This window comes from Lachnospira pectinoschiza (assembly GCF_020564355.1).
GTDB lineage: Bacteria > Bacillota > Clostridia > Lachnospirales > Lachnospiraceae > Lachnospira > Lachnospira intestinalis.
The window spans coordinates 1-57,671 of sequence record NZ_JAJCRR010000005.1 but is presented as its reverse complement, the minus strand read 5'-3'; the positions used below and the strand labels follow the sequence as shown (position 1 = coordinate 57,671).

General features: G+C 41.9%; 51 protein-coding genes and 3 tRNA genes (1 of these 54 running past the window's edge). 8 read left to right on the top strand and 46 right to left on the bottom strand.

What is annotated here, in order from left to right; translation table 11 throughout:
- The 3 genes from LI288_RS10895 to LI288_RS10885 form a co-directional block, all read right to left on the bottom strand.
- On the bottom strand, positions 1 to 4,199 hold the 5' portion of the coding sequence (locus tag LI288_RS10895) for a hypothetical protein (RefSeq protein WP_227090414.1). Its footprint begins 601 nt before the window's first position; 4,199 of the gene's 4,800 nt are visible here — the first part of the coding sequence; it begins with the start codon at positions 4,197 to 4,199; the stop codon falls past the left edge of the window.
- 367 nt (positions 4,200 to 4,566) lie between these two features.
- A complete protein-coding gene (locus LI288_RS10890) occupies positions 4,567 to 8,574 on the bottom strand; it encodes a pectinesterase family protein (RefSeq protein WP_227090413.1) in 4,008 nt (1,335 codons plus the stop codon).
- A 178-nt stretch (positions 8,575 to 8,752) separates the two neighbouring features.
- Positions 8,753 to 12,916 carry a right-handed parallel beta-helix repeat-containing protein gene (locus tag LI288_RS10885; RefSeq protein WP_227090412.1) on the bottom strand — a complete coding sequence of 1,388 codons (4,164 nt, stop codon included), beginning with the start codon at positions 12,914 to 12,916 and terminating at the stop codon, positions 8,753 to 8,755.
- A 293-nt stretch (positions 12,917 to 13,209) separates the two neighbouring features.
- Here LI288_RS10885 and LI288_RS10880 point away from each other — a divergent pair, with 293 nt between their 5' ends.
- Complete coding sequence (locus tag LI288_RS10880; RefSeq protein WP_227090411.1) at positions 13,210 to 14,049, top strand: helix-turn-helix transcriptional regulator; 840 nt, start codon at positions 13,210 to 13,212, stop codon at positions 14,047 to 14,049.
- 134 nt (positions 14,050 to 14,183) lie between these two features.
- Here the strand turns inward: LI288_RS10880 and spoVG are convergent, their stop codons facing one another.
- The 3 genes from spoVG to LI288_RS10865 are packed head-to-tail and all read right to left on the bottom strand — an operon-like array spanning position 14,184 to position 16,899.
- The gene (gene spoVG / locus LI288_RS10875; protein WP_022431600.1) at positions 14,184 to 14,453 is read right to left on the bottom strand and encodes a septation regulator SpoVG; all 270 of its coding nucleotides are present in this window, start codon (positions 14,451 to 14,453) and stop codon (positions 14,184 to 14,186) included.
- A 59-nt stretch (positions 14,454 to 14,512) separates the two neighbouring features.
- Complete coding sequence (gene glgD, locus LI288_RS10870; protein ID WP_022431599.1) at positions 14,513 to 15,628, bottom strand: glucose-1-phosphate adenylyltransferase subunit GlgD; 1,116 nt, start codon at positions 15,626 to 15,628, stop codon at positions 14,513 to 14,515.
- On the bottom strand, positions 15,625 to 16,899 hold the full coding sequence (locus LI288_RS10865) for a glucose-1-phosphate adenylyltransferase (protein ID WP_022431598.1): 1,275 nt from the start codon (positions 16,897 to 16,899) through the stop codon (positions 15,625 to 15,627). Before LI288_RS10865 ends, glgD begins: the two co-directional genes overlap by 4 nt.
- A 495-nt stretch (positions 16,900 to 17,394) precedes the next feature.
- On the opposite strand from LI288_RS10865, the gene murC reads away from it, so the two are divergent.
- From murC to LI288_RS10845, 4 genes are all read left to right on the top strand, one after another.
- Positions 17,395 to 18,777, top strand: coding sequence for a UDP-N-acetylmuramate--L-alanine ligase (murC, locus tag LI288_RS10860; protein WP_227090410.1), 1,383 nt, complete (start codon positions 17,395 to 17,397; stop codon positions 18,775 to 18,777).
- 263 nt (positions 18,778 to 19,040) lie between these two features.
- Positions 19,041 to 20,198, top strand: coding sequence for a DnaD domain protein (locus LI288_RS10855; RefSeq protein WP_227090409.1), 1,158 nt, complete (start codon positions 19,041 to 19,043; stop codon positions 20,196 to 20,198).
- Between the two features lie 13 nt (positions 20,199 to 20,211).
- On the top strand, positions 20,212 to 21,204 hold the full coding sequence (locus LI288_RS10850; protein WP_227090408.1) for an ATP-binding protein: 993 nt from the start codon (positions 20,212 to 20,214) through the stop codon (positions 21,202 to 21,204).
- 92 nt (positions 21,205 to 21,296) lie between these two features.
- On the top strand, positions 21,297 to 22,481 hold the full coding sequence (locus LI288_RS10845) for a ribose-phosphate pyrophosphokinase (protein ID WP_227090407.1): 1,185 nt from the start codon (positions 21,297 to 21,299) through the stop codon (positions 22,479 to 22,481).
- A 187-nt stretch (positions 22,482 to 22,668) separates the two neighbouring features.
- Here the strand turns inward: LI288_RS10845 and LI288_RS10840 are convergent, their stop codons facing one another.
- From LI288_RS10840 to LI288_RS10775, 14 genes are all read right to left on the bottom strand, one after another.
- On the bottom strand, positions 22,669 to 24,876 hold the full coding sequence (locus tag LI288_RS10840; RefSeq protein ID WP_227090406.1) for a transglycosylase domain-containing protein: 2,208 nt from the start codon (positions 24,874 to 24,876) through the stop codon (positions 22,669 to 22,671).
- A 12-nt stretch (positions 24,877 to 24,888) separates the two neighbouring features.
- Positions 24,889 to 26,886, bottom strand: a complete 1,998-nt coding sequence (locus tag LI288_RS10835; protein ID WP_227090405.1) for a hypothetical protein — start codon at positions 26,884 to 26,886, stop codon at positions 24,889 to 24,891.
- Between the two features lie 31 nt (positions 26,887 to 26,917).
- The gene (locus tag LI288_RS10830; RefSeq protein WP_227090404.1) at positions 26,918 to 28,063 is read right to left on the bottom strand and encodes a class I SAM-dependent methyltransferase; all 1,146 of its coding nucleotides are present in this window, start codon (positions 28,061 to 28,063) and stop codon (positions 26,918 to 26,920) included.
- 102 nt (positions 28,064 to 28,165) lie between these two features.
- A complete protein-coding gene (locus tag LI288_RS10825) occupies positions 28,166 to 29,035 on the bottom strand; it encodes a YwmB family TATA-box binding protein (protein WP_227090403.1) in 870 nt (289 codons plus the stop codon).
- A gap of 65 nt (positions 29,036 to 29,100) precedes the next feature.
- Complete coding sequence (gene atpC, locus LI288_RS10820) at positions 29,101 to 29,505, bottom strand: ATP synthase F1 subunit epsilon (RefSeq protein WP_227090402.1); 405 nt, start codon at positions 29,503 to 29,505, stop codon at positions 29,101 to 29,103.
- Positions 29,506 to 29,547: 42 nt separating this feature from the next.
- Positions 29,548 to 30,939 carry a F0F1 ATP synthase subunit beta gene (atpD, locus tag LI288_RS10815; protein ID WP_227090401.1) on the bottom strand — a complete coding sequence of 464 codons (1,392 nt, stop codon included), beginning with the start codon at positions 30,937 to 30,939 and terminating at the stop codon, positions 29,548 to 29,550.
- Between the two features lie 40 nt (positions 30,940 to 30,979).
- On the bottom strand, positions 30,980 to 31,840 hold the full coding sequence (atpG, locus tag LI288_RS10810; protein WP_022431587.1) for an ATP synthase F1 subunit gamma: 861 nt from the start codon (positions 31,838 to 31,840) through the stop codon (positions 30,980 to 30,982).
- A 30-nt stretch (positions 31,841 to 31,870) separates the two neighbouring features.
- Entirely contained in the window at positions 31,871 to 33,376 is a 1,506-nt protein-coding gene (gene atpA / locus LI288_RS10805) for a F0F1 ATP synthase subunit alpha (RefSeq protein ID WP_022431586.1), read from the bottom strand.
- A gap of 35 nt (positions 33,377 to 33,411) precedes the next feature.
- Complete coding sequence (gene atpH, locus LI288_RS10800) at positions 33,412 to 33,960, bottom strand: ATP synthase F1 subunit delta (RefSeq protein WP_022431585.1); 549 nt, start codon at positions 33,958 to 33,960, stop codon at positions 33,412 to 33,414.
- Positions 33,948 to 34,499, bottom strand: a complete 552-nt coding sequence (gene atpF, locus LI288_RS10795) for a F0F1 ATP synthase subunit B (RefSeq protein WP_022431584.1) — start codon at positions 34,497 to 34,499, stop codon at positions 33,948 to 33,950. The genes atpH and atpF overlap by 13 nt, the downstream gene beginning before the upstream one ends.
- Before the next feature lie 53 nt (positions 34,500 to 34,552).
- Positions 34,553 to 34,810, bottom strand: a complete 258-nt coding sequence (atpE, locus tag LI288_RS10790) for an ATP synthase F0 subunit C (protein WP_022205028.1) — start codon at positions 34,808 to 34,810, stop codon at positions 34,553 to 34,555.
- Positions 34,811 to 34,849: 39 nt separating this feature from the next.
- A complete protein-coding gene (gene atpB / locus LI288_RS10785) occupies positions 34,850 to 35,566 on the bottom strand; it encodes a F0F1 ATP synthase subunit A (protein WP_022431583.1) in 717 nt (238 codons plus the stop codon).
- Between the two features lie 16 nt (positions 35,567 to 35,582).
- Positions 35,583 to 35,987: an ATP synthase subunit I gene (locus tag LI288_RS10780; protein ID WP_022431582.1), complete on the bottom strand. Its 405-nt coding sequence runs from the start codon at positions 35,985 to 35,987 to the stop codon at positions 35,583 to 35,585.
- The gene (locus LI288_RS10775) at positions 35,962 to 36,258 is read right to left on the bottom strand and encodes an AtpZ/AtpI family protein (protein ID WP_022431581.1); all 297 of its coding nucleotides are present in this window, start codon (positions 36,256 to 36,258) and stop codon (positions 35,962 to 35,964) included. Before LI288_RS10775 ends, LI288_RS10780 begins: the two co-directional genes overlap by 26 nt.
- 193 nt (positions 36,259 to 36,451) lie before the next feature.
- Between LI288_RS10775 and LI288_RS10770 the strand changes: the two genes are divergently transcribed.
- Positions 36,452 to 36,961 (top strand): DUF402 domain-containing protein, encoded by a 510-nt coding sequence (locus tag LI288_RS10770; protein WP_022431580.1) that lies wholly within the window; start codon positions 36,452 to 36,454, stop codon positions 36,959 to 36,961.
- Between the two features lie 175 nt (positions 36,962 to 37,136).
- Here LI288_RS10770 and LI288_RS10765 read toward each other — a convergent pair whose 3' ends face one another.
- The 8 genes from LI288_RS10765 to LI288_RS10730 form a co-directional block, all read right to left on the bottom strand.
- On the bottom strand, positions 37,137 to 37,622 hold the full coding sequence (locus LI288_RS10765; protein ID WP_022431579.1) for a deoxycytidylate deaminase: 486 nt from the start codon (positions 37,620 to 37,622) through the stop codon (positions 37,137 to 37,139).
- A 32-nt stretch (positions 37,623 to 37,654) separates the two neighbouring features.
- Positions 37,655 to 38,080 carry a ribose 5-phosphate isomerase B gene (gene rpiB, locus LI288_RS10760; RefSeq protein WP_227090400.1) on the bottom strand — a complete coding sequence of 142 codons (426 nt, stop codon included), beginning with the start codon at positions 38,078 to 38,080 and terminating at the stop codon, positions 37,655 to 37,657.
- Complete coding sequence (locus LI288_RS10755) at positions 38,061 to 38,489, bottom strand: arsenate reductase/protein-tyrosine-phosphatase family protein (protein ID WP_264473969.1); 429 nt, start codon at positions 38,487 to 38,489, stop codon at positions 38,061 to 38,063. Before LI288_RS10755 ends, rpiB begins: the two co-directional genes overlap by 20 nt.
- 81 nt (positions 38,490 to 38,570) lie before the next feature.
- Positions 38,571 to 39,626 carry an L-threonylcarbamoyladenylate synthase gene (locus LI288_RS10750; protein ID WP_022431576.1) on the bottom strand — a complete coding sequence of 352 codons (1,056 nt, stop codon included), beginning with the start codon at positions 39,624 to 39,626 and terminating at the stop codon, positions 38,571 to 38,573.
- A 37-nt stretch (positions 39,627 to 39,663) separates the two neighbouring features.
- Positions 39,664 to 40,410 carry an N-acetylmuramoyl-L-alanine amidase CwlD gene (gene cwlD, locus LI288_RS10745; protein ID WP_022431575.1) on the bottom strand — a complete coding sequence of 249 codons (747 nt, stop codon included), beginning with the start codon at positions 40,408 to 40,410 and terminating at the stop codon, positions 39,664 to 39,666.
- A 52-nt stretch (positions 40,411 to 40,462) separates the two neighbouring features.
- Positions 40,463 to 42,169, bottom strand: a complete 1,707-nt coding sequence (locus tag LI288_RS10740) for a glycosyl hydrolase family 18 protein (RefSeq protein ID WP_227090398.1) — start codon at positions 42,167 to 42,169, stop codon at positions 40,463 to 40,465.
- Positions 42,170 to 42,420: 251 nt separating this feature from the next.
- On the bottom strand, positions 42,421 to 43,071 hold the full coding sequence (locus LI288_RS10735; protein ID WP_227090397.1) for a hypothetical protein: 651 nt from the start codon (positions 43,069 to 43,071) through the stop codon (positions 42,421 to 42,423).
- Positions 43,034 to 44,362, bottom strand: a complete 1,329-nt coding sequence (locus LI288_RS10730) for a serine/threonine-protein kinase (protein ID WP_227090396.1) — start codon at positions 44,360 to 44,362, stop codon at positions 43,034 to 43,036. The genes LI288_RS10735 and LI288_RS10730 overlap by 38 nt, the downstream gene beginning before the upstream one ends.
- A gap of 281 nt (positions 44,363 to 44,643) precedes the next feature.
- Between LI288_RS10730 and LI288_RS10725 the strand changes: the two genes are divergently transcribed.
- Positions 44,644 to 45,504, top strand: coding sequence for an adaptor protein MecA (locus tag LI288_RS10725; RefSeq protein WP_227090395.1), 861 nt, complete (start codon positions 44,644 to 44,646; stop codon positions 45,502 to 45,504).
- A gap of 100 nt (positions 45,505 to 45,604) precedes the next feature.
- On the opposite strand, the gene LI288_RS10720 is transcribed toward LI288_RS10725, so the two are convergent.
- The 3 genes from LI288_RS10720 to LI288_RS10710 form a co-directional block, all read right to left on the bottom strand.
- Positions 45,605 to 45,811 (bottom strand): DUF1858 domain-containing protein, encoded by a 207-nt coding sequence (locus LI288_RS10720; RefSeq protein WP_022431570.1) that lies wholly within the window; start codon positions 45,809 to 45,811, stop codon positions 45,605 to 45,607.
- Positions 45,812 to 46,025: 214 nt separating this feature from the next.
- A complete protein-coding gene (locus LI288_RS10715) occupies positions 46,026 to 46,391 on the bottom strand; it encodes a hypothetical protein (protein WP_227090394.1) in 366 nt (121 codons plus the stop codon).
- Between the two features lie 10 nt (positions 46,392 to 46,401).
- Positions 46,402 to 46,680, bottom strand: coding sequence for a carbon storage regulator (locus LI288_RS10710; protein ID WP_227090393.1), 279 nt, complete (start codon positions 46,678 to 46,680; stop codon positions 46,402 to 46,404).
- Positions 46,681 to 46,947: 267 nt separating this feature from the next.
- On the opposite strand from LI288_RS10710, the gene LI288_RS10705 reads away from it, so the two are divergent.
- Positions 46,948 to 47,118, top strand: coding sequence for a DUF362 domain-containing protein (locus tag LI288_RS10705; RefSeq protein WP_022431567.1), 171 nt, complete (start codon positions 46,948 to 46,950; stop codon positions 47,116 to 47,118).
- A gap of 109 nt (positions 47,119 to 47,227) precedes the next feature.
- Here the strand turns inward: LI288_RS10705 and dnaB are convergent, their stop codons facing one another.
- The 15 genes from dnaB to LI288_RS10630 all read right to left on the bottom strand — a co-directional run bounded on the left by dnaB (position 47,228) and on the right by LI288_RS10630 (position 57,473).
- The gene (gene dnaB, locus LI288_RS10700) at positions 47,228 to 48,574 is read right to left on the bottom strand and encodes a replicative DNA helicase (protein WP_022431566.1); all 1,347 of its coding nucleotides are present in this window, start codon (positions 48,572 to 48,574) and stop codon (positions 47,228 to 47,230) included.
- Positions 48,574 to 49,023, bottom strand: coding sequence for a 50S ribosomal protein L9 (rplI, locus tag LI288_RS10695; protein WP_227090392.1), 450 nt, complete (start codon positions 49,021 to 49,023; stop codon positions 48,574 to 48,576). Before rplI ends, dnaB begins: the two co-directional genes overlap by 1 nt.
- A gap of 2 nt (positions 49,024 to 49,025) precedes the next feature.
- Positions 49,026 to 51,086, bottom strand: a complete 2,061-nt coding sequence (locus LI288_RS10690; RefSeq protein ID WP_227090391.1) for a DHH family phosphoesterase — start codon at positions 51,084 to 51,086, stop codon at positions 49,026 to 49,028.
- A gap of 109 nt (positions 51,087 to 51,195) precedes the next feature.
- Positions 51,196 to 51,459, bottom strand: a complete 264-nt coding sequence (gene rpsR, locus LI288_RS10685; RefSeq protein ID WP_022431563.1) for a 30S ribosomal protein S18 — start codon at positions 51,457 to 51,459, stop codon at positions 51,196 to 51,198.
- Between the two features lie 17 nt (positions 51,460 to 51,476).
- Positions 51,477 to 51,935 (bottom strand): single-stranded DNA-binding protein, encoded by a 459-nt coding sequence (locus tag LI288_RS10680; protein WP_022431562.1) that lies wholly within the window; start codon positions 51,933 to 51,935, stop codon positions 51,477 to 51,479.
- 51 nt (positions 51,936 to 51,986) lie between these two features.
- The gene (gene rpsF, locus LI288_RS10675) at positions 51,987 to 52,274 is read right to left on the bottom strand and encodes a 30S ribosomal protein S6 (protein ID WP_022431561.1); all 288 of its coding nucleotides are present in this window, start codon (positions 52,272 to 52,274) and stop codon (positions 51,987 to 51,989) included.
- A gap of 100 nt (positions 52,275 to 52,374) precedes the next feature.
- A complete protein-coding gene (locus LI288_RS10670) occupies positions 52,375 to 52,554 on the bottom strand; it encodes a DUF951 domain-containing protein (RefSeq protein ID WP_022431560.1) in 180 nt (59 codons plus the stop codon).
- A gap of 12 nt (positions 52,555 to 52,566) precedes the next feature.
- Complete coding sequence (locus LI288_RS10665) at positions 52,567 to 53,286, bottom strand: NAD-dependent protein deacylase (RefSeq protein WP_227090390.1); 720 nt, start codon at positions 53,284 to 53,286, stop codon at positions 52,567 to 52,569.
- Complete coding sequence (locus LI288_RS10660; RefSeq protein WP_227090389.1) at positions 53,279 to 53,857, bottom strand: hypothetical protein; 579 nt, start codon at positions 53,855 to 53,857, stop codon at positions 53,279 to 53,281. The genes LI288_RS10665 and LI288_RS10660 overlap by 8 nt, the downstream gene beginning before the upstream one ends.
- Positions 53,858 to 53,872: 15 nt before the next feature.
- Positions 53,873 to 55,132, bottom strand: a complete 1,260-nt coding sequence (locus LI288_RS10655) for a hypothetical protein (RefSeq protein ID WP_227090388.1) — start codon at positions 55,130 to 55,132, stop codon at positions 53,873 to 53,875.
- A gap of 16 nt (positions 55,133 to 55,148) precedes the next feature.
- Positions 55,149 to 56,075 carry a nucleotidyltransferase family protein gene (locus LI288_RS10650; protein WP_022431556.1) on the bottom strand — a complete coding sequence of 309 codons (927 nt, stop codon included), beginning with the start codon at positions 56,073 to 56,075 and terminating at the stop codon, positions 55,149 to 55,151.
- Between the two features lie 78 nt (positions 56,076 to 56,153).
- Positions 56,154 to 56,951, bottom strand: coding sequence for a hypothetical protein (locus LI288_RS10645; protein ID WP_227090387.1), 798 nt, complete (start codon positions 56,949 to 56,951; stop codon positions 56,154 to 56,156).
- A gap of 224 nt (positions 56,952 to 57,175) precedes the next feature.
- A tRNA-Cys gene (locus LI288_RS10640) sits at positions 57,176 to 57,246 on the bottom strand.
- A gap of 33 nt (positions 57,247 to 57,279) precedes the next feature.
- Positions 57,280 to 57,351, bottom strand: a tRNA-Glu gene (locus LI288_RS10635).
- Between the two features lie 50 nt (positions 57,352 to 57,401).
- Positions 57,402 to 57,473: transfer RNA gene (locus tag LI288_RS10630), tRNA-Asn, on the bottom strand.
- Positions 57,474 to 57,671: the final 198 nt, after the last annotated feature.

Below are 57,671 nucleotides of genomic sequence, written 5' to 3'. Positions count from 1 at the left end.
AAGTTTAACTGTCCGTCTGTGTAGAACCATGTTCCGTATTCATTGCTTGCAAGTCCATAGAAGGTCAGGTCAAGCTGTCCGTTGTTGAAATACCACCAGCCGTATTCATTGCATGCCATACCGGTATAAGTGAAGTCTACATCACCATTCTTGATATACCACCAGCCGTATTCGTTTAATGCCATGCCGCAGTAATCCGTTGCAATTTTATCATTTGCATAGTAATGCCAGTTGCCGTCTGCATCCTGACGCATTTCATATACAACCTTTTCTTCTTCAACAACCGTTGTCTTTGCCGGTTTTACGGATTTTGCTGCATCACTTGTTACATCTAATACTGCACCTGTGTTCTTAGTTGTATCCTTTAAAAGAAGCAGACCGTGCATATTGATTGTACCGTCTTCATTTCTTGTCGGTTTTACAGATGTATCTACATTTTCAAACCAGTCTTCTGTAGCCTGTTCGCCCTTATTGTTATAAGAAGCTGCACCGTCATAGATATAGTTGTTTTCACTGTGAAGTGCGAATGGGATTAAATCCTCCAGCTTTGTATTCTTGCTGTTGTTTAATGAAATTAATCCTGTTACTTCCCAAGCCTTGATGTTAGAATCCTTTGTATTTAATCCTACATTGTATGCACTGTTATCCAGTGAGTTGTTGTAAGAAATACAGTTGATAATCTTACAGTCAGGACAGCTGTTTGAAGTAATACCCTTTGCATGGTTGTCAAATGAAATACTGTTCTTTAATACATGAGCACCCTTCATCTGACCACCGCCAAGCTTGAAGCCGTTACCTTCGCCGTATTCATAGCCTTTAGCTGTTACATCATCTGTTGTCAGCCAGCCGTTGTTATAAGTTACACAGTTTTCAATTGTTACAGCACCGATTTCACCGGATACGGATTTTGCATATAAATCCCATCCATCATCGATGTTGTTATGGCTGATACAGCCATAGAACTTATTGTCTTCACCACAAGTCAGCTTTGCTGCAAAACCATCGGCATCATTACGTCCTTTATCACAGTTATCAAATGATTCACAGTTCTTAATGAGGTTGCCTGTAGGCCATAACTTGCCCTTTCTTCCGGCATCATTATCTGCACCGCCTTCACGGCTGATCTGGATACCTGAATTTGCTGCGTGGTTTACTGTACACATTTCAATTGTATTGTAGTTACCGCAAATCTGGATACCTACACCCGCTGAATCTTTTACATACAGACCATATACATGCCAGTATGAACCTGTGAGCCTTACTTCACCTGTAAATACTACACCGTCTGTTCCGTCTGTAGAAAGTGATTCTGCTACAAGGTTGATATTCTTATCTGCTGTACCGCTGACACTTCTTTCAACCTTTGCACCGCTGTAAGTACCATTCTTTAAGAAGATGGTCTGACCTGGCTGTGCATACTTTAATGCATTAGACAGGCTCATCGGGCTTTCTTCTGTTCCCTTACCTTCTGCATCAGCATCTGCGGATACAATGATTGTCTGACCTTCCTGTCCGTATGACTGATGATCAACAACTGTTTCCTTAATAACTGCTACTGTGCTTGCAATGTTATCTGCTGCTGTTGGCTTTAATGTTGACTTTACAGTATTCTTTCCGTTGTTTAACGGAACATTTACTCTTACAACTTCATTTGCAGCAACTGCCTGATCTACAACTACATCTGTATCACCGTTTGATACTGTCAATGTACCTGCACAATTTGGTACATAGATGTATTCATAATTTGAAGAACCACTTGTACTTGTTGAGTATACTCTTCCGTCCGGTGTAATCTTTGTATCACCGTTGTCATTTGATGTAATACCCTTGCTTTCAGACTTTGAAAATTCAACATCAGATACCTTTACAGATACCTTTCTGGATACTGCAATACCAACTACAACTGTTCCATCTTCCTGTACAGATGTAAAGGAATTATCAGAAAGCTTCTGCTCTGAACCGTTGCAGGCTGCTGTATAACCTTCGTCTGTCTTTTCTAACGAAAATGTATATTTGTTGCCTACTTCAAATTTAACTGTCTGGTCTGTAAACCTAGCATTTGTTACACTTCTTTCCACACCGTCATTGCTTGATGTATCAGCTGATGTATAACCTGTAACCGTTCTCATAAACGGATTACTCTGCTTTGAGCTAAACATCATAGAAGATGCATAGTTGAAATACTTATGTACATAATCCGGATTGCCCCATACATTTAATCCAAGTGCATCGGCTGCAACAATACCAAAACCGGTCTGATTATCCGGTGTGAGAGAAGTATCCGTAATCTCAAATGTTGCACTCAGCTTAAAGTTTTCTTTGTTCGGATCAATCTTTGTATAGTAATATGTAAATCCGTCTTCATCATCAGAAATCTTACCGCTTGCCTGTCCCTTAACTTCCAGTGTTCCGGCTGTTCCTGCAATTGCCGGTGATTCCTGATTATTACTCTTTGCTGCGCTATTGTCAGATACGGAAAGCTTTACATTATCCGTCTGACCGTCAGCCGTTGTAAATGTAACATCGCCTGCCTGTGCAGAACCTACGATTGCCGTATACCATGGCTGTTCTTCTGCTGTTGTTACTTCAAAATCTTTTTCTGTATAAACAGATTCAAAACCGTCTGACTTTCTGAGTGCCTTAATCTGGATATCATAAGACTTGCCTGCTGTCAGTCCTGTCAGTGTATAATTGCCCGTTTCTGCAGATAATGCTGATTCTACAACCGTGTAATCTGCTGTGCTTCCGGATTCCTTATAAGCTACAGAATAAGAATCTGCATCTTCAATATTAATCCAGTCTAAGTAAACATCGCCGTTACCCTTGTTCTGTGCCCATGTGATAACCGGCTTCTTCACTGCCAGTACATAATCCTTGTATGTATAAACTTCACTTGCCTTATCAGCTTCGCCATATCTTTGTGCAACCACTACGAATGTGTAAGTACCTGAACGGTATGGTGCAAATGTAGCTGTTGATGCCTGCTTTGTAAATGTCTGTGTAGATACTTCCAGACCATCCTGTAACATTGTAACCTTTACATCATCAGCACCCTTGTATGCATCAATGACTGCTGAGAAGTCTACAACGAAATCTCCGGCTTCATCTGTTGTTACACTGTTAATCACCGGTGCTGCAACATCTGCCCATGCAGTCTGCTTCTTTTCACCGACTGCTAAGGATACCTGGAAGATGTTTGCTGTTGAACCTGACATATATGCATAGTAGGTCTTGCCTTCTTCCACATCAATTGTAATGGTATCATATGTACTTGCTGAACCTGATGTCTTTGTATCCTTTACAACTCCGTCTGAATCTACTACATAGAAGCTCTTATTAGACTTCTGTGTCTTTTCCATAATTGTCAGCTTACCGTTTTCGGTCGCCGTATACTGTAAGTAGCATCCTGCTGTCGGAACTGCGCCATTATTTGGTGTCGGCTTTACACCTCCTGCCTTTACATAATCTCCTGCTCCAAATGCTTCTGCTCCGGCTGTATCTGTTCCGCTTGTCCAGCCGTCACCCTTTAAGGATACGCCGTTATCCTCTGTTGTTGCTGCTGCAAGTAAGCTTGCTGCATCCCATGTTCTTACAACCTGTGTCGGTGTATATACAACCTGGAAAATGTTGGCTGTTGAACCTGACATATATGCATAATAGGTCTTGCCTTCTTCTACATCAATTGTAATGGTATCGTATGTACTTGCTGAACCTGATGTCTTTGTGTCTTTTACAACACCGTCTGAATCTACAACATAGAAGCTCTTATTAGACTTCTGTGTCTTTTCCATAATTGTCAGCTTACCGCTGTCGGTCGCTGTATACTGTAAGTAGCATCCTGCTGTCGGAACTGCGCCATTATTTGGTGTCGGCTTTACACCTCCTGCCTTTACATAATCTCCTGTTCCAAATGCTTCTGCTCCGGCTGTATCTGTTCCGGTTGTCCAGCCGTCACCCTTTAAGGATAAGCCATTATCCTCTGTTGTTGCTGCTGCCAGTAAGCCTGCTGCATCCCATGTCTTAATGTTGGTTACGCTGCCTACAGTTGCTGCTGTTTCCTCCTGTGCTGCCACACCGGCATCTGCACTTACCTCTTCTGCCAATACATTGTAAGGTATTAACACACCATACGGTACAGAACTGCTAGCCATCAGTACTGCTGATAAAAGCGCTGCTGCCTTTGTCACCTTTCTTCTCATAATCGTCCTCCTGATTTGTTTTTAGTGTTTTTATAAAAGCATTCCTGAAACCTCGTATTTTTAGCACATTTTTAAAAAATCACGAACTTTTTAAAAAACTTTTATAAGTTTTCACCAATTGTTTTTATTATATTATTTTTAAATCAGATAGTCAACCATGATTGCAGTTATTTTTGCTACTCAACTACTGATATTTGTCACATTTTTTGTGCATTTTACATATTTTTCACTCTTATATCAATTTATATGCAAATTCTTACATATATCTTTCCCAAAACCGTCTACCGGCAATGCAAAAAGGCTGCCACGAAATTTTTGAATTTCCATGGCAGCCCCGCGGGCTATCAAATTTGAGTAATTATCTTTTTTATCTGCGAATCAGCTTTCTTTTTCTAAGAAATTCATAAGCACCTGCTCCTGCCGCTGCAACTGCTGCTGCAAGGAATCCAAATCCATTGGCTGTATCTCCTGTCTGTACGCCTGTATCCGCAGACTGCTGTGCATTTTCTGATTTCTCTGACACATCACCGGTATTCTCACCCTGCTGTGTTCCTGAACCTGCATCATCCTTCTTTACATCGTCTGTTTTTGTATCATCCGGCTTGGTGATATCATCGTTTTGTACCGTTTTATTCTCATAGTATACTGCAAACGGACTGAAGCTGTCTGCCTCAAAACGGATACCTTCGCTTGTAAGCTGTGTTTCCAGCTTTTCAATGACACCGGTCTTTTCATTCAGATGATATACAATTACATTCACTTTACTGTAATCAATTCCTTCTTTATAAGCAAATGTAATCTGGATTTTACCGCTTTCAAGCATAACTGCCTGACCGTTCTCATCCTGTAATTCAATGTCATAATAATCTACTGTACTTCCGTCAGCAATTAATATTCCGCCGGCTGTAAAGCCTTTCATAATTGAGTCAATTACGCTGTTTCCGGCTTTTTCAATGACAACACTGACTTCTCCCGGATTTACGGTTTCACCGGCTGCATTTTTAATTACGGCATTTTCATCAACCGCTACATTCTTAACAACCTCTGCCTTATCAACAACCGTTATATCTGTTTTCGGTTTTTCCTGCTGTGTTCCATACAATGTAGCAGTTCTTGCACTGTAATCATAGTCCCCCATGACTGTGTCCGTCTTAAATTTTGCTGCCTGTGCACTTGTCAGGTATGGACGCTTATTATTTACTGTATATCCCGGACCGTAAGAACCGTATTCTGCAAATCTTGCATTTTCAGCTAAGTTACCGCTCATGTCACCATAAGATGTTTCCAGTGATATCGCCCTGCCTAAGTAGCAGTTCATAAATGTTGTCGAATCATCTGCCCCCCACGGACGTGCCATTCTGTATGCACCGTCTGCTACGCCTTCTTCTGCAAGGAAGCGGCAGTTGTTAAATACGTATCCGTAAGGTGTGGAAGCATATGTTCTTCCGGCTGTATAGCATCCGTCTGATTTGTATTCTGTATATCTTGCAACAATATCACAGTCTTCAAATACGGAAGTACCTGCACCATAGATAAAGTCAACATTACCTGTAATATAACATTTATTGAAATACTGTCTTGTCACAGCATAATTGCCGTTTTCATCTTTCGTTCTTGTATCGGTCAGCAGGGTATCCTGATAGCCGATTAATCTTACATTAATACATGCTGTCTGGTCAGCCACAATACACAGGGCATCTGCCTGCTGGTCCGAACCGTTTGTATAGTCATAAGAATTTTCAACCGTCAGATTTTCTGCCGTGAAGCCTGTCGCTGCCGTATCTACATACATTGCATTACGGTTCCACATACTGTCTGCATTTCCGTTGGCAACACATACAGAATAGAATAAATGGGTCTTTTCACTGTCCTGTCCGAGAAGACTTACATATGGTGATTTTACTTCAACCCGTTCATTATATTCACCATTTTTAATGTAAATCACTTTGGCTTCTGCATTATCTTCCGGCACTGCATTGACTGCTGCCTGAACAGTCTTGTATACCGGCAGTCCGTCTGACTCTGCACCGTCTTCGCCTGTATATGCCGCATCTACAACAATATCAACATCCGGGTTTGCAACAAAATTAAATGTCTTTCTTGTCGCATTGCCCTCTGCATCAGTAAATATAACAGTAACGTCATTTCTGCCTTTCTTTAATTTAGGTTCAAACTTCATTTCATCGCCCGCACCGACAGTTTTGGTATCTGCCAGCACGTCATTTACATAAAGCTGTGCTGTTCCTGCTTCGTCTGCTGTAAGAACCAGCAGTGCATTATCATCAAAAACAGTATCATTGGACTTATATGCTACTGTCAGTTTTGTTGCTTCATTTTCATATACATAAGCACCTGTATGGCCGTCTGATGTCAGTACCTGCATCGTTGCTGACGGATTACTTGTATTCTTGTCATTTTTTGCTATAACATAGTAATAATACGGTTCTTCTTCGACAACATCTGTATCTGTAAATGCATTCTCTGCTGTTGTCTTAACCAGCACTGCTTCACCGTCAGAACCCAGTTTTCTGTATACATCATAAGAAGATGCACCTTCTACGGCATTCCATGACAGTTCTACCTTAGATTTGCTGCCTGCGGCTGTTAATTCAGCCTGTGCAAGCGGTGCCTGATAGTCCGTTATTTCAGTTTCTACGGCTGTTCCCATTGTTGTTCCGCCATAAGGCACAATCTTAAACTGATAGTTTCCGTCGCCGTCCATTCCGGCATAACTGAAGCTGTTCACCTTAGAATCAGAAATCTTTGTATATTCACCGCCATCCTTTGATACATATACGGCATATTTAATATTGCCTGAGCCTTCTTCTGCGACATCCCATGTAATATTCATGCTCTTTCTGTCAGAAGCTACTTCTGTTGCGGCATTTGTAATCACCGGTGCAACACCGACTGCCACATAATAATCGTTCTGGTCATATACAACCGTACCTTCTGCATTCTTTAAGGTCAGGTTACTGATTTCTGCCGTAACACCTGAAAATGCCAGACCATAGCGTACTGTCTGTCCTGTCTGCAGGTCTGCATAAGACTGTGTCAGGTCAAATTCGCCCGGATTTGCTTCTGAACCCATAAGCACCGTTCCGTCTGCGCTTACAACCTGCATTTTAGCGGTATTGCCACTCTTTGTGTAAGTCAGTGTATATGTGCCGCCCAGCTCATATCCGTTTGCTGTGTCAGTTTTTTTGCCAACCTTTGGAGAACCGCAGTTACCCGTTCCGCTGACCGTTGAAAATGTATGCTGGATCACAATATTTTTCTGGATATGTAATACGTCACACTTCATGGCGCTGCCGGTCTTCGCGTTAAACTGTCCGATGGCAAGCCCCTGCTTATCTGTACCGGAATCCAGCTTTGTCACTGTAATATCTGCTGAAATCGTCATATCTTCTGATGTTTCCGGGAACAATAAGTAATCCATTCCTTTATCATCTCTGATATTTCCTTTCACTGTTGCGCTTCTTGTATGATTTACGGATAAAATGTTGCCGTTTGCGGAAGTTTCAAAGGAATTTCCGGCATCATAATTTCCTGAGTAATCTTTACTGCTTGACTGTGAGAAGTTTACTTCTCCTGCCTCTGAATCAAAAATCTGCTTGTTTACCGCAGCACCGTCATCCGTTGTATATGCAGAAGTTACCGTTACATCCGAAAATTCTGCAGTTACTCCTTCTGTTGCAAAGAAACCGATTGTCTTTGCTGATAATCCGGAAATTGTCTGTGTCTTTACCTTTTCATCTGAAAAATCAGCTGTCGAAGCAACGTGATAGGTTGCTTTATTCTCTGAAACTTCTAATTTAATATAAATGTCAGAAGAAGCGGTTGTGACTGCCGTATTGACCTGTGATGCACCGCCGCCTGCTGCTTCTTTATGGTATCCGTAACGGATCTGATTCTTGCTTCCATTTGCAAAATCTGCATACAGTGCTGCACTGGCACTTCCCGCTTCATCTGCGGCATTACGGATTAACAGTCCTGCGTATCCTGCATTGCCGTTATTATTGACGGTCATCTTCGCTGTAATGGTTAAATCTCCTTTACCCTCAAAATAAGCGTAGAATAAATCATCACTTCCTGCTGATTTATCAAATTTTGTACCGGCACCGTTTACCGTCACCGTCTTTGCTGCTGCATCATACGCATAAGTTCCTGTTCCCTCGTGTGTACCGACTTCCTGCGTTTTCCAAAGTGTTGTAAGCGGCTTTGTACTCTGCGCCGTTTCCTCAGCATAAGCTGTTACCCTTCCTGCTGCATTTCCCAAAATAGAATCCACTGTCTGTACCGGTACTGCACTTACAACCAGACATGTTGCCAATGCCATGCTCAGCAGTCCGCTCGTCCTTCTGTTTTTAATCATTGTAAAAAAACCTCCCTTTTTGTTCTTTTCCAAAAGAAAATACATATCTTTTTGCAATTAATTTAATTGTCAAAATATATATTTTCTTTAAGAAAAGAACCCCCTTATTAAGTCACCTCAATAAAGGGGTTCCTTGACTTTTATATTCGTTTATATTCGTCTGAATCCGGCATCATGCTTATGCGTGCTTTCTTTTCTTAGAAGCTGCATATACACCTGCTGCACCAAGCAGTAAGAGGATATAAAGCATCATATTTGCCATATCACCTGTTTCTACAGATTCACTGCCTGTTGTCTTCTGGAATAACAGACCACCTGTCATCTTACCGCTCAAATCAATCTTTGCAGAAGCCTGACCGCCTACAACAGCGCCAGCCTTTGCATTGGCTGTAAGTACCAGTAAGCCGTTCATATTGATTGTATTGTCACTGTTTCTTGTAACCGGAATCGCTGCATATACGTGTGTGTCATAATTCATCTTTGTGTCTGTAGATACAAACCAGTCTGCCGTTACGGCTGTTGTACTATTATTTGTTCCTGCTTCCGTGCAGTTCCAGAAATAGTTGCTTGACTGATATACCTTAGAAGCATCCTGTGTACCCTTGAACTTAAATGTTTCATTCACACTTGTCTTCTGTGTTCTCCATGAAAGAACACCTGTTGCCATAAAATCGGTATTTGCTGCATCATTTGTATACATGGCTACGTTTGAACCGCCATTATTGTATGATGTAGAATTGGTTACCTGAATATCCGGACAGCTGTTAGAATCAATACCCTTTGCCTTGTTATCAAATGCTACGGAATTGATTAACTTGTGGTATCCTGACATGCTTGAACCACCCATCTTAAATCCGTTACCGTTACCGGCATCAGTACCGTCTTCCAGATAACCGTTGCCATAAGCTACACAGTTCTGGATTGTTACAGCACCGATTGAGCCTGTTTCTACCTTTGCAAATAAATCCCATCCGTCATCTGCATTGTTGTATGCGATACATCCGTCAAATACATTGCCTTCACCGATTGTCAGCTTTGCTGCAAATCCGTCTGCATCTTCATAACCCTCATCGGCATTGCCGTATGATGTACAATTTAATACTAAGTTGTTGCTTGGCCATTCTTCTTTAGTATCTGTTGATGTAAAACGGCTGATCTGTAAACCGGTGTTACCGTTGTGATAAGTCCGTACGTTATCTACTGTACAGCTGCTTCCGCAAAGTCTGATACCATCCTTTGCATTTGCTGAATTTGTTACATCAAATCCCTGATAATACCAGTGATCACCAGCTAATACCATACCTTCACAGTTCTTGCCGAAATCAAATACCGGTCTGTCTGTAGAAGACTCTGCTGCCATAATGATTGGCTGGCTTTCCGTACCGTCGATACCCGGCTGTACCGTAACTGTTGATTCTAAGTTGTATGTACCTGAAAGGAGTACAATCTTTTGTCCCGGTGAAACATATTTTACTGCTGTGTAAATGTCAATCGGATTTTCCTTTGTACCGACACCGTCTGATGCCGCATCCGGTCCGACATAAATCACGTCACCATCAAACTTGTTGTATGTTACCTTATAAGTAAATGTTGAAGCTTCATAAGAATCCAATACTTCAAATTCACTTGGTCTGTAACCTTCCACCGGTGTCATCGTTACTGTAAATGTATTCTCACCTAATGTTAATGTCGTTTCCCATACATATTTCTGACCGGCTGTTACATCTTCATCTGCAATGACCGTTCCGTCTGCTGCAGTAACAACAACGTGACCGTCTGCATTGGCTACATAAGATAACTTGTAGCTTTCTGAATTGGATACAGAAGCAGATGTTACTTTATATGAAGGTGCTACAGTTGTAACCGGCTGTTCTTCTTTTGCCACATCATTTTCAGGTGAAATCGTTGTTAAGTTAATGTCTGTTACGGTAATCTTTGCTGTTCTTGAAGCAAAGAAACCAACATATACATTGTCTTCATCTAACTGTTCCAATGCCTTTGTATCATAGTATTTCTTTGTCACAGTTTCGCCTGCTTCGTTGGTATAGCTTACGAAATAACCTGTGTTATTTTTCTGAATAGACATCTTAAAGGTTGCCAGCGGATTCTCAACAGTTCCTGTAACATCCTTTGTTGCATTGCCAATCAGATTTCCCGTTACACCGGAGCTTTCCAGTGTTGTCATCTTTGAACTGAATTCATTGTTTACGGTTGCTGTATCGTTTGCTTCAAGCTTAGAAAGGTTTGCCTTTGTAACACCTGTCTTTTCCTGTGAGCCGATACCTAACTTCATTGTTGCCTTTACAGAACCCTCCGGTGCTGTTGTGCCACCCTGCTTAATCGTGTCTAATGCCATGCTGCCATCTGCGTTTACATAGTATTCAACCTTTGTGACAGATGCCATATAGGAGTTGTTCCAGAATACAGAAGAATCACCGTTCTTACCAACTCTGTCGGCCGCCATTAAACCAAAGCCTTCCTGACCGTTTGTCAATGTCCATTCATCAACTGTTACGGTTGCTGACAATGTAAAGTTCATATTAGAAGGAATGGCTGTATAGTAGAAGGATAAACCGTCTGTAGAAGCCGGTACAATCTTACCCTTGCTGTTTAAATTCCAAAGTGTTACCTTTCCGTCATTCGCACTGCCTTCATAGCCTGCATTCTTTTCATCTGAGCTGACGCCCTGACCGAATGCTGAAAAAGCCCATACCTGCTGTGCTTCTGCAGTTGCTTTTGCTGTAATCGTTGCAGCTTCTGAAACGGCTGCCGGTAATACTCTGACTGCTGTCAGCTTGAAAGTATATTCCTTGCCGACTGTCAGTCCTGAAACGACATATTCTGTTCCTGTTACAGATACAGGCTGTGTAAAGTCTGTTCCGTTTTCGCTGTATGATACTTCATAAGAAGAAGCTTCTGTCACTTCGTCCCATACGAGTGAAACCTTACCACCGCCCTGGCTTGTTGCACTCTGGAAAGACGGCTTAGCAAGAGGAAGTTCAAAGCCCTTAAATTCCTTATCTGTTCCTGTCTTGTCTGCTTCATCTTTTCTTGCTGCTGTAATTGTAAATGTATAATCACCGCTTGCAGCCGGTGTAAATGTAACTACACCTTCTGCTGCATCTTTTGCATAATTTTCTGTGGCTACAACCGTTCCTGCTGCATTCTTCATATCAACGGATACACTGTCTGCACCGTCATAGCCGATTACCATTGTAAACGGAACTGTAATTTTACCGTCTGCTGCCGTAATCTCACCAATTGCCGGTGCTGCTACGTCTTCCCATGCTTTTCTTGCCGGTCTTTCGCCGCTTGCTGTCTGCTCTGCCGTAAAACTTAATACTCTGGCACCTCTGTTACGTTCTGCATCTTCCGGTGATACAATCTGATAAATACCTGCCGGTAAGCTGCTGTATGTAAGCTTTGTTGCGTTTGTTCCCTTAACAATAGTTGTTCCTGCATCTTCTGCAACCGTACTGTTGTCTGCTGTATTTACAAGTGCAATTGCCGATTCATTCGAACCGCCTGTACTGCTTGCTTCAAAAGATACTGAAGCAGTACCTGTTACAGTAAACTGTAATGCACCGGATGCCTTTGAACCAAGTTCAATTGCCTTTAATGCACTGAAATCGGAAGAACTCTTTGTTCTGAATGTTGCTGTTCCGACAGTCTTTACATAATCAGAAGCAAAGACTGTTCCTTCAGCAATTGCTGTCTTATCGGCTGTTACGCTGTAAGCTGCCGGTGAAAGGTCTGCAACTGCGAATGCATAAGTTGTTGTAACTGCTGCAGCTTCTTCTTCCTCAACAGTAATGTCTAAGAATCTTGCGCCTCTGTTACGTTCTGCATCTTCCGGTGATACAACCTGATAGGTACCTGCCGGTAATGCTGTATACTTTAACTCTGTCTTTTTTGTTCCTGCTACAACAGCTGTTCCTGCATCTTCTGCAACCACACTATTGTCCGCTGTATTAATCAGTGCCACTGCGGATTCATTAGAACCGCCCGTACTGCTTAATCCTACTACTACGGAAGAAGTGCTTTCCGTTGTAAACTGCACGGCACCTGCCGCCTTAGATGCCAGTTCGTAAGCCTTTATGCTTCCGTCACTGTTGGTTCTCTGGGTCACTTTTCCTACGATTTTAAAGTACCCGTCATTAAATGTTGTTCCCTCTGCAATCACGGCTTTGTCATCCCCAACTGAAGCCTGCGCTGTTGCATCAAAAGAGTGGACTGTACTTGCTGCTGCCTTTGTTACAGCCCAGTCCATAGGCATAATACCTACTGTGAGTAAAACCGCCATTACGACCGCCATTACTCTTTTTGACTTTTTAGTCTTCATAATTACTCTCCTCTCGTGAAATTAGCCCTATTGTCAATTTTTAATCAAAAATGTAAAATTCGTGTTACATTTTTGTTAAATCTCTCCAATGACTCTAATCTATCACAAACATCCCACCTTTTCTACAAAAAAATAGTGATTTTTGCTCTTGTTTACTGATTATTTTAGGTGTAAAATATAGTATATGTTAATATTACGCAAATATATTATGATTTTTTGTGCATTTTTACCATTTTATATTCAAAAAACATCCGAACAAAATTTTATAAAATTGTTCAGAAACGAGGATTTCTATGGCTGTAACATCACGATTTGAAATTTCCAAAAAGACCCATCAGGCGTCTTACCATATGCACTCTGCGCATGCACATTCTTATTATGAAATGTTTTACCTGATCAGCGGCGGTTGCGATTTATTTATCAAAAACAATGTCTACCACCTGACGCCCGGCAATATTACATTTATTCCCGCAGATACGCTGCACCGCACTTCTTACTCAGATGCTGCCCTGCATGAATGTGTATCGATTGAATTTACACAGAGTTATTTAAGCGAGCTGGTTGCAGAATTCGGCACAGTATGGCTGCAAAGCCACCTGTTTTCCAAAATCTTTTATCTGCCGGAGGACTGCCGCAGCGATATCAATGCTATGCTGAGTCTGATTCTTGCCGAACACCAGTCGTCTGATATTTTTTCAAACTGCATGTTAAAAATGTATTTTCAGACCTTGGTCGTGCGTATTTTACGATATATTAATGATGCTTCAATTCTGATTGTCAACAACAACACACGTGCCACCGATGAAGCACTCCAGATTGCCGTAGACTACATTAACGAACACTTTAAAAATAATATTACACTGGATGACATGGCAGAACTGCTGCACTTAAATCCTTCGTACTTTTCCAAAAAATTCAAGTCTGCAAACGGTCTGGGGTTTAAAGAATACTTAAATAATGTGCGGATTAATCATTCTGAAAAACTGCTTCTGGAAACCGGCATGAGCATTACGGAAATCGCCTTTGAATGCGGCTATGATAACAGCAACTACTACGGCGACGCCTTTAAGAAAGTAAATGGCGTGTCCCCATCGACATTCCGGAAACTGAAAGGGAATATTGTTGACCGGTGATACAGAATACAAGAAATAAAAACTGCACAGATACAAGCCATAACCTGCAATCCAATGGATATGTCCATTGCCGCATTGCAGACACTACTCTTTCTGTGCAGCCTTTTTATTTTACTTTACAATTTTATTGCCTGTTATTCCTCTGGCGATTCTTCTGCCTTTTCATAGGCTTCCAGAATCACCGCCTGTAACCGTTCTCTTGTCGAGGTGTTGATTGGGTGGGCTACATCCCTGTACTCACCGTCTGACGACCTTCTGCTTGGCATCGCAATAAATAACCCCTTATCGCCTTCGATAACCTTAATATCGTGTACAACAAATTCATCATCTATTGTAACCGATACAACTGCCTTCATCTTTCCTTCTTTGCTGATTTTTCTAACACGTACGTCTGTAATATTCATAAGCGCCCCTTCTGCTGCCCCCTGTTGCAGCCATAATCTTTTTGTGTCGTTGCAGTTTTTTAGTAATAAATCGGACTGTTTTCATCAAGAATCAGCGGTTCACCCTCACCCTTGTAATTGGTATTGGCTTTAATGGTACTTCCGCTTTCCACAATGCAGTTCTCCAGATAAGAGTTATCTCCAATATATGCATTATTTAAAATAATGCAATTCTTTACCACACTGTTATTTCCGATATAAATCTTTTTAAACAAAATCGAATTTTCAATTGTACCGTTGACAATGCAGCCGCTTGATACAAGGCTGTTGCTGACCTGTGCACCACAGTTGTACTTTGCCGGCGGTAAATCTTCTACCTTTGAATAAATATCCGGATACTGCTTAAAGAAATAATCACGGACATCTTTCTTTAAAAAGTCCATATTCGTTTTATAGTAAGACCTTACGGATGAGATATTGCTCCAATAGCTTTCCAGCTTATATCCGTAAATCTTTTTAATATTCTTATAACGTATCAGAATATCCCTTACAAAATCATGACGGTCTTCTGAAGCTGCCTTTTCAATCAGTTCAATCAGCAGTCTTCTGCGGATTACATAGATTCCTGTTGAAACAGTGGAAAGATTGGTTTCCAGCGGTTTCTCATCGATATCGGTAATCCGTCCTTCCTCTGTCATCGTTACCAGTCCGAAACGGTTAATCTCCGAACGGTCTGTCATTTTCTTGACAACCATCGTAATATCCGCTTTCTTTTCGATATGGTACTCCAGCACTTTATTATAATCCATCTTATAAATACCGTCACCGGATGCGATAACAACATACGGCTCATGGCTTGTCTTTAAGTAATTCAGATTCTGATATAAAGAATCTGCCGTGCCGCGGTACCAGTAGCTGCTGTCTGCTGTAATTGTCGGTGTAAATACGAACAGTCCGCCCTGCTTTCTGCCGAAATCCCACCACTTTGATGAACTTAAATGCTCATTTAAAGAACGGGCATTGTACTGTGTAATAACAGCCACTTTATTAATACGGGAATTGGACATATTACTTAATGCAAAATCAATTGCCCTGTAGCTTCCCGCAACCGGCATTGCCGCGATTGCCCTCTTTTTTGATAAATCTTTCATCAGTTTGTTATTGCCACCGGCCAGAATAATTCCTATTGCTTTCATACATTATCACCTGCCTTAATTATGATGCCTCCGCTTGCAAGCTGCCCTTCCTGATAATCATCAATGGTCGTCTCGCCGGAAATAGCTGTATTCTTACCTACTGTTACATTGTCCGGGATAACGGAACATTCACCGACTGTAACAAGGCCTGAATTATAAATTTGGGGTTTAAATACATTCTCTGCTTCTTCGCCTGCCCCAAGTTCAACATGGCTGCCAATCTGAACATCTTCTGCAATAATCGACTTTGTAACAATACTGTCTTTTCCGATAACAGAATTGTTCATAATAATTGAATCACGTACCACCGTGCCTTCTTCTATGACGACGCCGGCACCGATAACGGAATTATAAACCTTTCCGTAAATTTCCGTTCCATCACCGATAATACTCTTTTCTATGTAAGCATTTTCCCCGATATACTGCGGCGGAATCGTATCCGTGCGGGTATAAATCTTCCAAAATTCTTCATACAGGTTAAACACCGGGATAATATCAATCAATTCCATATTTGCTTCCCAATAAGAACTGAGTGTTCCGACATCTTTCCAGTATCCGTTGTACTCATACGCAAAAATGCGTTTATTGTTCTCGAAGCAGTACGGAATAACATGCTTGCCAAAGTCACATTCATTCTGGTCTTTCAGCTTGATTAAAGCTTCCTTTAATACCTTCCAGCTGAATATGTAAATACCCATTGACGCTAGATTGCTCTTTGGCTGCGCCGGTTTTTCCTCAAATTCTGTAATGCGGTTATCTTCATCTGTTACCACGATACCAAAACGGCTCGCTTCTTCCATCGGAACCGGCATTGCGGCAATCGTAATATCCGCATTGTTCGCCTTATGATAATCCAGCATGATTTTGTAGTCCATCTTATAAATATGATCTCCTGACAAAATCAAAACATAATCGGGATTATACTGTTCCATATACTCCAGATTCTGATAAATGGCATTGGCTGTTCCTGTATACCACTCACTGTTTGAACTCTTTTCATACGGCGGAAGTACAGTTACACCACCGACATTTCTGTCCAAATCCCACGGAATACCAATACCGATATGCGAGTTCAGTCTTAACGGCTGATACTGTGTCAGCACACCTACCGTATCAATGCCTGAATTAATGCAGTTACTCAATGGAAAATCGATAATCCTATACTTTCCACCAAAAGATACCGCAGGCTTCGCTACCTTTGCAGTCAGCACTCCCAGTCTGCTGCCTTGTCCCCCTGCCAATAACATGGCAATCATCTCTTTTTTAATCATGCTATCACCTCTGATGTTATAATAATAAACCTGTTTTGATAAAACAATTATATCATATGTGACTCATTAAGTAAAAAGAATTTTGTAAAATTCTAAATATTTTTATCCTTTAATAAAACAATTACACTTGTATATAACACATACGCAATACAATTTACATTTTATGCGGATATTTTCAAATAATACCTATTTTTCCGATATAATTTAAGATGTCAAGGTCATAATCCTTATCACCGCGATGCGCTCGCGCAAGCGCGGCTGTAAGGATTCATGACCCGCCCAGTATTCGCATAAAAGTGAAGCGAATGCTTCACGATATGCGAATACTGGGCAGGATTGTGAGAGTGCGCAGCACGGAGCAATCCATATGACATCTGTACCGTAAATATTATGTCAGCGCCGGTGAAAATAAAGTTTGAATTTTTCCGCAATACGTTTATAATATGATTGTATGATGTTTTTCATCTGCTATATCTAATAAGAAAGGATTCAACCATGTATCATATTAATTTTAATAATCCTATTCATGTACATTTTATCGGTATTGGAGGAATCAGCATGAGCGGTCTTGCACATATACTGCGGGATAAGAATTTTACCGTATCCGGCTCAGATGCTGCTGAATCTGCACTCACGAAAGAACTTACTGCCGCAGGCTGTCATATTGTATACAGCCAGACGGCTGACAATATTACCAGTGACATTGACTTAGTAGTCTACACAGCTGCCATCAGGGACACCAATCCTGAACTTTCGGCAGCAAGAGCTGCGGGTATTCCTACGATTACCCGTGCCGAACTGCTCGGACAGATTATGACCAACTACAAAACTGCTGTCAATATCGCCGGTACACACGGAAAAACAACGACAACTTCCATGCTGACGGAGATTTTAATGGCAGGTAACTGTGACCCGACCATTTCTGTCGGCGGCATTTTAGACAGTATCGGCGGTAATATCCGTGTCGGACAGTCCGGTATTTTTGTAACGGAAGCCTGTGAATATACCAACAGCTTCTTATCCTTCCACCCGACCATGAACATTATTTTAAATGTCAAGGAAGACCACCTCGATTTCTTTAAGGATATTGACGATATCCGTTATTCCTTTAAGCTGTTTACGGAAAAGCTTCCGGCAGACGGTACTTTAATTATCAATACCGATATTGACAATTACGAATACTTCTATCAGGACACTTCCTGTGAAGTCATTACTGTCGGTTCTGACCCGGCTAAGAGCATGTACAGCGCTGCAGATATTGCTTTTGATGAAATGGGCTGCTGCACGTACACTCTTTTAATAGAAGGAACACCTTCCGGCCAGATTCATCTTTCTGTTCCCGGCGTGCATAATGTATACAATTCTCTTGCCGCCATTGCCGCCGCAAAAAAGCTGGGACTTTCACTTGAAGTGATTGCCACCGGTCTTTCAGGTTTTCACGGTACAGAACGCCGCTTTGAAAAGAAAGGCGAATTTAACGGTGTCACAGTCATTGACGACTATGCCCACCACCCGGATGAGATTAAGGCAACGCTTGCTTCGGCTGCCCATTATCCGCACAAAACCGTCTGGTGTGTATTCCAGCCGCATACGTATTCGCGTACCAAAATTCTGCTCACGGAATTTGCAGAAGCGCTTTCCCACGCAGATAAGGTTGTTCTTGCCGATATTTATGCTGCAAGAGAAACGGATACACTGGGCATCAGCTCTCTTGATTTAAAACACGAAATCGAAAAACTGGGCAAAGAGTGTTTTTATTTTGGCTCTTTTGAAGAAATTGAGAAATTTTTATCAAAAAATTGTATCAACGGCGATTTGTTGATAACTATGGGTGCCGGAAATGTCTATCAAATCGGGGAAGCCTTGATTTCTCAATAATTTCAGTAAAATAGTTTGGTTTTCAACATAGTTATCCACATTATCCACATACTTAATCACATTTTTGTTGATTCTGTGTGTGGATTTCCTGTTTATAAGGACTTGTCCACAATTCCGCTTTTTACACGCATTTCATTTTTCTTTTACAAGTTATCCACATTATCCACAATATCCCCAGTGGATAACCCTGTGTTTTCCACCTGTTGATTTTGTTTTGGTGTGTGTTATAATGAAGAAACTGAATTGATAAGGAAGTTTTTTGTATGAATACAATTACATTACATATGGAAAACCGTGCGGATAACACCGCCGTTTCCAATTATTTTATTGACACCTTAATGCCACAGGCAAATGGTGAATTTGTAAAAATATATTTGTATCTTCTGCGTTGTGTGTCTGCCGGTCACATTTCTTTATCTGTGTCTGAAATGGCAGATTTATTCAACCAGACGGAAGCCGACATCCTGCGCGGGCTGCGCTACTGGGATAAAATGAATGCCCTGCGCTTAAATTTCAGCCCGGACGGCATGCTGACAGGCATCTCCTTTACGGATTTATCCGCTTCGTCCGCTTCCAGGGGGGCTGACCCCCGCTATGCAGACAATTCTGTCATGCCAAATGCCATCGTAAACAGTCCGACTGTCAATACTGCCGTGTCAGCTTCTGCACCTCACACTATGACATCCGCTGTGGCTCCTCTGATGGAAACGGCAGCCGCAAAAGAAACCGCCGGTCCGGAATCCTATTCCATGACCCGCATCAGCGAATTTAAACTTGGCGATGAAAATTTTGCCATGCTTTTATTCGCCGTAGAAGAATACATGGGCGAACCTCTTGGTTCTTCTGCACTTCAGCGGATTGCCTATTTTTACGACACCTTAAAACTGCCCGCAGACCTGATTGAATATCTGGTCGGCTACTGTGTACAAAAGGGTCATAAGAGTATGCGCTATATTGAAAAAATTGCTGCCAGCTGGGCAGAAGCCGGAATTACTTCCGTCAAACAGGCAAAGCTTGAAACAGCAAACCACAATATGACCATTTACTCCGTGATGAATGCCTTTGGCATCGGAAGCCGCGACCCCGGACAGCGGGAACGGGAGTTTATCACCAAATGGACGGACACGTACTGCTTTGATGCCGATATGATTATTGAAGCCTGCAACCGCACTTTAAAGGCAACGCATCAGCCGAGTTTTGAATACGCAGACTCTATCCTTACCAAATGGAATAAGGCAAATGTAAAAACACCCGAAGATATCCGCAAATCAGATGCTGAATATGAACTGCTGCGCAATCAGAAAAAAGCATCCAATGCAGCTTCTGCTCCCGGCACGAATAACAACCGTTTTCACAATTTTCACCAGCGTGATACCGACATTGACAGCTTAGAGAGCGCTTTAATCAGCAATAACAGCTAGAAAGGACAAGGTTATGGCACTTACCAATTCCCAACATGATGCAATTATGCGGATTTACGATGCGATCCGCACCGAAAACCGGCATATCCAGAATGAACGGTATGCGCAGGTGACTGCCGCATGTCCTGAAATTGCCCAAATCGAAGACGATATTATCGGGCTTTCCATGCAGGCGGCGGCAGAAATGTTAAAAAATCCGGATTACAAGACCGCCTACCGGAAAAAGCTTTCAGAACTTGCAGACCGTAAAGCCGCCTGTCTTGCTGCTCTTGGCAGACCTGCAGACTATTTAGAGCCTGTCTATACCTGTCCAAAATGCAAGGATACCGGCTATATCGGTCAGCATAAATGTGCCTGCTTCACCAAAAAAGCCATTGAGCTGGTGTATCACGATTCTAATTTAAAAAATATCATCACGACGGAAAATTTTGATACCTTTTCCTATGAATGGTATGATAAAAAAACGCCGATTCCGTCCATTGGACTGACACCCTATAATAATATGCAGAATATTGTGTCCATATGCCACCGCTTTGTGGATGAATTTGACACCACCTATGATAATCTGCTGCTTTTTGGCGATACCGGTGTTGGAAAGACTTTTTTAACCAACTGCATTGCAAAGGAACTGCTTGATTCTTCGCACAGTGTCATTTACCTGACTGCCGTGGAATTGTTCCAATGCTTTGAACAGCAGGATTTTAACAAGCCGGATACATCCGATACGGCAATTGACAGCAGCTACATTTTAGACTGTGATCTGCTCATTATTGATGACCTCGGCACGGAATTTGCCAACAGCTACACCAGTTCCCGCCTGTTTTACTGTATCAATGAACGGATTCTCAGAAGAAAAAGCGTGGTTATCTCAACCAACCTTTCGCTCTCAGATATCCGCAACATGTATTCGGAGCGAATTTTTTCGCGCCTTACCAGTGCTTATAAGCTGTTAAAGCTTGCGGGTGCCGATATCCGTCTTTTGAAAAAAACAGGGCAAAAACCTTAGGAAATCATTGACTTATCGGCAAAGAATGATTATATTTTATATTGTGTTAAATACAAATTTGTATCGTATTATACTAATGGAGGATTTTAATTATGCCACGAGACGAACGTCACACACAAACTATTCCATATGGTACCTTAGGTATCGTTCCTTTAGCCAGCTGCTCAGAATTAGGCAAAAAGGTAAATAATTATCTTGTTGACTGGAGAGAACAGCGCGACCACGAAGATGAATCTACACTCGCTTTCAGCGGATATAAAAGAGATTCTTATATCGTAAGTGCAAGCACCCCTCGTTTTGGTTCCGGTGAAGGAAAGGGTGTTTTAAACGATTCCGTACGTGGATATGATTTATATATCATGGTTGACGTATGTAATTACAGCCTTGAATATTCTTTATGCGGTTATAAGAACCATATGTCACCGGATGACCACTATGCAGATTTAAAGCGTGTTATCGCTGCTGCCGGTGGTAAAGCACGCAGAATTACCGTTATTATGCCATTCCTGTATGAAAGCAGACAGCATAAACGTTCAGGACGTGAATCCTTAGACTGCGCACTTGCATTAAAGGAACTCACAGATATGGGTGTGGATAACATCATTACATTTGATGCACATGACCCGCGTGTACAGAACGCAATTCCGTTAAAGGGATTTGAATCCGTTTCTGCTACGTATCAGTTTATTAAATATCTTTTACTGGGTGTTGACGATTTACACATCGACAGCGACCATATGATGGTTATCAGCCCGGATGAAGGCGGTATGGGACGTGCTGTTTACTTTGCAAACGTCCTCGGTCTGGATATGGGTATGTTCTATAAAAGACGTGACTATACAAAGATTGTCAACGGACGTAACCCAATTGTTGCCCATGAGTTCTTAGGCTCTAACGTAGAAGGAAAAGATGTTGTCATCATCGACGATATGATTTCTTCCGGCGAAAGCATGATTGATGTTGCTGCTGAATTAAAGAGAAGAAAAGCAAAGAGAGTCTTCTGTGCGACAACCTTTGGTCTGTTCACAAATGGATTTAAGAAATTTGATGAAGCTTATGAAAACGGCGTTATCGACCGTGTTCTTACAACGAACCTTGTATACCAGCCGGAAGAACTGCTTTCTAAGCCTTGGTATATCAATGTAGATATGAGCAAATACATTGCTTTATTAATTGATACGTTAAACCACGATTCTTCTATCAGCAACTTATTAAGCCCTGTTGAAAGAATCCAGCAGCGTGTTAAGGAATACAACGAAACACATTACAGCAAGTAATATTAATGTATGCAGGCTTTGGGCGCTGCCCGGCAAAAAGGGATAGGAAAATGTTGATTCACATTTTCCTATCCCTTTAATTTATGGCTTGTTCGATTTCTCATCTACCCGCATCAACGGACGACTTTGTGCCGCTGTCGGCAAAAAGTGTTATGTGAACAAGCTTTGATTTATGGCTTGTTCACATTTACCACTCTCCGCGTGCCGTTGCATCGGGATCGGTTCTTGTCGTGGCGTCAATATCGCCATACTGCATCGGTGCCGTTGTCTTTGGCTGTGCCGGTGCTGTCGTCCATCGCTGATACGGTGTTGTTGTTGGCACCTGTGCTGTCGTGGACGGAACCTGCTGCGGTGTTACCTGTTCAATACCTGTCGTTTCCGGCACAATTGCTGTAGTTTCCTGCGGTAAGGATTCCGTTTCCTCCTGTACTGCCGCTGTCGTCTCCGGTTGTGTTGTCTGCTGTGTAACCGTACTGAAATCTGTTACAGGCAGATTGGTATGCACCGCCGTCATAAAATCTTTAAAGATTGCATTGACACGGCTGTTGACACCGGACATTTCTTTTGGATAATCGTATCCTGCCCATACCGTTGTGGTGTAATACTTGCTGTATCCGCAGAACCATACATCTTTGCTGGCATTTGTCGTTCCCGTTTTTCCGGCAACAACTGCATTTTCCACATTTGCTGATGTTCCCGTACCGCTTAATACAACTTCCCTTAACATCTGTGTCATCATGCGCGATGCACTTTTATCATAAACCTTGCTGTCACGGTTCGTTTCATTGACAACCGTTTTATTGGAAGCATCTACAATAAGACGGATACAGGTTGCTTTTCTGTATACACCGTCATTGGCAAGTGCTGCATATCCGCCTGCCATTTCTTCCGTTGTCACACCATACGTAAAACCGCCTAATGCACCGGCATTGTAATCTTTATCCACCCAGATTTTATGAAATCCCATTTTTATTAAAAAGGAACTTCCCGTCTTTGGCGTAATCTGCTGATAAATGTTCCATGCAACCGTATTTTTAGACCATTTTACGGCATCTGTCAACGTCATCTCTCCGGCATAGCTTGCATCGGCATTGGCAGGACCGCCGTCAATCTGCGAATCGGTAACCTTCGTATCCGGCGTATTGCCAAGCTGCAAATACGGTGTGTAGACATTTAACGGCTTAATACAACTGCCCGGCTGGCGGTAACTCTGATACGCACGATTTAAAACATAGCCCTTGATGTCTTCCTGACTGCGCGAACCGACAATCGCCACCACATTTCCGGTGCTGTTATCCACACACGTTGCCGCTCCCTGCATACTGTATACACCTTCCGAAGACTTTTCCGTATATGCCGCCAGATTGTTATCTACTGCCTGCTGTAACTGATTTTGTATATTCATATCAATGGAGGTGTAAATGCTGTAGCCACCGCTTAAAAGCTTCTGCTGACACATATTGTAAAATGTATCATACGTAGCTTCATATGCATTATAATCGTCTTCCGAACTGAAATTATAACGGAAGGTAAAGCCCGATACACTCATCAGCGATTCGGTTGCACAGTGCCTTGCATACGTTACAACCGAATTGTTAATCTCCTCTGTCTGATGCGGATTTAAGACAACCTCTTCTGTTTCAGCCATATAGCGGTCGAGCGAACCAATATCATCCGCCTCGTAAAGCTGCTGTAAAATGAGGTTTTTACGCTGAACGGTATTGTCATAATTTGTCAGCGGATTATAGCGTGTCGGATTGTTGGGAATCGCCGCGATAAAAGTCTGTTCCGCAAGCGTAAGCTCTGACACGGATTTGTCAAAATATCCTCTTGCCGCAGCTTCCACGCCATAATATCCGTTTCCGAAATAAATATTGTTCAGGTAAAATTCCAGAATCTGATTCTTACTGTACTTCTTTTCCAGACCGACCGCAATAAAAATCTCCTCAACCTTACGCTGCCATGTCACTTCCTGCGACAGGAAAATATTTCTTGCAAGCTGCTGGGTAATGGTACTTGCCCCCTGCGCAATATCATTGCTTTTCTGATTAATCACAATGGCACGCAGAATTGCCTTGATATCATAACCGGAATGTTTATAAAACTGGCGGTCTTCCATGACGACAAAGGAATTGACCAGTGTCACCGGAATCTCCTGATACGACACATAATACATATCCTTTGTATTCTTCATTGTACAGAGTTCCTGGTCATTCGTATCATAGATAATCGTTGTCTTTGAATCTTTAAAGGTACTGACCGAGCTTGCCGCTACATAAGAATCCGCCGCACGTTTTAAACGCACAACCGTAATCACTTTTGGAATCAGATAAATGAGTCCCGCAAGCACCGCAAGCACCAAAACTGCCCGTATGATTTTCTTAAACTTTTTCATGCAAACCTCTCATTAGTGTTTCATTAATAAATCCGATGTTTCATCCTTCTTAAAAATCATCTTATCTGAGTAACGCACCGTGATATTATTCACATTAGAAATCGCTTTTTTTAACACAAGAATCACCTCGGTCTTTCGGTTGGTCGTTGAAATGGTATCAATAACCAGACCGTCACTGGTGCTGTTTTCTTCCCGGTTAATCAGCTGATCCATCGTTGTTTCTGAAAAACTGCCGTCTGCATTTTTCACAACACGGTACAGATTCACACGCAGCTTATCGACAATCGCATTCGACACATAAATGCCCGGCTCATTATATTCTTTCTGCATCGTATAATCCGATGCCATAATATTCACCTGATACATCGGGAAAAAAGTATTGCCGTCGCCTTCGGATACAATGTCCTCTGCATCAGCAATGCCATAAATAAAATCTGAATTAATGTAGCCCAGCACCTTGAGCTTTTCACCCGCATCTGCACGAATGGTATAATCCGTGCCATCCTGCATATTGAAAATGCGGATACTGTCCGTATCATATTGCGAATGATTTTCGCTGTATGCAATCATATTTCTGCCTTTAGAAACGGCATACGTTCCCTGTGCCAGCCCTGAAACTTCTGTCATAACTTCACGGCTGATTAAATTAATGGCATACAATGTATCGTCAATTAAAATATAAAACAAGTTGTTGTCATTCACATAAGCAATGCCGCCAATGCGTTCTTCCATACTCTCATAGGAAACATCTACCGGCAGATACAGTTCTTCCTGCACCACATTTTCCCCATAATTATACGAACACAGCGAAATGCCAATTTCCCCTTCGTGCGCACCACGGCTCATGTAGCCGCAGATCAGAAAATAAAGGCTGCCTTCGTCCGATACGCTCATAATGCGGATTTCATGCTGGCTGCCGCGTTCCCGGATATTGTCCGAATCCTCTGCATCAAATGAAAAGACCTTTGTTAATTCTGAATTGTCCGAATCCAGTTCCCAGAGTGTATTCCGGCTGACAAATGCCGTATACTGCCCATTATCACTTGCCTGCGCCATCACATCCGTATCCGGCTGTATACCCAGATTAATTTTAGAGGATGACAGAAAATCATTCTGACCGTCAAAATACTGCCCTGCCTCACGCTCATAATCGAGCAGATACAATTTACTGCCGGACTGGCGTATTTTATAGTAATCTTTTACACGATATGTATCATAGGAATTATTATCATTTTCTGCACCCACCATATAATCTATTGTAATTTCTGCCGTTTCCTGACCAATCTGTGTAATTGAAGGAATTCTGTCACTTTCAATAAACGGTCCTAATTCACCCCAGCCAACCTGGGACTGCTTACTGTGAATATTGACCTTTCCGAAATTGGAATTATCTCCGGAAGATGTCGTTTCCAGATACTGTGTCAGATTTTTCAACTGTGTCTGGTCATACGCATAGCTGTTGAGTTCCAGCACATAATTCAATTTATCCTGCACCTGAAAATCCGTACCGCTGATAATCCGCGTGTAATAATAAATTTCTTCCTGCTTTTTTGTCGATATCGTAACCTCTAACAGATATTCTTTATTGTTATCAATCAGATTCTTAATATTAAGCACAACATCTGCACGGCTTTCGTCCTGCGTATAATCTTCTACTTTTGTATTTTCAATCAGCGATAAATCGCTTAAATCTCTTACCTTGTACGAAACACCCTCTAATTCCTGTCCATACAAATCCACTACAACGGACAATTTCTTATCTGTCGGCAGCGGTGTCAGTGTTTCTCCCATCATTGAAGCATCGACTTTCTGTGTATAACCGTATAACCGGTTATACAACTGGCCTTCTTCGGTCTGCATCATAACGACCGGAAGCGTTGCCTGTGTCATTGTCATTGTCGATATGGCTGACGTCTCATAATTCATGGATATAAATGTAACCACGACAGTTACCATAAATGCGACTGCCAATATAATATATTTATATGTAGCATTTTCCCTGTTGTCCATAACTTAATCCTTTCCATTATCCATCTGCGGCCTATTCGCCCAGCAGTTTATTTAAGGTCAGATTCAAATGGAGTGCTTCCTCCATATTTTTCAATGCTTCTGCTGCATTTTCACTGTCTTTTCCGGTATAAACCGCACGAATCAGCAGATTTTTCGGTGTATGTTCCATATCAATAAATTCCAGTATCTGTGTGTCATACCCTTTTGCTGTCAGAAGATTTGCCCGTACGGCATCCGTCATAATTGCCGCCATGCGTTCTTTTAAGATACCATACTGCAACACCGGCTGTAACAGTTCATTTTCCATCATTCTGTTGGCTTCATGCTGGCAGCACGGTACGGATAAAATGACTTTTGCGCCCCACTGCACGGCTTTAGCCAGCGCATAGTCCGTTGCCGTATCACACGCATGCAGTGTCACCACCATATCAACCGCATCAACATCGGTATAGGATGCAATATCCCCGACAAGAAATGACAGCTTTCCGTAGCCGTATTTGTCCTTTAACTCATTACAGTGTGCAATGACATCTTCCTTTAAATCCAGCCCGATAATACGGATATCATAGCCTTTCAGTTCCTTTAAATAATAGTACATGGCAAAGGTCAGATAGGACTTTCCACAGCCAAAATCAATAATCGTCTGCTCCCGTTCTTTGCTTAACTGCGGCAGAATGTCTTCGACAAATTCCAGAAAGCGGTTAATCTGACGGTATTTATCATACTTCTGCCGTACAATTTTACCCTCTTTGGTCATAACACCCAGATCAATCAGAAATCCAACCGGCGTTCCTTCCGGCAGAATGTAACGCTTGGTACGGTTGTGCGACAAATCCCTCTGCACCCGGACTTCCTTACATTTTTTGTATTTCACGGTCTGGCTGTGCTTCCCGGACAAAATCTGTGCCGTTGCATCGGTCATGGTAAACTGTGCCTGCTTGTAGTCCTCCTGCATCCAGTCTATAATCTTCTTTTTCAATTCGTCTTTTTTATAATTCTTATGAAATACTTTCCTTCCGATAAACTCTGAAACCTGATATTCTATTTTATCTTTCATGGCAACCGGACGTACCTTTATCTTTACCGGAAGTTCTTCGTTTTTCTTTTTTAATCCGCTGATTGTCAGATCAATCAGATTCTTCTGGATGCACTGTTCAAGTAATTCTTCTATCGTCACTGATTTGTTCCTCTTTTACTTTCAAATATTGATGAATAGTTTTATTTTAATCTGTTTACCAAAAAACTACAAGCCTAAATACAGATTTTCATAGTCTGCCGTTTAGTAATCCTGCATATTCATCGGTGTCGCAAGATACACCGTGGTTTCATTTTTTTCTTCGTCATATCCGATGCAGATATTGACATTCACCTTGTCTTTTCCTATCATAATATAATTTTTAATTCCTTTGTTATATGCGTATACAGTATACACATCTTCCATATGACGGCCGACACTTAGCTTTGCATTCATCATATCAAGCATATCCTGTGCAAACTGCTCTTTCTGCGTATCGGTAAGCGCCCCGTGAATCTGTCCCTTTAAATTGACATTGACTTCCGTATCAATCTGCATTTCTTCCATTATCTGACGAATGAGCTTCTCATATGTAAAAGAAGCATCTACCGTATTTTTTAATGTCACACCGATGTAAAGGTACTGCTCGTACTCCACATTTTCCTGATGAATCGTTATAAATCTGCAAAGAACACTGCCGTTTTCACCGTTTTGGGAAAGCTGCATTGTTTCCACATTGTCCCGGCTTGTCTGTTCTATCGTATACCGGTTAATCCCTATTTTTTCTGCCGCCTTTTCCAGGATAATCTCTTTTGCCGTATCCGTAAGCTCCATACTGCCATATTTGCCATATGCAGAAATATCTGCGCACACTTCCTTGTAGGATGCACTGCCAAACGCACTTAAAACATTTTCCTGCACACCCGTCTGCGGCATATTCCAAAATACTCTCGCCGCCGCTATCAGCCACAAAATTCCCGCAATAACAACCGCGGTCTTTTGCAGCAAAAATCCCGCCTTTCTGTGTGTTGTCCTATTTATATTTTCTTGTTTCTTCCTGTTTTGTTTCTGTCCGTTTTTTAAAATCGTATCCTGTATTTTATAACAGATATAATCCCAACAATCCCTGAACATAAATAAACCTCCCAACTTATGGTATTCTTAAGTATCGCCATAAATTGGAAGGTTTATACATTTATTTAGCGTGCTGCACCCAGTCGTGCAAGAGAACGCTTTAACGCTGCTTCCGCACGTACCACATCAATATGCGGATCGTTACTTGAAAGTCTGCGTTCAGCTCTTGTTTTGGCTTCATTGGCACGATTTACATCAATTTCTTCCGGCCACTCTGCAATTTCTGCAAGCACCGTTACCTTATCCTGTAAAATCTCAACAATTCCGCCGTGTACAGCAGCTTTTTTTACATCTCCATCTACATGAATATTCATAACACACGGTACCAGTACTGATGTAAGAGGAATATGTTCTGCATATACACCAATCTCACCTTCCGTTGTGGAAAGCTCTACCATTGTCACATCATCATTGTAGAATACTCTGTCAGGCGTGTTTACCAACAGCCTGAATGTCTTCATATCTGCCATTGATTCCTCCATTCTTACCCGTGTCGTTTAACCTGTTACAGATTATTTACACTTTGCAAGTACGTCATCAATATTACCGCAGTTTAAGAAGTAACTTTCAGGAATGTCATCATACTTACCTTCGATGATTTCCTTAAAGCCCTGAATTGTTTCACTAATCGGCACATATCTTCCTTCCAGACCTGTAAACTGTCCGGCTACGAAGAATGGCTGTGACAGGAATCTCTGTACTTTTCTTGCTCTTGATACGACCAGCTTATCATCCTCTGAAAGTTCGTCCATACCAAGGATTGCGATGATATCCTGCAATTCTTTGTACTTCTGTAAAATTTCCTGAACTGCTCTGGCTACCTTATAATGTTCTTCACCTACAATACGTGGGTCAAGGATTCTGGAAGTAGACTCAAGCGGGTCTACAGCCGGATAAATACCAAGTTCTACGATTGAACGTGAAAGTACGGTTGTCGCATCCAGATGTGCGAAAGTTGTAGCCGGAGCCGGGTCCGTTAAGTCATCGGCAGGTACGTATACGGCCTGTACAGATGTAATAGAACCGCTCTTTGTAGATGTAATACGTTCCTGTAATGCACCCATTTCCGTCTGAAGTGTCGGCTGATAACCAACGGCTGAAGGCATACGTCCTAAAAGCGCTGAAACTTCGGAACCAGCCTGTGTAAAACGGAAAATATTATCAATGAAAAGAAGTACATCCTTACCGCCCTGATCACGGAAATACTCAGCCATTGTAAGACCTGTTAAACCAACTCTCATTCTGGCTCCAGGTGGTTCGTTCATCTGTCCGAACACCATGGTTGTCTTTTCGATAACGCCGGATTCCTTCATTTCATAGTAAAGGTCGTTACCTTCACGGGTACGTTCGCCTACACCAGTGAATACGGAATATCCGCCGTGCTCTGTTGCAATATTACGAATCAGTTCCTGAATTAATACTGTCTTACCTACACCGGCACCACCGAACAGACCGATTTTACCACCCTTCTGGTAAGGGCACAGTAAGTCAACAACCTTGATACCTGTTTCAAGCATTTCTGTTGTTGTAGACTGTTCTGCAAAAGTAGGTGCCTTTCTGTGAATCGGCATGTACTGTTTCACTTCAGGAGCCGGTTTATTATCTATAGGTTCACCCAGAACATTAAACATTCTACCGAGAGTTTCTTCACCAACCGGTACGGAAATAGCAGAACCTGTAGATTCTGCTTCCATACCTCTGACAAGTCCGTCTGTCGGACCCATGGCAATACATCTTACTGTATCATCACCAAGATGCTGCGCAACCTCAACTACGAGCCTGCCGCCATCTTTTGTCTGAATATCAATTGCTGAATTAATCTCTGGCAGTGTGCCTTCCGGAAACTTAATATCCAGTACGGCACCGATAATCTGAGTAATTTTACCAACATTTCTTTCTGCCATTCTTTACCTCCATGCTGCATCATTGATGCGGTTTCACTTTTTATCCCTCTATGGCGTTTGCACCGGAAATAATCTCTGTCAGTTCCTGTGTAATTGAAGCCTGACGTGCTCTGTTAAACTTCAATGACAGGTCTGAAATCATTTCTTCTGCATTACTTGTAGCACTATCCATCGCCTGCATACGGGCACCGTTCTCACTCGCTACGGATTCAACAAGCGCACCATAGATTAAACTGCAGATGTACTTTGGTATAATCATATTTAGTGCCTCATCTTCATCCGGCTCATAGTTCATCAGTGCCGTGCTTTCTGTACCGCCCTCTTTTTGCTGCTCCGGTTCAACCGGAAGCAGCTTAATGAGTTTTGGTTCGTGGACAACGGTGTTCTTAAAGGATGTATAAGAAAGATAGATTTCGCCAATTTCTCCGTTTGTGAAAAGCTCCAGCACTTCATTGCAGATTTCTTTTGCATCGGTGTACATCGGCTCGTTAATCACATCGGAATAATCCGCCTTGATTTCATATCCTTTTCTTTCAAGAACTTCCCTACCCTTTCGTCCGATTGCATAAATATATGCATCTTCCTTCGGGATATCGCTATTTGTAATGAGCTTGGCTATATTGTTGTTATAGCCGCCTGCAAGTCCTCTGTTTGCAGTAATCACAATCACCGCTTTTTTATTGGAATCTCCTGCTTTTAAAAACTTGTGGTTAATATTTCCTGACTTTGCAAGAATATTGCTCACAGTTTCATACATTAAATCGGAGTACGGTTTTGTGCTCTCTGCTTTTCCCTTCGCTTTCTGAAGTTTTACAGTGGAAACGAGCTTCATGGCTTTGGTAATCTGACCGGTACTTTGAATACTGTCTCTACGCCTTTTTATGTCTCTCATTGAGGCCATAATCAATTACCTCCATTCTAAGCTTCGCTATTATTTGAAAGTTTTCTTAAATTCTTCAATCGCACTGATTAAAGCTTTTTCTGTTTCTTCATCAAGCACTTTTGTTGTACGGATTGTTTCCGGAATCTGCGGATACTTTGTATCAATCAGTTCAAACAATCCTTTCTGGAAATCGAGAATTCTGTCTACTGCAACATCAATGACATACTTCTTCGTAACCGCATAAATAATCATGACCTGATATTCAACAGGCATTGGCTGATACTGCGGCTGTTTTAACATTTCCTTAATTCTTTCACCCTGTGCGAGCTTTTCCTTTGTATCTGCATCCAGTTCTGAACCAAACTGAGCAAAAGATGCCAGTTCCCGGTACTGTGCCAGTTCCACACGGATTGGCGCTGCAATCTTTTTAATCGCCTTAATCTGGGCAGCACCACCAACTCGTGATACAGAAAGACCGGCATTGATAGCAGGTCTGAATCCGGCATTAAACATTTCTGTTTCCAGATAGATCTGACCATCTGTGATAGAAATAACGTTTGTCGGAATATATGCAGAAACATCGCCTGCCTGTGTTTCGATAATCGGAAGCGCAGTCAGGGAACCTCCGCCGTACTCATCTGACATTCTTGCAGCTCTCTCTAAGAGTCTTGAATGTAAGTAGAATACATCACCAGGGTAAGCCTCACGTCCTGGTGGTCTTTTAAGGAGTAAGGAAAGTGTACGGTATGCAGCTGCGTGCTTGCTCAAGTCATCATAGACAACAAGTACATCCTGTCCCTGTTCCATCCATTCTTCACCAATCGCACATCCGGCATATGGTGCAATATACTGTAACGGTGCAAGTTCACTGGCAGTAGATGCAACTACTGTTGTATAGCTCATCGCGCCATATTCTTCTAATGTCTTTACAATCGAAGCTACGGTTGAAGCCTTCTGTCCGATTGCAACGTAAATACACTTTACATTCTGACCTTTCTGATTAATGATTGTATCAATCGCAATGGCAGTCTTACCTGTCTGACGGTCACCGATGATTAATTCTCGCTGTCCACGTCCGATTGGTACCATGGCATCAATCGCTTTGATACCTGTCTGTAACGGTGTATCTACGGATTTTCTTGTAATAACACCTGAGGCAACTCGTTCAATCTGACGGAACTTCTCGGTATTAACCGGTCCCTTGCCGTCGATTGGCTGTCCCAGTGCGTTTACGACACGACCTAACATCGCATCGCCAACAGGAACCTCTACAACTCGGCCTGTTGTCTTTACGGTATCTCCTTCGTTGATGTTTCTTGAATCACCAAGTAAAACCGCACCAACGTTATCTTCTTCCAGGTTTAAAACCATGCCGTATACTTCACCCGGGAATTCCAGAAGTTCACCCTGCATCGCCTTTTCAAGGCCATGAATACGGGCGATACCATCTGCTACCTGAATAACCGTACCGACGTCAGATACTTCGAGTTCCGTAGAATATCTTTTGATCTGCTCTTTAATTACCGAGCTGATTTCTTCCGGTCTTAAATTCATGGAGCCAACGCACCCTCTTTCTATTAATGTACAAGTTATGCCAGCTGGATTTTTTTCAAATCCTTTGCAAACTCGTCTAATTTTGTCTTTATACTGCTGTCTACGACCCTGTCACCGATTCGGATTACCATACCGCCGATGAGGGACTCATCTACGATATAATCAATCTCAAAATCCACATACCCTGTCGTTGCAAGCAGTCTGGAAAGCACTTTTTCTTTTTGTGCGGCTGTCAGCGGCTTTGCTGTAGATACTACCGCGCTGCCGATTTTTTTATATTCTTTGATTTTGCCGATAAAATACCGGAGTGTTTCCATAATTTGTTTCTGCCTGTCTTTTGAAACCATCAGCACAAGCAGACCGGTTATATCCTTTGAAACAAACTGTCCAAAAGCATTTTCAATAACCTTTTCTTTTTCACTCTTATCAATCTTAGGGTGATTCAGTAATCTGCCAAGCTCGCTGTTTTCTTCAAAAACCTTCAAACAGTCTGTTGCTTCCGCATACAATGAATCTACTTTGGATTCCTCCACGGCAAGTTCAAATAACGCATCACCATAAGTTGCTGATACTAACTTAGCCATGTATTCTCACCCATTTCATTTAAAGTTTGCTCAATCAGAGCATCATTTTCCTGATCATCCATTGCTTTTGCAACAAACTTTGACGCCATTACAGCAGCAACTGAAATAATCTGTTGTTTTACTTCGTCTGCAACTCTTTGTTTCTCAAGTTCTGCTTCCGCATTTGCGCGCTCAATGATTCGTGCAGCTTCCTGCTTTGCTTCATCAACAATCTTCTGCTCATTGTGCATGGCAACTTTTCTTGCTTCACTCAGGATACTTTCAGCTTCTTTATCAGCTGCTTTTAACTTCTCTTCATATTCTTTCTTTAATGCGAGAGCCTCTGCCTTGTCGGATTCAGCGGTTTCTCTGTCGCTTGTAATCTTATCCTGTCTTTTCTTAAGCATCGTCCGTACCGGATTATACAAAATATAAGAAAGCAGAATAAAAAGAATAAATACGTTCACCGCAGTGATTGCTGCGTCGAGAAGAAGCTGCAAATCAAGTCCAAATAATCGCCCGCCTTCTGCCAAAGCGACAAATGTACCTAAATTATTCAAGTTTTTAGCCTCCTTCCTGCCAGCTTAAATGTTTCTACACTTATCTGTTGGCATTAACCTTTGAATGGCTGTACAAACATTAAGATAATCGCTACGGCGAAACCATAAAGACCTGTTGTTTCGGCAACGGCCTGTCCAAGTAACATTGTTGATGTGATATCAGACTTTGCACCCGGATTTCTACCTACTGCAGCTGCACCGTGACCTGCTGCGATACCCTGACCAACACCAGGACCTACACCGGCGATCATTGCGATACCGGCACCAATTGCTGACATAGCCTGAATAAATTCCTGTCCACTAATATTCATGTTTCATTTCCTCCATTTAAATAGAATAATATTTTGCCCTTAGTCGGCAATCTTGTCGTTGACATAAACCATCGTCAACATACTGAATACGTATGCCTGAATGCAGCCTGAAAACAAATCAAAATAAGCATGCAGCAGGGCCGGATACGCTACCGTATACGGTCCGAGCAGATCATAAATCAAGCCCATTAAGACGGTTCCTGACATAACATTACCAAACAAACGCAGTGAAAGAGACAGCGGTACAGCAAACTCACCAATTAAATTAATTGGGAATAAAAACCATATTGGCTGAAACAATGCTGTAAAGTGCCCAACGTGATTCTTTTTAATACCGTTAAACTGTACCAGTACAAATGTAATCAGACCCAGTGCTAATGTAACACCGTAGTCTGCCGTTGGTGGTCGAAGACCAAAAAGCCCTGAAATGTTTGAAATTATGATAAAGATAAACAGGGTTGTAATGTAATTTACAAATCTGTTGGCATTCCTACCCATAATTCCATCAACCATGCTGCCAAGCATCTCTATAACCAGCTCAATAATATTCTGGAACATTCCCGGCGTATCCGATGCGTTTGCTTTATTAATCTTGACTCTTGCAATAATCGCAACAATCAGGATAAACAAAGACACTAAAAGCATCGCCACATGGGTGGTATTGATACTGAAGTCATAATCAACCCCGGGTATCCGGAATGAACAGAGCGACTTAATCATAAAACTGCTGTCGCATGCCACCAATGATGTCATCATTGTGCTTCCCACTTTCTCACCTTCCTTTTTTTGATAATATTTTATTAGTAAACGGCTGTAAATAAGCCGATACTTTCATAGAAAACATTCCTATCAGCGCACACAATAAATCGCCGATATGAAACAGATATAATACTGTAAACAGTACAAGCATCACTGCAAGACGGATAAAATATCCGATAAGCAGGGTCTTTGATTCATTCGCGTGACCGTAAACAATCTTACGAATCCGAAAACTCATATGAACAGATGAAAATATGGAATAGACTACACCCATAAAAAATCCCACAGCACACATCTGCTTATTGGGTACCAAAAACCAGATAACCAGCTCTCCTGCCAGCAGATAAAGCAAATCTACCAGAAACACTTCCGGAAGCACTTCATTTAACTCTTTAATCCTGTCGATGATTTTTCTCATCCTTCGCCTTTCGCAGAACTTCTTGAATCTGCTCCTCCTGTTCTTTTTTCCGTCTTTTTTCGTCCATCCTGATAGTATCCATCGCAAGTGCATAAGCATTTCTGGCTCCCGCGGCAATCCCCAATATCAGCAATGGAAGCGTAAACCATGTATGAAATCTGTTATCCAACCATACACCGGCCGCTACACATATAAACACAGGAACAAGCATATTAATACCAATCTGCGAAATCAGGACAATATTCCGATACGGTGAACCCTTTCCACTCATATTTTTTCCTTTCGACCTATATGCTTGTTAATATAATAACATTTCTCGACAAAAAAGTCCATTTATTTTTGTGCATTTATTTTAGAAATATTTTCATTTACATTGAATTTTCCTATAAAAATTGCTATAATTTGCCCATAAACTTTGGTTGTGAAACAATTTTACACAAATTACTTTTACAGGAGGATGGTCTATGCCTGAACTTTACCGAAAACGCCTCATTCCTTCAGAATGTATTCACTTAAAAAATGATACGATTGTGTCCATTTCAGACGGACATATCATTACCCGCTGGAAAACACTGCATCCAAAGGAAGAATTTTCCTATGGAATATCCTACTATGTCGTAAAACACGGCTGGAAAATCAGCAAATTTTATAAGGAGAACGGAACGCTCGCTTATATTTACTGTGATATTATTGACACAAGCTATGATAAAAATACCGACACTTATATTTTTACCGATCTGCTTGCCGATGTTATTATTGAAAATGACGGTTTTGTCCGCGTTGTGGATTTAGATGAACTGGCAGATGCCTGCCGCATGTCCATTATCAGCAATGATATGCTGGTAACTTCCCTGCACCGCCTCAATGCACTGCTTTCTATTATTTATAACGGGGATTTTAAAGATTATTTAGATGAACTGGAACGGTATGAAGTATTAAATCCGGCTTTGAATCATTTATCAAAACTGCAATAACACGTAAGTACATCAATTTCCATGAATTTTTTAAGAACTGTAACTGACAGTACGCTCTGAGCATTTTTCTTCGCGCTTTGTCATTTACAGTCCTTTTTATCTACACTTTTCCTTAAACACACTGTACTGTTTTTGTCCATGCTGTCATGCACAAATGGCATATTTCCACGGAACCCTACAGTTCAATCTGCACGGTTCTTCCGGTCGAATCGTATTTATAATACCGTACGCCTGCGGCATTGAGCATTCTTTTCGATGCAATCACCGATGCCGTATCAGAATACTTGTCGCAGTCATAGACCAGTGTCTTAATGCCCGCCTGAATAATCGCTTTCGCACATTCATTGCACGGAAACAGTGTCACATACATTTTTGCATTCTGCAATGTGCCGCCCTGATAATTTAAAATGGCATTCAGCTCGCTGTGTGCCGTATACAGATATTTATTATCCAGCGGATCGCCTTCCCTTGACCACGGAAATTCATCATCGGAGCAGCCCCTTGGCAGTCCGTTATATCCCATGGAGAGGATTTTATTATCTTCGCTGACAATACACGCACCCACCTGTGTATTCGGATCTTTCGAACGCAGGGCGGAAAGCTTTGCAACGCCCATGAAATACTCGTCCCATGAAATGTAATCTTTTCTCTTATCGCTCATTGCATTCCCTGACCTTTCTTCTAATCCGCCATTTAGTCAAACATGCTGATTCTTCTGATATGACGTTCATCGTTTGAAAACGGAGTATCAATAAAAATGTCTGCGATTTTGCAGGCAAGTCCTTCCCCGATTACTCTTGCACCCATACATAATACATTTGCATTGTTGTGCTGTTTTGTGGCTTCCGCGCTGAAACAGTCATGGCACAATGCCGCACGGATGCCATCCTCTTTATTGGCTGCCATGCTCATGCCGATACCGGTACCACAGATTAAAATACCCAGTTCGCATTTTCCGGATGTCACCAGATCTGTTACCTTCTTTGCATATACCGGATAATCACAGGATTCTGTGCTGTAACAGCCTGTATCTTCACACTCAATGCCGCGTGCCTGTAAATGCTTGATTACCTTTTCCTTTAACTCTACTCCGCCGTGATCACTGCCGATTGCTATCATCTTTTTCTTCCTCCATGTTCTTTCTGATTATTTCTGCTGCTTTTTCAATCAATACATACAACTGTTCAAAACATTGGTTATACTCATCAATGCCCCGTCCATATGGATCTGCAATTTCTGTTTCGCCCGCTCCGGCAAACTCCCCGAGCGTATACACATTAATTGCCCGGTCATAGCTTTCATAAATCTTCTGCTTCATTGACTGATTCATCACAAGTACCAGTGTGTTGTTGTCAAAATCCGTATTCTCAAGCTGTGCTGCACTGTTACTCGGCATAATCATGCCGTGTCCCGCACAGACTGCAACCGCCTTGGGATTATAAGGTTCAGGAAACAAGACAACCATTCCTCTTGAATCTGTAAGGATACCCATATCCTGTACAAACTGCTGCATGATTGTCGCCGCCATGGGACCTCTGCATGTATTTCCTGCACAGACAAACAAAATTCTGCTATACGTATTCATAGAAAGTCCTCGCTTCTGTCACTTTCAGACATTTATTATAGTATGTCCGGCGGCTTTAATCAACCGGTTCATGACTGCCTGCCCTACCTGATTTTCAGAAAAGCCCTCTGAATAAATGTATGCCACCTGCTGTTTGTCAAACTCCCGCAGAGCTGCGTACAGGTTGTGAGCGACAGTCGCCTCATCTTTTCTGCTGCCGACTACTTTTATAACACCGCTTTCATAGCGGTCTTTTGTTTCCTGTGTTGCCATAATACCTACACGGTATCCTAAGGCTTCTTTTTCCTTTGTCAGTGCGTTGATTTTATCTACAACTTTATCGATGTCACCCTCTACAATTGCAAGGTCTGCATCGGGCGCATAGTGCTTATATTTCATGCCCGGCGCTTTCGGTACAACGCCCGGCTTTACACTGCCCATAATCGCCGGATCAATACGTACTTCTCCCAGCACTTCCGAAAGCATTTCTTTTGTAATATAACCCGGTCTTAAAATTGTAGGAACATCTTCACTTAAATCTACAATCGTAGATTCTACACCAATATCAACCGTATCGTCTACAATAATCATATCAATTCTGCCCTTCATATCATGAATGACATGTTCTCCTCTTGTAGGACTTGGTTTCCCTGAAATATTGGCACTCGGTGCTGCAATATACACCCCGGAAGTTCTGATTAACTGTGCTGCAACCGGATGGCTCGGCATACGGATGGCTACCGTACCCAGTCCGCCGGTAATGGATTTTGGCACACAGTCACTTTTCTTTAAAATCATGGTCAGCGGTCCCGGCCAGAACTTCTCCGCCAGAAGCTTTGCCTGTGCGGTAACATCACAGGAAAGCTCCTCCAGTGCCTTTGTATCCGCAATATGCACAATCAGCGGATTATCGGACGGTCTTCCCTTTGCCGCATAAATTTTAGCCGATGCCTCCTCATCAAGCGCATCTGCACCCAGTCCATATACGGTTTCTGTAGGGAAAGCCACCAGACCGCCTCTTTTTAAAATGTCTGATGCCTGCTCATATATTTTTTGATTCTGTTCTTCATTTTCTGTGATTTGTGCAATAATCGTTTCCATGTTCCTTCCATTTCTGCTGCCGTATGCAGCGCTTTCTTCATTTTCCTGTAGATGTAAAATATTCCAATATTCCTTTGCAGAGTGCTTCTGCGACCTTCTGCCGGTATTCGGCAGTATTTAACAGAGCCGCTTCCTGTGGATTGGATAAAAAGCCACACTCTGCAATCACAGTCGGCGCACCGGTATGCAGCAGCATATAGTATGTACTATCTTCTTTTTCCTGCCGCTTATTCTCCGTATCCAGATTTTCCTTCAAAGATTTCTGCAAAATCTGTGCCAGTTTTTTACCTTCTGCCGAATGTTTATAATAAAATACCTGCGCACCTTTTACTTCCGGGCTTTGATAACTGTTCTGATGAATACTGACAACAATATCAGCCTTTGCTGCATCAATAATTGCACACCGCTTTTTCATATCTGCAATCTTTTTATTGGAATCACTCTCTGTATACAGGCCATTATCGTCTGTCCGCGTCATCACGACCCGGATTCCTTCTTTCTCCAGCAGTTCCTTTAACCTCTCTGCAATTGCAAGGTTGATGTGTTTTTCTAATATGCCGTCGCTGCTTTCTTTACCCGGATCAAATCCGCCATGCCCGCTGTCCAGTACAACGGTTCTTTTGGTACTGTCTGCCTGTGCCGTCTGATTTTCTTCCTGCCTGCTCTCTGACGTTTCATTTTTCCCTGCTGTCTGTCTTGCCGCGGGCAGTACAATATACATTCCCGTATACACTGCCAGCAGTAAAATCACCGTCATGCCCGTAATCAGTCTTTTTCGATTCAAACTACCCTGCCACATCTTATTTTTACTGTATTGTATGAACCGTACCGTTCTATTATGATGCGTAGTTTAGTCCATTACTAATAATACTCCATACCGACGAGGTTTCAAGTCCCAATTTCCATTCTGCCACACCGCCCAGCTTGTATTTTGAATACAATTTCATCTTTTCACCGATAGAGCGGTCTTCTTCAAACCATATCTGAACCGTTCCTGCGGATGTTTCATAGGTGCAGTAATACTGTCCTGTTGTTTCGTCCCATTCGGCTGTTGCACCATTTTCCTGCATGGCATCCATCGCCGCCTGCATTCCCACTGCACGGCTCTTGGTTTCCCCGGCATTCTCCGTCCAGATGCGCGTGTAAAACGGAACAGCATTAATCACCTGTTCTGACGGTACCATGCTGACAGCTCTTGAAATACCGTCCTCTACAAATGGCAGGGAAGCCACCGATCCCGCATCTGAACCTGCGTAATGCTCATCATACCCCATAATCACAATGTAGTCCACAAAAACCGCCTGTTCTGCCAGTTCATAATGGGCATTGTGGTTTGCCGGTTTGTAATTATCCACGGATAACACCAGCCCGTTATTCTGGCATGCGATAGACAGTTCCCGCAAGAACTGTAAATAATCGTCCGCGAAATCTTTCTTTACATATTCAAAATCAATATTGTAGCCGTCATAACCATACTGACGTGCTTCTTGCATCAGGTTGTTAATCAGCTTCGTTCTTGCCGTTTTACTGGAATAAAACGCTGCATAATCAACATTATTATTAAAATCATTGACAAGCGGCCACACTTTTAAGCCCCTGGCGTGCATATTGCTTACAAACGTATCCGATGCCAGACTGGTCAGCTCTCCGGTGCCGTCTGCAATCGAATACCATGTCGGTGAAATCGTATTAATACCGGAAACATCCTCTAAATACGTATCAATATAAGCATTGGCGGCACGCTGTGTTACCTGAAACCACGTCATATTCACCTTGTAACCGCACAGATTGGACTGGTATTCTTCCGTATATGTATCTTCCGGTACTGCCGTGTATACATCCGAAGCCGCATTCTTTTTCACATAACCCTGATAACCGGACGGCGTAATCACCTCAATCCAGTCATCATCTACCGCACCCACGTACTGGCACACTGTACCTTTTTTCACCTTTTCAAGTACTTTGCTTTTAATACCTGCACGATACCGCACCACAGTGTTTTTGCGGATTGTCACTTCATTTTGTTCTTCATGGGTTGTATGAAGCACCAGACGCTGTGGTTCTTTTGCATATTCATAGGAAATGTTGCTGACTGCTGCCATGTATTCGAAATCGATATAAATCACACCGTCTGCCGTTTTTATCACTTCATACTCCGTATCATACGTATTACCGTTCTGGTCCCGATACCCCTTGACGTCCGGATAATACGTATAGACTGCGCTCCAGTCCGAATACAAAACCGCATTGCTTTCTTTGTCATAATAAAAACGCATATTGACATTATCCTGTACAAATGACTGCTGTAAATACAGCCTTCCGTCTATATAGCGCCCTTTATCGTAAAGTATTTCATTGTCCAATATCACCAGTGTGCTGTCATTTTCTGCTGCCGAATCTGTCTTAAAATAATCATATCCGCTCATTTTCTGACCTGTCGGCATATATTTTCTTATCAGCAGCACCGCTGCAAGAATTACCAGAATCCCTGCTGATACTGCCGTTGTTATCTTCCATAATTTTCTTTTTCTATCCCGTTCCATGATTTTCTCCTTTAACCCTGCCTTACGGCGCTCCTGTTTTCCTGTACACTAAAACTGTACGACAATTATAAACGAGATTTTGGCTTTTCTCAATACCAAATAGGCAGGGAATGTTCTTTCTTTGTCCATTCCCTGCCTTTTTTCTGCACAAAGGGGGATTCATACAGAAACTTTTGTAATTTTGTGATATATATTCATAGGTTTAAAATCCGGTGTCCGTAAATAAACCGTATGATGTCTGTAGTTTCTTTTTACATCTCTGTTAATTTTACAAGTTCCAAAAATCCGTCCGGTGATAACTCAAACGGATTTCGCTCTGCCGGAATCAGCCCAACCCGGATGCCGTATTCTTTTTCCAGCTTTTTTGCCAGTTTCCTGTCATAACCCAGTGTGACACAGCGCCAGTGCGATGACGGCAGTTTCTCATTTTTTAAAAATGCTTTCAGCCGTCCTGCCTGCCATAAATTCATGCCGGCAACGACAATCTTTAAATCACTGCGCAAAAACTCCGTCATCACCTCTTTGCTGCCATATTTCATATCCAGTATGACTGCCTCATATTTCATTGCTGAAATTTTTATAAGTTCTTCTTCCGAAATACACCGGTAAAAATCAATTCCTGCATATTGAAATGTGTGAATGTCACCCGAAAGACTTTTTGTTTCTTGTGCCAGATGCAGGCAGGCACTGCCCGTATCATGCACGCCGTACTCAACAAATGCGGTCCGCACCTTAAGCCCGTTTGCCATGCTGTTTGCAAGCATCATGCAAAGATGTGTCGTTCCGACACTCCCGCCAATACCCATAACTGCAATAACGCAGGGTGATACTGCTTTTGCACCCCAACGGACTGCCGTGCTTTTTTTACTTATTCTTTGAAATAATGTACTTCCGGCCAGCACCTGCACCACCTTTCACCTGCTTTCGGCACGGTTTAGAAATCACTGCAGACAACGCTTCCAAAAATACCCTGTCTAATAATTTACTGCCATTGTTCCAGTCATAGACACACGGTATCCTGTAAAACTGCCGTTTAATTTCAAGCCTGCCTATTTCTTTATAAAAAACATTCCCGTCTGTATGATTCACAAAAATCAGACTGTCCTTATCTGACTGTAAAAGCCGTTCATACTCCAGCCTTCTGCGGTATCCGAAGTCTGTCACAACAATTTTAATGTCTGCCTGCGCTGACAACCCCGCAATTGTGCCGCAGTCCCTTACGATATAGTCGTACCCATACAGGTCAGCCTGTACCGCACCATGATACTGCGGACATACTGCAATTGTTCCACACCGGAACGTTCCGTCAGTCTGTAAGATGCTTTCACGGATTTCGCAGATAAAATCTTCTTCATCTGCTTCCTGCACATAAACCGCGCGAAAACCGTTCCGGGTAAGATATGCCGTCAGACAAAGTGCTATGTGCGTTGTCCCGACACCGTGTTTTGTGCCATAAAGAGAAATGTTTTGAGCTTTTATGTTCTCTGATAATTCATTTTCTGCCTGTAAACTGTATACCGCCTGCCTTACCTGTTTCACGCTGCGGTAACGCTGCCATATACTGTGATGAATACATTTTTTTACAATGGGATAAAACTTCTTATGATGCAGAGATTCTGCGTGACATTGTACATGTCCGTTGTCCATGTACAAAATTAACATTCCCAGACTATAAATATCTGCCCGGCAGTCCTGATACAGCCTGTGGTACTGCTCCGGCGCCGCAAATCCGATACTGCCGTAATGTGTGGCATGTCTTTCTCCCATCCTGACTGCATTGTCAAAATCGATGAGTTTTACACTGCCTGTATCTGTAATCAGAATATTATCCGGTTTCAAATCCAGATGAACCATTCCTTTGCTGCCCTGACTATGCAAATATTCCAGTATGTCACATATCTGCAGCACAAAGTCTGTTATCTGCGCAGCTGTAAGCATTCTGTGTTCTGCCACGTATTCTGTCAAAGATTTACCAGATATAAATTCTTCAATTATGCAGATACTATCTTTATCTTCAGCAATATCATATATTAAGGGGATTCCGGAATGTCTGAGAATTTTTAGAAAATCAGCTTCCCGCAGGATTCGCATATATCCGCCGGTATCTTTTCTGACGAACTTTGCTGTACGCAGTACATCAAGCTTCTTATGCCTTACAAGATACACCGTTGAATGATGCGTCTGTGCCTGCACACTGATGATATCATACGCTTCTGAGATTAATTTACCATAGGACCACTCCTTTCCATATCGGCATATAAAATTATCATTGACTAGCTCAATAAAGAGTATACTATAAAAATATTGAATTTGCAATATATTTTTTCTTTTTTTGATAAAATTTTTTCAAAATTATCTTTTATTTATTTTTATTTTTTTACAATTTCTTATAATATATTCATCAATATAACCTTTACATATCCACTAAAAATGGGTATTATAAATTTAGGACAATAGTGATAGGAAGTGATAATATGAAAATCGAAAAATTAAGTGAAAACCAAATACGCTGCACCCTGAATAAATCTGACCTGGCAGCCCGGCAGTTAAAAATCAGTGAACTGGCTTACGGCAGTGAAAAGGCAAAGAAGCTTTTTCAGGATATGATGCAGCAGGCTTCCTATGAATTCGGTTTTGAAGCGGAAGATATTCCTCTGATGATTGAAGCAATTCCTGTTTCTGCTGACTGTATCGTTTTAATTGTTACAAAGGTAGACGATCCGGAAGAACTGGATACCCGTTTTTCCAAATTTTCGCCGTCCGACCCGGACGATGATTATGAGGATTATGATTACCCCTATGAGGATTATGATTCCATGGAAACAATTGATGCATCAGCAGCACATGCACTGCCATCTGCTAATGATGAGTTAAATGAATCTGATACAGACGCGGATTCCATTGAAGATGACGTTTTAAATATTTTCAGCAAATTAAATGATTATCTGAATAAAGGCTCGGCATCCGGTTCAAAAGGCACCGGAACTGTCCCCGTACCTGCGGCAAATAAACCGGAATCGTCTGCCGATACACAAAAAGACGCCCCTGTCATCCGCTGCTTTTCTTTTGAAAATCTGGATGCCTTCAGTGAGGCCGCAAAAGCCGTTCTTCCGGTATACAATGACAAGAGTCATTTATTTAAGCATACCAACGGGCGCTACTATGTATTTTTGGAAAAGACCCGCTGTTCTTCTGTGGACTTTAACAAGACCTGCAACATTCTTTCCGAATACGGCAAAAAAGAATATCTTCCGGACAGCAGCCTTTTATTTTTCACGGAACACATGGATTCCATTATAAAAAACCGTGCAATACAGGTTATGGCAAAACTTTAGCTTTTAAATATAATGTATGCCGTCCCCCGGCATATCATCTAAAAAGCGGCGGAATTTACCGATTAAACGTAAATCCCGCCGCTTTTATTTTATTTATGAATTAACCTACTGACTGAAGATAGTCATGAATATCCTGTAATAATTCATCACAGTCTAAACCATGAACCATAGCAGCTTCTTCTAATGTTTCACCTGCTGATGACGGACATCCAACACAGTGCATTCCTGCACCCATAAGAATTGAAACAATCCCTGCATCATACTGAATTGCTTCGCCAATTGTTGTATCCTTGGTTATTCTTGTCATAAATATGTTCCTCCTGTTTATCGTAGTGATTCTACTATAAGCTTGCCCCATTAAAATGTCAAGTATTCATTGAATCTCTGCTTAAAGCCGCCGCACATTATTTCTCTTTTTCCAGTACTGCCTCGACTTCTTCCCTGCTCTTTTCCGTAACGTCGGCTATCTGCTCTATTGTGTAGCCTTTTTCGTTCATATTGATGATAAACTTAATTTTGCTCTATTCCCATGCTTCTTCCCATGCTTCTTCTGCCGCACTTTCCACAAGGCTTTCTCCTAATCCGCTCACTTTCCTCACATCCTTTCGCAATTCATTTTTCGCTTCAATGTTATATTCTGATTCTATGATACTGATTTTCTCATCTGCCGTCAACTCATTTGTAAATAATGCACCCAACAGCCTGTGCAGTTTATTTTCCTCTGTATAGGGTGGTAAGTTTTTTGCAAGTCCCAGTAAAATAATGTGTATCAAATCCCCTGCTTTTTCTATTGCAGTCTTCCCCATAAGCTTCTCATTCGTTAAATGCAGATTTTTGTGCTTTGTATACTCCGTTGCATACATTGCTTCATAATTCTGCCGTAACACTGTCCTGCCGTCACGGCTTTTCATTTACCGCGTTGCGCTTCTTTTCGCGCATTAAAATGCTGACAATCTCACGCTGTGCTTCTTCGGATATACCTTTTTTCCTGTAATATGTCCGAGCACTCTGTTCCGGCTGTTCCTTTTTCTTTCCGGCTGAGCTTCTTGCTATATTGACTTCTTTGGGTGCATCAACCCGCAAATGAATGTTATTTGCCGAACCGCCTGAAAAAATCACACGGATATTCTCACCGATATCAATAAACTCACCCGGTCTTAACGTAAGCTTTAACATACAAACCTCCTTGTTTTTCCGAAGGAAAAATGCCATGTGAGCTTGCTCACATTCTGTCCTAAGCAGGAGCAGAGGTTTTTACCTCCTTGTTTTTATCATTATGTCAATTTGTTTCGTTCAGAAACAAATTGCTTTCCGCAAACACACCATTTTTTATAAAGATGTTGCATTTTTTTATACTCTTAACAAAGAAACTATTATCCGATAGTTGAATTTTAACTGTAAATATCGTATAATGAACTAACAAAATCTAAGGAGGATTGAATCATGGCATATGTAATTAACGATGACTGCATCAATTGTGGTGCTTGTGCAGCTGGATGTCCTGTAGAAGCTATCTCTGAAGGCGCTTCTCATATGGAAATCAATGCTGATGTATGTGTAGACTGCGGCGCTTGTGCCGGTGTCTGTCCTGTAGGCGCTCCAAACCCACAGTAGACTACATACAACTATTCATTAAACGTGTTTCAAGACACAAAAAAAGAACCGGAAATAAAGGATATTCCTTGTTTCCGGTTCTTTTTTGATATTAAAAATATTTCTTTCATCAGTGTGGAATCTGTTCTTTTGTGAGTAAATCCGCAAAACGGGTCTGTTCCGGTATCCACGCCATTTTTACCGTACCAATCGGACCGTTTCTCTGTTTTGCAATAATAATTTCCGCAATGCCTTTAATGTCTGTATCCTTATTGTAATAATCATCACGGTATAAAAACATAACAACGTCGGCATCCTGCTCAATTGCACCCGATTCACGCAGATCCGAAAGCATCGGACGATGGTCGGGTCTTTGTTCTACCGCACGGCTGAGCTGTGAAAGCGTTACCACCGGCACATCGAGTTCTCTTGCAAGTGCCTTTAATGAACGGGAAATATCCGAAATTTCCTGCTGTCTGGAATCCGTCTTTCCGTTTCCGCTCATTAACTGTAAGTAATCGATAATTACCAGTCCGAGATTATTTTCCATTTTGTACTTTCTGCACTTTGAGCGCAGCTCCGCAATCGAAATACCCGGCGTATCGTCAATAATCAGCTGCGATTTTGCAATGCTGTCGGCGCCTTCAATGAGCTTACCCCAGTCATTGGAATCCAGACGGCCTTTACGGATTTTATCCGCATCAACGGTCGATTCCAGACTGAGCATACGGTTAACAAGCTGTACATTGGACATTTCCAGACTGAATACGGCTGTTGTAATGCCCTGCTTAATCGCCACATTTTCCGCCACATTTAAGACAAATGCTGTCTTACCCATAGACGGACGCGCCGCAACCAGTACAAAATCCGACGGCTGTAAGCCTGATAAATACGTGTCCAGATCTTTAAATCCGGTCGGCACACCGGTAACTGCACCTCTGTTTTTGGCAGCTATGGAAATCTTATCCAGTGCTTCCAATACAACTTTATCAATCGGCATATATTCATGTCCGCCTTTATTTTTTACGAGTTCAAAGATACGTTTCTCCGTATCGGCAAGAATATCTTCTGTACTTTCCTTACCCTCGTAACACGCTGTTGCAATACTGTCATTGACCCGGATAATGTTTCTTAAAATCGCCTTATCCTTTACAATCGTCGCATAATGCCGAATATTGGCAGATGTCGGCACGGCTGCCAGCAGTTCCCTGATAAATTCAAGACTGTAAACCTCAGGCGGTACATCCTTTTCCTTGAGTGCTTCCTGCAAGGTAACAATATCCACCGGTTTTGCCGCATTGTTCATATCAACCATGGCCTGAAACATAATTCCATACTGTCTGTGATAAAAGTCGTCTGCTGAAAGAATTTCGCCAGCACTGATAATCGCCTGCTTGTCCATTAACATTGAACCAATCACAGACTGCTCCGCCTCCAGACTGTTTGGCATAATTCTGGTGATTGCAATATCGTCCATTATTTACTTTCCCCTACTGAAACAGTGAGTTTTGCTGTAACATCTTTGTGAAGCTTTACAGTAATAATATGATTACCCAGTGTCTTAATCGGCTCGTCCAGCTTCATTTTCTTCTTATCAATATCAAGACCCAGCTGCTCTTTTGCAGCGGCAGCAACTTCCTTTGTAGAAATTGTACCAAATGTCTTTCCGCCTTCACCGGTCTTCATAGTCAGACGTACAGGCTTTTCTTCTACCTTTACTGCCAGCTCCTTTGCTGCCTGTAATTCTTCTGCTGCTTCTTTGGCTTCTCTTGCTTTCTGCAATCTTAAATCGTTTAAATTCTTTGGTGTTGCCTCTAAACCTAACTTCTTTGGCAGCACAAAATTTCTTGCATAGCCGTCATTAATCTTTACAATCTGACCTTTTTTACCCAATGACTTTACATCTTCTAATAAAATAACTTCCATTTCTATATTTCTCCTTCCGAAAGCATATTATCCAGTGTTTCTTTGATGGTGTCGACCGCCTCTTTAACGGTACAGCCTGTCAGCTGTGCTCCGGCAATGCTCATATGCCCGCCGCCGCCTAATTTTTCCATGACAAGCTGGACATTGACCTCATCAATAGACCTTGCACTGATATAAATTTTTTCATTATATTCTGTAATGACAAATGAGGCTTTAATTCCCGAAATATCCAAAAGCTGGTTTGCCGCTTTTGCACCACCGATTGTCGGGCTTTCCAGTCCTTCGCCATTAAAGATTGCAATTGCAAATGCATCACGGTATACTTCCGCTCTGCTGACCGCATGTGCGACCGCCTTATACTCGTCCATATCATTGCGGAGCATTTTACGCACACGCGTCACATCCGCACCATGCCGTCTTAAAAATGCTGCCGCTTCAAATGTTCTTGGTCCTGACTTGCTATTAAAACCATCCGTATCAATATTGATACCGGCATACAATGCATCAGCTTCAAATGCCTTAATCTTAATGTTATCGTCCACATACTGAATCATTTCCGTAATCATTTCAGAAGCGGAAGAGGCATACGGGTCTACATAAGACAGCACCGCTCCCGTAATCTGGTCACTGGACTGTCTGTGATGGTCAAATACAACGATGGTTTTACATTTATCAAGCAGTTCCGGACATTCCGTAAGCTGCGGCTTATTGACATCGACCACAATTACCACCGTTGCCGCATCCACATACTCCGGTGCTTCCTCTTTTAAAAGGAATAAATCTTCCGGATATTCGTCCTTGCCAATAAAACGTTTCATAAACGGTTTGACACTGCTTGTAACCTCGTTGATGACGATATGCACATTTTTGCCGAGCTTGCGGCAGATGGTATAAATACCGATTGCCGAACCAAAGGAATCAATATCCGCCAGCTTATGTCCCATAACAAGCACATTGTCCGTTGTATCTAAAATCTGTCTTAACGCATGCGCTTTTACACGCACCTTTACACGGGTATTTTTCTCCATCTGCTGGCTCTTACCGCCGTAATATAAAATCTTGTCGCCCTTTTTGACCACTGCCTGATCGCCGCCGCGTCCCAGTGCCAGATCCATTGCGGCTTTTGCCAGATCATAATTTCCCGCATAATTGTCTGCACCCGTTCCAATACCGATACTTAAAGTCAGTGTCATCTCATTGCCGATTTTTACACTTTTAATATCCTCTAAAATGCTGAATTTATCCGCCAGCAGCTTTTCTAAATATTTATACCGGAAAACTGCCAGATACTTATCCTTTTCCAGTTTCCGCACAACTGCCGCTCCGGTTGCAAAATACTTGTTGACACGCTTGTCAATCAGACCGATAAATAACGAACGGCGCACATCATCAATACTCTCTAAGGCTTCTTCATAATTGTCAATATAAATCAGCCCTGCAACAAACTGTTCGTCATTTAACTTTTGAAGATACATATTGACATCGGTTTCATCAAACATATACAGTGCAATAAACGAGTCTTTATCGTCACTTTCCACCAGTCCGACATCCTGTAACAGCATATCGGCGCTAATCCGCTTCATTTCCACACAGTAATCCCGCTCTTCATACGTAATGCGTACTTCCTTCGGCTCTTCTCCTGTCGGGAAAATGTTGGCAGTAATTTCAGGAAAAAGCGTTGATATGTTTTTCTTGAAATCTTTCTTCTTATTAATGCAGGCACACATTGCCTTATTCAGCCACATCACTCTGCCATTGGTATCTAACAGGCAGTATGGCACACTCAGCTCATATAAAAGCTGCCGCTGCACCTGTGAATAATTTGATGAAAAAGCGATAATATCGTGCATAATGCCCGGTTTTAATGCCAGCTGCATATATAAATAAATGGCAATATAAAATACCATAAATACAGACATGACTGTTGCCGCCGGAAAGTCAATAAAATATAAAACTATATTTAACACAATCAGCAGGACAGCAATATAAAACGGCAGCGCAAAAAATACCCGCAGTCTGCCAACCGGTTTAAACGCTTTGGTTCCGTCATTTTTATTAAACATCGCAACTTCTCCAATAACCCTAAAGTGATACTATTATATCATTTCTCGTATTTAAAGTAAACAAAAAAGCCATGATACCTTTCGATATCATGGCTTTTCAATCCACTAATTAATCAATGCTGTATGGCATTAATGCTACGTGTCTTGCTCTCTTAACAGCTACTGTAAGAGCTCTCTGATGCTTTGCACAGTTTCCTGTGATTCTTCTTGGAAGGATTTTTCCTCTTTCAGAAACATACTTCTTTAATAAAGCAACATCTTTATAATCCAGAGCCTTGTTGGCATCTGCACAAAATGCACATACTTTCTTTCTTCTGCGCATTGGTCTTCTTCTCATCTGACCTTCTGGTCTTTCAGACTTCTTTTCTGGCATTTCATTTACCTCCTGTTTTAGTTAAAAGGTAAACCTTCGTCTTCCACTCCATCAGGAATATTCATAAATCCATCTCCGGCTGCCGCACTTGGTTCCGGTCTTGATGGTGTATAGGCAGCACCACTATTTGCTGCTGCTGAAGATTTACTCTCTGCAAATTCCTGTTCTTCAACAACTACATCAGTCGTGTAAACTCTCTGTCCGTCCTTATTCGTATAGCTTCCTGTCTGGATTCTGCCGGTAATGGCAATCTTGGTTCCCTGATGAAGATACTTTTCAGCAAATTCACCCTGTCTGCCAAATGCAACACAGCTGATAAAATCAGCAGTCTGCTCAGCGCCGTCGCTATTGGTTCTAGCACGTCTTCTGTCTACAGCTAATGTATATCTTGCAACTGCCATAGAGCCGTCAGAGTTCTGTGAATAACGAACATCCGGTTCTCTGGTCAGTCTACCCATTAATATCACTTTGTTCATACTTAATCTCCTCTTCTATTCAAAGAGTTGTAAGCCAAACATCAAAATCAATTATTCTCCGTCTTTTACGATTAAGAATCTGATTACATTTTCCATGATACGAATTCTGCTTTCTACTTCAGCAGGGCAAGCTGCATCTGCATCAAACTTAATGAAGCAGTAGAAGCCTTCGCTCATCTTCTGGATTTCGTATGCAAGCTTCTTCTTTTCGCATGTACCCGGGTCAGTAATTGTACCGCCGAAACGAGTGATTAATTCTTTCACCTGTTCAACTGTGGCATTTCTTACTTCCTCATCGACGTTTGCGCTAACAACTAATGCTAATTCATACTTATTCATTCTACGTCGCACCTCCTTCTGGTCTTGTTGGTCCCTCTATTAGAGAGGAACAAGGAATATATATCACAAGATATGATTTTATCATATATCTAAAATGATTTCAAGCCTTTTTTAAATTTTTTGTATTCTTTTCTACAAGCGAGCGTCTGACCATTATTTCATGACCGCAGCCGCAGCATTTCAGCTTAAAATCTGCCCCTACGCGTAAAATTTCCCATTCACTGCTTCCGCAGGGGTGTTTTTTTTTGAGTTGTACAATATCTCCAACCTGATAATCCATATGCACTCCTGTTTATCCAATTTTTGAAAATACCTCACCTAAGGCATCATGAATCAGCAAGTCTGCCCGGTTATCATACGGTGTTTCGGATTTATTGATAAGTACCAGCTTATGTCCGCGGTAATAATCAATCAACCCGGCTGCCGGATAAACCCCCAGCGAAGTGCCGCCTACAATAAGTATGTCGGCTTCCCGGATTAAACGGACTGCCTCTTCAATGTTTTCTTCATCAAGTCCTTCTTCATATAATACGACATCCGGTTTGATTCTTCCGCCGCAGCTGCACTTCGGAACTCCTTCACTCTGTAAAATGGCATCCAGTCCATAAAACTGATGACATCGCTCACAGTAATTGCGCAATACCGAACCGTGTAGTTCAATGACATGACGGCTGCCCGCTTTCTGGTGCAGACCATCAATATTCTGGGTCACAATGCCTTTTAACTTTCCGTCTGCTTCCAGTTTGGCCAGCTTTTTATGCGTTGTGGAAGGCTCTGCCTTTGGAAAAAGCATCTTGTTTTTATAGAAGCGGAAAAATTCTTCCGGTTTCCTCATATAAAAAGAATGACTTAAAATGGTTTCCGGCGGATAGTCATATTTCTGATGATACAGACCGTCCACACTCCGAAAATCCGGAATTCCGCTTTCTGTGGACACGCCTGCGCCGCCAAAAAATACAATATTATCCGATTCTTCCACCCATTTTACAAACTGCTCCATTTTATCATTCATCAATAATCACACCTAACACTGTACATCCATTTTTGTCAAGTTCTGCTATTCTTGTTTCGGCAGTCAGTTCACTGTACTGTGACTCCTCCAGTATCAGAACGGCTGCATCGCATACACCGGCCGTTCTGCCCTGTTCATCAGACTGCACAACTACAAGATCATACTCCTTTGCGTATTCTTCAAGCACCGTCTTTAAAGCTGTGCCGTCAAAACGCAGGTTTTCAACATTTCCCGTAAACACAACATCCAGTTTTTCACGGTTTGTTACACAGATGATATCTTTGGCAGTACCCTCACCCTGTGTATAATCAAAAATGCCTTTTAAATTTTTGCCAAGCTTATATTTTCCCAAAAAAACTTCCTGACTAAAATCTGCATCGACAAATAATACACGTTTTTCTTTTTCCATAAATGCCGCTGCAAGTTTAAAAGAACTCATGCCGCTGCCGACAACCGCCAGCATATTTCCTTTATCTGCAAGCAGATTTTCCAGTGAATCCGCAGCTTTTGCATAGCTTTCTGCTTCCAGCGGTGTCATTTTTATTAATTTATCAATATTAACACTAAACACTTACAAAACCTGCCTTTACTTTTGAATTCTTGCAATTACCCGGCTGCTGGACTGCTGTCCCACGCGGTATATATCAATTGCGGTTTCTTCCGGTACTTCCGCCACCTTCGCTTTATCCGTTCCGGTTTCTGCTGCAGCAGCTTCGTCTGAAACATCTTCCACGATATCTTCTTCTACAACGTCTTCCTGTATAACATCATCGTCTGAGTCATTATCTTCTACGACATCGCCTTCCAAGATATCACCGTCAAATTCATCATCAGTTTCATCATCATCAGATGTGGCATCTGCAAATACATCTTCCTCTGTATCCGGATGAGTGTCCTCTGACGTTTCTGCCGCTTCCTGTTTTTCTTCCTGCTGTGAAACTTTCATCTGTGAATCCTGTTCCTGTCCGGCTTCTTCCTGCGTAATTGCCGCTTCCTGTAATGCCTTCGCTTCTTCCGTTTCATCTTCGTCTTCTAAAGCGTCATCGGCAAACACATCTTCATCTTCTTCCGCATAATCTTCGTCAAAATCTTCTAAAATGTCTTTCATTTCCTGCGGTTCAGAATGTTTTTTCTGTGGCTGCGGCTCATGGCTTTGTTTTACATTGTCATCTTCCCGCTTTTCTTCCTCATGCTTTTTATCATCAATAAACTGCTGTGGCTGCGGTGCGCGCAAGGCTGCATATTTGCCGTAATATTTTTCATATTCAAATTCATCATCTGAATGGTCTTCCGGCTTTTTAAATGCACACAGTATCAGGACAATAATGATTTCAAGCACTGCACAGACTGCTCCGCACGCGCCTGCAATCATCAGCGTATTACGGTATAAATCCGGCTTCACCGGTGTATTCGTAGAGGTTCCTTCTGATAAAATCTGAATGGACTTTACCGGAATAATGCTGGTTGTCTTTAATGCAGTCTTTGCAACCGCATCCACATACTGTTTTGCCGTATTCTGGTCCGGATTGGTACAGGTAATCTCAACGATATTACTGTTTGCCGGTGAAGACACCGTAAGATATGATGCAATATCTTCTGATGTTCCTGCAATTCTTTGCGCTTCCTGAATAACAACATTGCTCTTAAAGACAATGATAAAATCATCTTTGAGTCCGCCATTTACTGCTCTGACAGTTGCTTCATTTTCCTCTCCCGGTACTACATAAAGCTGTGTTGTTGAGGTATACATCGTTGTCAATGTCTTGTCTTCGTAAAAATAACCGCAGGCACCGCTGACAATGATGACAAATATTAATATGAGAACACATCTTGCAAACTTTTTCATTTGCCCTTACTCCTTATTATTTGTACAGTTTTTCAGGATACTTTCCTTCTGCAATCAGTTTCTTAATAGACTCTACTACAACCGGTTTATCTTCCTTATATGTAACACCAAACCACTTATCTGTTGTTTCAAGAACAGATACATTGGCTCTGCCGGACTTAATTAACTGGTCTACAATCGTAGGAAGCAGATATTCGCTCTTAATATCGCCTTCCTTTTGCTCTGATAAGAATGTGCGGAAACCGCTTTCAAGTTCGTCTAAGAAATCCGGTGTAAAACCCCACATATTCATGGATACATGGCTTGCCGGGTCACATGCTGTCTGGTTGCCGTCCTTGTCATCGCATGCTGCACCTGTTGCAGTCTTTACAATGCCACCTGTTTCATTGACACCGATTAAATGTTCATTTTCATCAACAACGCAGATTCCTCTTGTAACGGCACCATTATCACTTAATGTATTGCCAAGGATAAATCCTGCCATACAGAAGTCATACTGTTTTTCTGCCTTTTCAGCATGGTCTGATACAAGGAAATCATGAATCAGCTTAAATGCTTCTTTTCCGTAATAATCATCTGCATTAATTACAAGGAACGGCTCATTGACAATACCCTTACATGCAAGAACCGCCTGACCTGTTCCCCATGGCTTTGTTCTGCCTTCCGGTACAGAAAATCCTTCCGGTACATCTGAGAGTTCCTGAAATGCATATTCTACAGGAATGACCTTTGCAATTCTGTCACCGATAACTTCCTTAAATGTTGCAAGTAAATCTTTTCTTGTTACAAAAACTACTTTATTAAATCCTGCTTCAATAGCATCATAAATGGAATAGTCCATGATAATTTCGCCGTTTGGACCCATTGCTTCAAGCTGCTTGATTCCGCCCCCGAATCTGCTTCCCATTCCTGCTGCCATGATGACTAATGTTGTTGATTTCATTTTGTTCATACTCCTTTATCGTATATTATTTTCTTCATTTATTTATTAAAAGCGCTGCTTTCTGCCCTTTAATAAGCTTTATTCTGCGGATTCTTCTTCCGGATAATAATACCACCGGATTGCCGTAATGATACCCTTATCATCAATATCAAATGCAATCTGGGCAAAATCATCCGTCACTGCTGCAATACCACTCTGATACGGCGGTTCAAAATACGTAAACTCTACAATATACGTTTCAGCTGTTTCAAGTGATGAAGCCCCATTATAATTAATCACGCCATATTCTACCTTGTCTTTTGTCTTGACATTTTCCAATGCATCCATAGTAAAGCTGCCATAAAGCATCTTGCCCATAACCGCAGTCTTATCGTCAGAATAGTAGGTATGATTCATATAGTCGGCATCCCTGTAATATCCATCATAAATTTTATCTACGGAATCTCCGACTTTAAGACCTCTTGAAAAAGTATCGTTTTCCCCGACCGAAGCTGCCGCCGTCAAAACATATTTCCCCTTAATTTCCGAAAAAATAAGTGTCAGCTCGTTATACGAATAAATTTTTTCTTTGACGACCTCCGTCTGGGCTGCCGTGCTTTTTTCATTCGCATTATACGATGTGACCGGCTCGCCTAAAATCTTTATCACTTCATCTTCTGTCATCAGATACTCGAGTTTTCCTACTGTTAAATCATTATATGAAAACTTTTTGGCACGGCTTTGTGCCACGGTAGGATATTCCTTTTCCGGTTCGGAAAATTCTTCACCATCTGTTGTAATTACTGCTTCCGTCTTTTTTCCGCACGCAGCCATTCCGGCGGCTAGCAGAACCACTGCCCCAATAGAAGCCATCTTTATTATGAATTTTTTTCTCATATCTTTTACCCTGCTTTGCCTGTCTTAATCCGTGCATGAGGGCGTTCGCCCTATCATCCGAAAGTCCAGAAAAGAACTTTGTGCAAGCACAGTTCTTTTCTATCCTTCCGTACGGCACGGCTCATTGTTTATGCATATTATAGCATAAATACATTTTTATGAAAACAGATATTCTCCATAAATGCAAAAAATCTCATAAGCCGAAACTTATGAGATCCTTAGAGAGGCGACAATCAGACTCGAACTGATGATCAGGGAGTTGCAGTCCCACGCCTTACCACTTGGCTATGTCGCCATAGTCTATACTATGCAATTCATTAGTAAAAAATGACTCCAAGGGGATTTGAACCCCTGTTACCGCCGTGAAAGGGCGGTGTCTTAACCGCTTGACCATGGAGCCTTATTTCATAGGGAGAATGGACAAGTAGTCCTACTCATTTATAAAATAAACTCCCCGAGTAGGGCTCGAACCTACAACAACTCGGTTAACAGCCGAGTGCTCTACCATTGAGCTATCGAGGAATATGAAAGAATAAACTGTTCTTTCAAAACTGCACATTAAATATATCATACAGGAACTGCTTTTGCAATACCTTTTTCATCCGATTATCCTCTGGATAACTCTCGTTCTATCCGTTTCTTTTTGCAAACCTAACCTTCTTCGGTTAAGCCCTCGACCTATTAGTATGAATCAGCTCCACATGTCACCACGCTTCCACC

Bases quoted from the DNA above. Each gene is read 5' to 3' on its own strand.
- LI288_RS10890 (WP_227090413.1), bottom strand. From the start codon at position 8,574: ATGATTAAAAACAGAAGGACGAGCGGACTGCTGAGCATGGCATTGGCA.
- LI288_RS10885 (WP_227090412.1), bottom strand. From the start codon at position 12,916: ATGAAGACTAAAAAGTCAAAAAGAGTAATGGCGGTCGTAATGGCGGTT.
- LI288_RS10880 (WP_227090411.1), top strand. From the start codon at position 13,210: ATGGCTGTAACATCACGATTTGAAATTTCCAAAAAGACCCATCAGGCG.
- spoVG (WP_022431600.1), bottom strand. From the start codon at position 14,453: ATGAATATTACAGACGTACGTGTTAGAAAAATCAGCAAAGAAGGAAAG.
- glgD (WP_022431599.1), bottom strand. From the start codon at position 15,628: ATGAAAGCAATAGGAATTATTCTGGCCGGTGGCAATAACAAACTGATG.
- LI288_RS10865 (WP_022431598.1), bottom strand. From the start codon at position 16,899: ATGATTAAAAAAGAGATGATTGCCATGTTATTGGCAGGGGGACAAGGC.
- murC (WP_227090410.1), top strand. From the start codon at position 17,395: ATGTATCATATTAATTTTAATAATCCTATTCATGTACATTTTATCGGT.
- LI288_RS10855 (WP_227090409.1), top strand. From the start codon at position 19,041: ATGAATACAATTACATTACATATGGAAAACCGTGCGGATAACACCGCC.
- LI288_RS10850 (WP_227090408.1), top strand. From the start codon at position 20,212: ATGGCACTTACCAATTCCCAACATGATGCAATTATGCGGATTTACGAT.
- LI288_RS10845 (WP_227090407.1), top strand. From the start codon at position 21,297: ATGCCACGAGACGAACGTCACACACAAACTATTCCATATGGTACCTTA.
- LI288_RS10840 (WP_227090406.1), bottom strand. From the start codon at position 24,876: ATGAAAAAGTTTAAGAAAATCATACGGGCAGTTTTGGTGCTTGCGGTG.
- LI288_RS10835 (WP_227090405.1), bottom strand. From the start codon at position 26,886: ATGGACAACAGGGAAAATGCTACATATAAATATATTATATTGGCAGTC.
- LI288_RS10825 (WP_227090403.1), bottom strand. From the start codon at position 29,035: ATGTTCAGGGATTGTTGGGATTATATCTGTTATAAAATACAGGATACG.
- atpC (WP_227090402.1), bottom strand. From the start codon at position 29,505: ATGGCAGATATGAAGACATTCAGGCTGTTGGTAAACACGCCTGACAGA.
- atpD (WP_227090401.1), bottom strand. From the start codon at position 30,939: ATGGCAGAAAGAAATGTTGGTAAAATTACTCAGATTATCGGTGCCGTA.
- atpG (WP_022431587.1), bottom strand. From the start codon at position 31,840: ATGGCCTCAATGAGAGACATAAAAAGGCGTAGAGACAGTATTCAAAGT.
- atpA (WP_022431586.1), bottom strand. From the start codon at position 33,376: ATGAATTTAAGACCGGAAGAAATCAGCTCGGTAATTAAAGAGCAGATC.
- atpH (WP_022431585.1), bottom strand. From the start codon at position 33,960: ATGGCTAAGTTAGTATCAGCAACTTATGGTGATGCGTTATTTGAACTT.
- atpE (WP_022205028.1), bottom strand. From the start codon at position 34,810: ATGAATATTAGTGGACAGGAATTTATTCAGGCTATGTCAGCAATTGGT.
- atpB (WP_022431583.1), bottom strand. From the start codon at position 35,566: ATGATGACATCATTGGTGGCATGCGACAGCAGTTTTATGATTAAGTCG.
- LI288_RS10780 (WP_022431582.1), bottom strand. From the start codon at position 35,987: ATGAGAAAAATCATCGACAGGATTAAAGAGTTAAATGAAGTGCTTCCG.
- LI288_RS10775 (WP_022431581.1), bottom strand. From the start codon at position 36,258: ATGAGTGGAAAGGGTTCACCGTATCGGAATATTGTCCTGATTTCGCAG.
- LI288_RS10770 (WP_022431580.1), top strand. From the start codon at position 36,452: ATGCCTGAACTTTACCGAAAACGCCTCATTCCTTCAGAATGTATTCAC.
- LI288_RS10765 (WP_022431579.1), bottom strand. From the start codon at position 37,622: ATGAGCGATAAGAGAAAAGATTACATTTCATGGGACGAGTATTTCATG.
- rpiB (WP_227090400.1), bottom strand. From the start codon at position 38,080: ATGATAGCAATCGGCAGTGATCACGGCGGAGTAGAGTTAAAGGAAAAG.
- LI288_RS10755 (WP_264473969.1), bottom strand. From the start codon at position 38,489: ATGGCGGCGACAATCATGCAGCAGTTTGTACAGGATATGGGTATCCTT.
- LI288_RS10750 (WP_022431576.1), bottom strand. From the start codon at position 39,626: ATGGAAACGATTATTGCACAAATCACAGAAAATGAAGAACAGAATCAA.
- LI288_RS10740 (WP_227090398.1), bottom strand. From the start codon at position 42,169: ATGGAACGGGATAGAAAAAGAAAATTATGGAAGATAACAACGGCAGTA.
- LI288_RS10725 (WP_227090395.1), top strand. From the start codon at position 44,644: ATGAAAATCGAAAAATTAAGTGAAAACCAAATACGCTGCACCCTGAAT.
- LI288_RS10720 (WP_022431570.1), bottom strand. From the start codon at position 45,811: ATGACAAGAATAACCAAGGATACAACAATTGGCGAAGCAATTCAGTAT.
- LI288_RS10710 (WP_227090393.1), bottom strand. From the start codon at position 46,680: ATGTTAAAGCTTACGTTAAGACCGGGTGAGTTTATTGATATCGGTGAG.
- LI288_RS10705 (WP_022431567.1), top strand. From the start codon at position 46,948: ATGGCATATGTAATTAACGATGACTGCATCAATTGTGGTGCTTGTGCA.
- dnaB (WP_022431566.1), bottom strand. From the start codon at position 48,574: ATGGACGATATTGCAATCACCAGAATTATGCCAAACAGTCTGGAGGCG.
- rplI (WP_227090392.1), bottom strand. From the start codon at position 49,023: ATGGAAGTTATTTTATTAGAAGATGTAAAGTCATTGGGTAAAAAAGGT.
- LI288_RS10690 (WP_227090391.1), bottom strand. From the start codon at position 51,086: ATGTTTAATAAAAATGACGGAACCAAAGCGTTTAAACCGGTTGGCAGA.
- rpsR (WP_022431563.1), bottom strand. From the start codon at position 51,459: ATGCCAGAAAAGAAGTCTGAAAGACCAGAAGGTCAGATGAGAAGAAGA.
- LI288_RS10680 (WP_022431562.1), bottom strand. From the start codon at position 51,935: ATGAACAAAGTGATATTAATGGGTAGACTGACCAGAGAACCGGATGTT.
- rpsF (WP_022431561.1), bottom strand. From the start codon at position 52,274: ATGAATAAGTATGAATTAGCATTAGTTGTTAGCGCAAACGTCGATGAG.
- LI288_RS10670 (WP_022431560.1), bottom strand. From the start codon at position 52,554: ATGGATTATCAGGTTGGAGATATTGTACAACTCAAAAAAAAACACCCC.
- LI288_RS10665 (WP_227090390.1), bottom strand. From the start codon at position 53,286: ATGAATGATAAAATGGAGCAGTTTGTAAAATGGGTGGAAGAATCGGAT.
- LI288_RS10655 (WP_227090388.1), bottom strand. From the start codon at position 55,132: ATGAAAAAGTTTGCAAGATGTGTTCTCATATTAATATTTGTCATCATT.
- LI288_RS10650 (WP_022431556.1), bottom strand. From the start codon at position 56,075: ATGAAATCAACAACATTAGTCATCATGGCAGCAGGAATGGGAAGCAGA.
- LI288_RS10645 (WP_227090387.1), bottom strand. From the start codon at position 56,951: ATGAGAAAAAAATTCATAATAAAGATGGCTTCTATTGGGGCAGTGGTT.